General features: G+C 70.6%; 46 protein-coding genes, 1 tRNA gene and 1 pseudogene (2 of these 48 cut by a window edge). 16 read left to right on the top strand and 32 right to left on the bottom strand.

What is annotated here, in order from left to right; genetic code table 11:
- From ACFZCY_RS20305 to ACFZCY_RS20275, 7 genes are all read right to left on the bottom strand, one after another.
- Positions 1 to 858, bottom strand: the 5' portion of a protein-coding gene (locus ACFZCY_RS20305) for a lanthionine synthetase LanC family protein (RefSeq protein ID WP_391174735.1). It extends 459 nt beyond the left edge of the window; only the first 858 of its 1317 coding nucleotides appear in the window; the start codon lies at positions 856 to 858; its stop codon lies beyond the left edge, outside the window.
- 83 nt (positions 859 to 941) lie between these two features.
- Entirely contained in the window at positions 942 to 3884 is a 2943-nt protein-coding gene (locus ACFZCY_RS20300) for a thiopeptide-type bacteriocin biosynthesis protein (RefSeq protein WP_391175918.1), read from the bottom strand.
- A gap of 297 nt (positions 3885 to 4181) precedes the next feature.
- Positions 4182 to 4322 carry an FDLD family class I lanthipeptide gene (locus ACFZCY_RS20295; protein WP_358626763.1) on the bottom strand — a complete coding sequence of 47 codons (141 nt, stop codon included), beginning with the start codon at positions 4320 to 4322 and terminating at the stop codon, positions 4182 to 4184.
- Positions 4323 to 4551: 229 nt separating this feature from the next.
- Positions 4552 to 4767 (bottom strand): hypothetical protein, encoded by a 216-nt coding sequence (locus tag ACFZCY_RS20290; RefSeq protein WP_391174731.1) that lies wholly within the window; start codon positions 4765 to 4767, stop codon positions 4552 to 4554.
- Positions 4768 to 4829: 62 nt separating this feature from the next.
- Complete coding sequence (locus ACFZCY_RS20285; protein WP_391174729.1) at positions 4830 to 5396, bottom strand: nitroreductase family protein; 567 nt, start codon at positions 5394 to 5396, stop codon at positions 4830 to 4832.
- 60 nt (positions 5397 to 5456) lie between these two features.
- Complete coding sequence (locus ACFZCY_RS20280) at positions 5457 to 6329, bottom strand: EamA family transporter (RefSeq protein ID WP_391174726.1); 873 nt, start codon at positions 6327 to 6329, stop codon at positions 5457 to 5459.
- A gap of 79 nt (positions 6330 to 6408) precedes the next feature.
- Positions 6409 to 7176, bottom strand: coding sequence for an iron-containing redox enzyme family protein (locus ACFZCY_RS20275; protein ID WP_391174723.1), 768 nt, complete (start codon positions 7174 to 7176; stop codon positions 6409 to 6411).
- Positions 7177 to 7290: 114 nt separating this feature from the next.
- On the opposite strand from ACFZCY_RS20275, the gene ACFZCY_RS20270 reads away from it, so the two are divergent.
- Positions 7291 to 7866: a CGNR zinc finger domain-containing protein gene (locus tag ACFZCY_RS20270; RefSeq protein WP_391174720.1), complete on the top strand. Its 576-nt coding sequence runs from the start codon at positions 7291 to 7293 to the stop codon at positions 7864 to 7866.
- Between the two features lie 289 nt (positions 7867 to 8155).
- Here ACFZCY_RS20270 and ACFZCY_RS20265 read toward each other — a convergent pair whose 3' ends face one another.
- The 4 genes and pseudogenes from ACFZCY_RS20265 to ACFZCY_RS20250 all read right to left on the bottom strand — a co-directional run bounded on the left by ACFZCY_RS20265 (position 8156) and on the right by ACFZCY_RS20250 (position 12896).
- The gene (locus ACFZCY_RS20265) at positions 8156 to 9070 is read right to left on the bottom strand and encodes an alpha/beta hydrolase family protein (RefSeq protein ID WP_391174717.1); all 915 of its coding nucleotides are present in this window, start codon (positions 9068 to 9070) and stop codon (positions 8156 to 8158) included.
- A 164-nt stretch (positions 9071 to 9234) separates the two neighbouring features.
- On the bottom strand, positions 9235 to 10599 hold the full coding sequence (locus tag ACFZCY_RS20260; RefSeq protein WP_391174715.1) for a family 43 glycosylhydrolase: 1365 nt from the start codon (positions 10597 to 10599) through the stop codon (positions 9235 to 9237).
- A gap of 183 nt (positions 10600 to 10782) precedes the next feature.
- A pseudogene (locus ACFZCY_RS20255) lies at positions 10783 to 11748 on the bottom strand (arabinofuranosidase catalytic domain-containing protein); the annotation flags it as partial.
- Between the two features lie 401 nt (positions 11749 to 12149).
- The gene (locus ACFZCY_RS20250) at positions 12150 to 12896 is read right to left on the bottom strand and encodes an FCD domain-containing protein (protein WP_391175915.1); all 747 of its coding nucleotides are present in this window, start codon (positions 12894 to 12896) and stop codon (positions 12150 to 12152) included.
- Between the two features lie 347 nt (positions 12897 to 13243).
- Between ACFZCY_RS20250 and ACFZCY_RS20245 the strand changes: the two genes are divergently transcribed.
- The 6 genes from ACFZCY_RS20245 (at position 13244) to ACFZCY_RS20220 (ending at position 19033) form a co-directional block, all read left to right on the top strand.
- Positions 13244 to 14605 (top strand): extracellular solute-binding protein, encoded by a 1362-nt coding sequence (locus ACFZCY_RS20245; RefSeq protein ID WP_391174712.1) that lies wholly within the window; start codon positions 13244 to 13246, stop codon positions 14603 to 14605.
- A 38-nt stretch (positions 14606 to 14643) separates the two neighbouring features.
- Positions 14644 to 15519, top strand: a complete 876-nt coding sequence (locus ACFZCY_RS20240; RefSeq protein WP_391175912.1) for an ABC transporter permease subunit — start codon at positions 14644 to 14646, stop codon at positions 15517 to 15519.
- Between the two features lie 37 nt (positions 15520 to 15556).
- Positions 15557 to 16450, top strand: coding sequence for an ABC transporter permease subunit (locus tag ACFZCY_RS20235; protein WP_391174708.1), 894 nt, complete (start codon positions 15557 to 15559; stop codon positions 16448 to 16450).
- 87 nt (positions 16451 to 16537) lie between these two features.
- Entirely contained in the window at positions 16538 to 18469 is a 1932-nt protein-coding gene (locus ACFZCY_RS20230) for a hypothetical protein (protein ID WP_391174705.1), read from the top strand.
- 125 nt (positions 18470 to 18594) lie between these two features.
- Positions 18595 to 18750 (top strand): hypothetical protein, encoded by a 156-nt coding sequence (locus ACFZCY_RS20225; RefSeq protein ID WP_391174702.1) that lies wholly within the window; start codon positions 18595 to 18597, stop codon positions 18748 to 18750.
- Positions 18751 to 18865: 115 nt separating this feature from the next.
- The gene (locus tag ACFZCY_RS20220) at positions 18866 to 19033 is read left to right on the top strand and encodes a hypothetical protein (protein WP_391174700.1); all 168 of its coding nucleotides are present in this window, start codon (positions 18866 to 18868) and stop codon (positions 19031 to 19033) included.
- Between the two features lie 186 nt (positions 19034 to 19219).
- Here the strand turns inward: ACFZCY_RS20220 and ACFZCY_RS20215 are convergent.
- Positions 19220 to 19304 (bottom strand) — tRNA-Leu (locus ACFZCY_RS20215).
- A gap of 321 nt (positions 19305 to 19625) precedes the next feature.
- Between ACFZCY_RS20215 and ACFZCY_RS20210 the strand changes: the two genes are divergently transcribed.
- The 4 genes from ACFZCY_RS20210 (at position 19626) to ACFZCY_RS20195 (ending at position 26157) form a co-directional block, all read left to right on the top strand.
- Positions 19626 to 21308 (top strand): thiamine pyrophosphate-binding protein, encoded by a 1683-nt coding sequence (locus ACFZCY_RS20210; protein ID WP_391175909.1) that lies wholly within the window; start codon positions 19626 to 19628, stop codon positions 21306 to 21308.
- Positions 21309 to 21321: 13 nt separating this feature from the next.
- Entirely contained in the window at positions 21322 to 22548 is a 1227-nt protein-coding gene (frc, locus tag ACFZCY_RS20205) for a formyl-CoA transferase (protein ID WP_391174698.1), read from the top strand.
- A gap of 2 nt (positions 22549 to 22550) precedes the next feature.
- A complete protein-coding gene (locus tag ACFZCY_RS20200; RefSeq protein WP_391174696.1) occupies positions 22551 to 24689 on the top strand; it encodes an acetate--CoA ligase family protein in 2139 nt (712 codons plus the stop codon).
- A 76-nt stretch (positions 24690 to 24765) separates the two neighbouring features.
- Entirely contained in the window at positions 24766 to 26157 is a 1392-nt protein-coding gene (locus ACFZCY_RS20195) for an MFS transporter (protein WP_391174694.1), read from the top strand.
- Positions 26158 to 26172: 15 nt separating this feature from the next.
- On the opposite strand, the gene ACFZCY_RS20190 is transcribed toward ACFZCY_RS20195, so the two are convergent.
- From ACFZCY_RS20190 to ACFZCY_RS20115, 16 genes are all read right to left on the bottom strand, one after another.
- Positions 26173 to 27183 (bottom strand): TIM barrel protein, encoded by a 1011-nt coding sequence (locus ACFZCY_RS20190; protein WP_391174690.1) that lies wholly within the window; start codon positions 27181 to 27183, stop codon positions 26173 to 26175.
- 15 nt (positions 27184 to 27198) lie between these two features.
- Positions 27199 to 28602: an alkaline phosphatase family protein gene (locus tag ACFZCY_RS20185; RefSeq protein ID WP_391174687.1), complete on the bottom strand. Its 1404-nt coding sequence runs from the start codon at positions 28600 to 28602 to the stop codon at positions 27199 to 27201.
- A complete protein-coding gene (gene eboE, locus ACFZCY_RS20180) occupies positions 28599 to 29783 on the bottom strand; it encodes a metabolite traffic protein EboE (protein ID WP_391174684.1) in 1185 nt (394 codons plus the stop codon). Before eboE ends, ACFZCY_RS20185 begins: the two co-directional genes overlap by 4 nt.
- A gap of 4 nt (positions 29784 to 29787) precedes the next feature.
- Positions 29788 to 30666, bottom strand: coding sequence for a TatD family hydrolase (locus ACFZCY_RS20175; RefSeq protein ID WP_391174681.1), 879 nt, complete (start codon positions 30664 to 30666; stop codon positions 29788 to 29790).
- Positions 30666 to 31262 carry an EboA domain-containing protein gene (locus ACFZCY_RS20170; protein ID WP_391174679.1) on the bottom strand — a complete coding sequence of 199 codons (597 nt, stop codon included), beginning with the start codon at positions 31260 to 31262 and terminating at the stop codon, positions 30666 to 30668. Before ACFZCY_RS20170 ends, ACFZCY_RS20175 begins: the two co-directional genes overlap by 1 nt.
- Entirely contained in the window at positions 31256 to 32125 is an 870-nt protein-coding gene (locus ACFZCY_RS20165) for a TIM barrel protein (protein WP_391174676.1), read from the bottom strand. The genes ACFZCY_RS20170 and ACFZCY_RS20165 overlap by 7 nt, the downstream gene beginning before the upstream one ends.
- On the bottom strand, positions 32122 to 33183 hold the full coding sequence (locus tag ACFZCY_RS20160) for an SCO3242 family prenyltransferase (RefSeq protein ID WP_391174673.1): 1062 nt from the start codon (positions 33181 to 33183) through the stop codon (positions 32122 to 32124). Before ACFZCY_RS20160 ends, ACFZCY_RS20165 begins: the two co-directional genes overlap by 4 nt.
- A complete protein-coding gene (locus ACFZCY_RS20155; RefSeq protein ID WP_391174670.1) occupies positions 33180 to 34340 on the bottom strand; it encodes an inositol-3-phosphate synthase in 1161 nt (386 codons plus the stop codon). Before ACFZCY_RS20155 ends, ACFZCY_RS20160 begins: the two co-directional genes overlap by 4 nt.
- A 280-nt stretch (positions 34341 to 34620) precedes the next feature.
- Positions 34621 to 35988 carry a ThuA domain-containing protein gene (locus ACFZCY_RS20150; RefSeq protein ID WP_391174667.1) on the bottom strand — a complete coding sequence of 456 codons (1368 nt, stop codon included), beginning with the start codon at positions 35986 to 35988 and terminating at the stop codon, positions 34621 to 34623.
- A 76-nt stretch (positions 35989 to 36064) separates the two neighbouring features.
- Positions 36065 to 38506: a PQQ-dependent sugar dehydrogenase gene (locus ACFZCY_RS20145; protein ID WP_391174665.1), complete on the bottom strand. Its 2442-nt coding sequence runs from the start codon at positions 38504 to 38506 to the stop codon at positions 36065 to 36067.
- Positions 38507 to 38812: 306 nt separating this feature from the next.
- Entirely contained in the window at positions 38813 to 39814 is a 1002-nt protein-coding gene (locus ACFZCY_RS20140; RefSeq protein WP_391174662.1) for a TIM barrel protein, read from the bottom strand.
- Positions 39815 to 39827: 13 nt separating this feature from the next.
- A complete protein-coding gene (locus ACFZCY_RS20135; protein WP_391174659.1) occupies positions 39828 to 41009 on the bottom strand; it encodes a Gfo/Idh/MocA family oxidoreductase in 1182 nt (393 codons plus the stop codon).
- 44 nt (positions 41010 to 41053) lie between these two features.
- Positions 41054 to 42109 carry a substrate-binding domain-containing protein gene (locus ACFZCY_RS20130; RefSeq protein ID WP_391174656.1) on the bottom strand — a complete coding sequence of 352 codons (1056 nt, stop codon included), beginning with the start codon at positions 42107 to 42109 and terminating at the stop codon, positions 41054 to 41056.
- Positions 42106 to 43098, bottom strand: coding sequence for an ABC transporter permease (locus ACFZCY_RS20125; protein ID WP_391175907.1), 993 nt, complete (start codon positions 43096 to 43098; stop codon positions 42106 to 42108). Before ACFZCY_RS20125 ends, ACFZCY_RS20130 begins: the two co-directional genes overlap by 4 nt.
- A gap of 50 nt (positions 43099 to 43148) precedes the next feature.
- Positions 43149 to 44702, bottom strand: a complete 1554-nt coding sequence (locus ACFZCY_RS20120; protein ID WP_391174652.1) for an ATP-binding cassette domain-containing protein — start codon at positions 44700 to 44702, stop codon at positions 43149 to 43151.
- Between the two features lie 383 nt (positions 44703 to 45085).
- Positions 45086 to 46267 carry an ROK family protein gene (locus tag ACFZCY_RS20115; protein ID WP_391174649.1) on the bottom strand — a complete coding sequence of 394 codons (1182 nt, stop codon included), beginning with the start codon at positions 46265 to 46267 and terminating at the stop codon, positions 45086 to 45088.
- Positions 46268 to 46467: 200 nt separating this feature from the next.
- On the opposite strand from ACFZCY_RS20115, the gene ACFZCY_RS20110 reads away from it, so the two are divergent.
- On the top strand, positions 46468 to 46755 hold the full coding sequence (locus ACFZCY_RS20110) for a ribosomal protein L7/L12 (protein ID WP_391174646.1): 288 nt from the start codon (positions 46468 to 46470) through the stop codon (positions 46753 to 46755).
- 27 nt (positions 46756 to 46782) lie between these two features.
- On the opposite strand, the gene ACFZCY_RS20105 is transcribed toward ACFZCY_RS20110, so the two are convergent.
- Positions 46783 to 47460: an FCD domain-containing protein gene (locus ACFZCY_RS20105; protein WP_391174643.1), complete on the bottom strand. Its 678-nt coding sequence runs from the start codon at positions 47458 to 47460 to the stop codon at positions 46783 to 46785.
- Positions 47461 to 47614: 154 nt separating this feature from the next.
- Between ACFZCY_RS20105 and fdhD the strand changes: the two genes are divergently transcribed.
- Positions 47615 to 48475, top strand: a complete 861-nt coding sequence (fdhD, locus tag ACFZCY_RS20100; protein ID WP_391174639.1) for a formate dehydrogenase accessory sulfurtransferase FdhD — start codon at positions 47615 to 47617, stop codon at positions 48473 to 48475.
- Between the two features lie 269 nt (positions 48476 to 48744).
- On the opposite strand, the gene ACFZCY_RS20095 is transcribed toward fdhD, so the two are convergent.
- Complete coding sequence (locus ACFZCY_RS20095) at positions 48745 to 49203, bottom strand: MarR family transcriptional regulator (protein ID WP_391174636.1); 459 nt, start codon at positions 49201 to 49203, stop codon at positions 48745 to 48747.
- A 108-nt stretch (positions 49204 to 49311) separates the two neighbouring features.
- On the opposite strand from ACFZCY_RS20095, the gene ACFZCY_RS20090 reads away from it, so the two are divergent.
- The 3 genes from ACFZCY_RS20090 to ACFZCY_RS20080 all read left to right on the top strand — a co-directional run bounded on the left by ACFZCY_RS20090 (position 49312) and on the right by ACFZCY_RS20080 (position 56024).
- Entirely contained in the window at positions 49312 to 50241 is a 930-nt protein-coding gene (locus ACFZCY_RS20090; protein WP_391174634.1) for a zinc-binding dehydrogenase, read from the top strand.
- A 155-nt stretch (positions 50242 to 50396) separates the two neighbouring features.
- Entirely contained in the window at positions 50397 to 52358 is a 1962-nt protein-coding gene (locus ACFZCY_RS20085) for an exo-alpha-sialidase (RefSeq protein WP_391174631.1), read from the top strand.
- Positions 52359 to 52544: 186 nt separating this feature from the next.
- Positions 52545 to 56024 carry an NACHT domain-containing protein gene (locus ACFZCY_RS20080; protein ID WP_391174628.1) on the top strand — a complete coding sequence of 1160 codons (3480 nt, stop codon included), beginning with the start codon at positions 52545 to 52547 and terminating at the stop codon, positions 56022 to 56024.
- Here ACFZCY_RS20080 and ACFZCY_RS20075 read toward each other — a convergent pair.
- Both ACFZCY_RS20075 and ACFZCY_RS20070 read right to left on the bottom strand, forming a co-directional pair.
- Positions 56013 to 56729, bottom strand: a complete 717-nt coding sequence (locus ACFZCY_RS20075; protein ID WP_391174625.1) for a hypothetical protein — start codon at positions 56727 to 56729, stop codon at positions 56013 to 56015. The two genes, ACFZCY_RS20080 and ACFZCY_RS20075, sit on opposite strands and share 12 nt — an antisense overlap.
- Positions 56730 to 56763: 34 nt before the next feature.
- A protein-coding gene (locus ACFZCY_RS20070; RefSeq protein ID WP_391174623.1) for a bile acid:sodium symporter crosses the window boundary here: on the bottom strand, positions 56764 to 57671 show its 3' portion. It continues 145 nt past the right edge of the window; 908 of the gene's 1053 nt are visible here — the last part of the coding sequence; its start codon lies beyond the right edge, outside the window; its stop codon occupies positions 56764 to 56766.

The following is a 57671-nucleotide window of genomic DNA, read 5'->3' as shown; positions in this document are numbered from 1 at the left end:
CGGCGTGACCGATACCGCTGGGCTCGGGGACCGGCCGGTCTCGTCCTCGAATGCGACGCGGCCGGGCCAGTACGTGCCCTGCTCTCCGGCAACGCGTTTCCGCATCACCCAGTCGGCCATGGTGCGCATGGCGTCCACCATGTGCGGGACGTCGTGTCCGGCCTGGTGTGCCAGCGCCAGTAGCGACAGGGGTCCGCAGACGCCGTGCGCGATGCCGAGGTTGAACTCCCCGAGCGGATAGGCGGCTCGGTCGGCTTCCGATATCCAGTCCAGTCCCGGGTCCGTCCACCAACCCGGTACCCGCTCCCCGTGGACCTGTACCGGGCGCGCCACGTCCACCAGGAGGCCGAGCACGTCCCGCAAGGCGTCCGCGGACTCCGCGTGCCCCAGGTCGGCGCCGGCCATGAGGCCGCGTCCGCCGCGAGCGAGCCCGCCGACGAGGTCGTACTCCCCATACGCCAGTCCCGGTCCCTTTTCGCGCAGCCGTCGGCCGATCCGGTCACAAGAGGCACGCATGGCGGACGCGTGCGCCGTCGCGGCACGGTCCAGTAAATTGCTGTATCCGCCGTGCGCTTGGGCGTGCAGGGATGCGGAGAGAAGCACATCGCCGACGGTGTCCGCCGTGACGGACGGGAGGGCCGCCGAGAGATGAGCGTGCACCGTCTTTCCCCAGCCGGCGTCGTCCAGGGCGAGGCGGCTGTAGAGCATGGCGATACCGGTGTGCCCAAGCAGCAACTGTGCGGGATTCCATGGGGGGAACAGGACGTCGGAGGGGATCCGGGCGCGTGCTTGCCGGGTGAGCCGGTCGACCTCTTGGGGCACACGCAGCCGCTCGGCCACAGCGTGAGAGGCACCCACCGCCTCGTCGTGCGCGCCGCCTGTGGGCCCTCCGGGCAGAGGGCTTCCGCGGTCCCCCGCGGGAACGGAAGCGGGCGAGTCGATCACCGGCCGTGCCGCATTCTGTCGAGCCGCAGAGCGAGGGATTCGCGGGCTGTCGCATAGACCAGCGTTTCCCTTTCCCGGTCGACGCCGAGTAACCGGTTGCAGTGCATGTGGGCCAAACTCATCCCTATGTCTCCTCCTTGTGTTTTCCGCAGGAGGTCACGGAAATCGAGGAGAGCCGCGCGGCGTTGTTGCCAGCGCTCGCCGACCACGGACGTCCGCGCTCTGCCGTGCTCGTCCAGCAGCGTGCTCAGCGACTGCTTCTCCGGTCTTCCTACGCGACCACGCAGGGCCATGATCGGCGCGCCGCCGAGTTGATGGAGCACCTCGGAGGTCGTACCGCAGAGGTGCGTCAGGATGTCCAGGACACCCAGGGCCGCCTGCGACACATCGGGAAGGTCCGCCAACGGGCCTCCCCCGGGCGCGAGTTGATGCAGCACAGTCAGGCTGTCGGCGTGGAAGACCCGCTCGGCACGGACGATGGCTTCCGCTCCGCCATAGCGATGGACCTCGGGCTCGTACGTGTCGAGGGTCAGCCGGGACAGGAGTCCGGCGTCGCCCAGCTCCGCCGCCCAGGAACGCAGCTCGGGCAACAGCTCCCCCCACAGCGCCTTCGGCTTGCCGTGGAACCGAAGGCGCAGATGAGGCTCGGGGTCGGCGTAGCGAATGAAGAACCAGGTGTCGGTGAGAGGGTCCGAGGTGCCGGCCATCAGTTGGGGGAGGTGGCGGGTGAGCACTGCGAGCTGATGACGTTCGGGGACATAGAGCTTCGCGTACAACCATTCGCCGCCGGGCAAGTGGCGGGACACGCCATGCGGTGCCGGGGCACCTGCCGGTGCCGTCTCGCGTCGCACCTGTGGGTCGCGGCCGCGGGGATCCTTCTTGGCCTGGTGCCCCCTCCTCAGCACGGGAAAGACGAATTCACAGGCGTGCGATCCGCCCTGGCCGCGGAACCAGTCGTTGCCGGGAGCGCCTCCGAAGCGCTCGATGACGACCAGGCCGGATCCGCTGCGCAGTTCGCCACGGAGGACAAGAAGGTGGAGTGGGTCGTCGAGGTCCACAGCGATGCGGATGTCCCCCTTGCCCAGAAGGACGTGCCGGGGGACGCCCCACTGCTCCCGCCACCGGTCCACGTGAGCTGCCCACTGGGACGCGTCGCACGCGGATGACGCGGCGGACAGCTCCTCGTCCGGCGCCCAGTGCGCGGGGCAGAGTATCGACCGGCCGTACCTCACACGGGGCAGCGCGGGCGCCGTCGACCACCTGCCCCAGCTCCAGCCTCCGAGCGATCGCTCTTCCTGCCGGCCCAGTTCGATCAGGAAACGGGCCACGTTCGGCACATGGCCGCTCTGCGGATTGATCATGGAGTACGTCACCGGGCGCACCCGCTGCCCGGTCGCCGTCCACACGAGTTCCAGGCGGTCGAGGGTGGCCCGGACTCCGAGCCGCTCCAGGCTCACGTCCTGTGCGGCGGGTGTCACGGCGGGGCCCACTCCGAGGGGGATCCTGTGCGGCAGCCACTGCGGAACGGTGGTCACGTTCGCCGAGCGAACCACCGAGGGCCGGAAGGCGACCATCGCGGCCGGCTCCCCGGTGTCGTCCATGGCCTCGGCGCTGTCGACCAGTTCCCGTACGCGGGCCTCCGCGGGCGCGCCGAGTACGGACATGAAACGCCCGAAGGCCGCCCCGGCCATGGAGGAGACAGGACTCAGCCCCAGTACGAGACGGAAGTCGCCCGCGCACAACTCCTCCCAGCTCGCGGCCACCACTTCAGCACCGATGTCCGCGGATCGCGGAACCCGGCCGCGGCCATCGGCGGAGAGCCGTCGCACGGCCGCGTCATCGAGGACGATCTCCTGTGTGCCGCGGCGCATGGCGTCGCAGAGCAGCTCGCCGAGCAGCCGGTCCCGCCTGGTCGCGGCGCCCGCGCCGGGCGCGGTGGTGCCACCCTCCTCGGCTCGTGGCAGGCCAAGACCACGCACCTCATCGAGGAGCTCCAGTACGGGGACGGTCCTGTCGGTTCCGTACCGTTCAAGGAAGCGTCCGTGGTAGGCACGCATGCGCTCGTCACCGGGATGCTCGGGCGCGAGCCTCCACAGCGCGTCCGCGACACCGGCCACCTCTTCCCCTACTTCCGGGGGGAGGGTGACGCGGGCGTCGAAGAGCAGATCGCACTGAAGGGGGTGTTCGACCGAGGCGAGCGCCCGCATCCGGGCTCTGGCGGCGAGCAAGGCGGTATGGCGGGCTCCTGGCTCCCCGGCATCGAGCGCGTCCAGCGCCTCCTGGACCCCGCGCAGTTCCCCGACGATGGGGTGGTCGAGTCCGTCGAGCCGGTCCAGGAGATATCCGAGGGGGTCGCCGCAGTCAGGCGGAGGCGCGAGATCGGTGAGGAGGAAATGGCTGCCCACGAGTTGCTCGAGACAACGCTCGACCGCTTCCTCGGTGGCCTGCGGGAACTGATCACGTACCGTCTTCAGCACATGCGGCCAGGCCGCGGGCTCCCCTGCCGCCCTCAGGACCGCACGGACCACAGACGTGTAGCGGACCGAGGGGGCGAACTCCTGCCCGGAACCGCTGTGGAAGTCGACGAGTACGAGCCTCCCGTCGCGCACCGTGTGCAGATTGTTGGCCAGGAGGCGAGTGCGCCTCAGTACGGGCCGCACCGTGAGGATGGACGTCAGGACCTCGTGCAGCCATTCGGCGTCCGGCCGGCTCACACCCCGGTGTTCACGGCCGATGCTCAACCGCGGACGCCGCCCGAGATCCGCGAGGGCGACACCGGCGAACATGCCGAAGGGCGTGGGGCGCTGCGTCATCCGCAGGTGGTATTTGGTGAGCGAGACAGTGACGCGCCGCAGCACCTTGCGCCGAACCGGTTGCCCTTCAACCACGCGGAGAACGTCAGCCGCCAGGCTGGGGCTCGCGAGGTGGACCGCGGTCATGAATTCGGGAATCGACGCCAGTTCCGCCACGCGTTCCCGCATTCCCACTTCGTCGTCCGGACCGGCCGGCCGTGGCGAAGAGGCTCCTTCGGATTCACCCGCCGAATACTCCGCACTGCCTGGCGGCGACGGCAAGGCGGCAGCACGCAGCAAAACCGGCCCAGAACATTCGAATGACGGACTTTCGCCCTCTTGCGAGGCCACAGCCCTCCCCATCCCTTCTGTGCCGCACCGGCTGCCACGGTTGATGGACATCCCGGTGTCGGGCGGGGCTCAGCACCCCGCCCGACACGCTATTCACTCACCGTCGAAACAGAACCCGCCACAGCTGACCCAGCAGAAGGTGATGCTGGTGGCGCGCGAGGTCTGGACCGCTCCCTCCAGCGCTTCGACGTTCAGATCAAGGTCGAATTCCTCTTCGATCACAACGGTGGGCATTCCCAACCTCCAGAATGAGATCCGCCGGCTCGGTCAGTAATTGACGCGGCGACACCTCGAGCCAATCAGCGGTGCAAAGAATCGAGGCATTGCGCTTCATTGGCCGGATATCAAAACCCTACGAGAGAGGGCTCCATATCGTCAACCATTTCCACGTTCCGTTGGCTAGATTCAACGAGCCATGCCGAAATGCGACATCGAATCTGCCCAGACTCGAAATGGGCAGCGGTCAGCCCCGGCCCATGGGTCGGTGACCGAGGCCGGCACCCGTGGGGACGGTCTTCAGCAGATCGCCGCCCAAGAGGAGAACCACACATCCACAGGCCGACTGGCAGTACTCGATGTCGCCTTCGGAGGTCTCGTGCTGGGACAGCAGGACCCACTCCGCGCTGCCCGAGACCGGCGACCAGCAGGCGGGGCAGCGATCGATACCGGTGTCATCCATACAGCCACGCTGACGCAATGGCCTAAGACGCTTCAACCATTACATCGCGGGGATGACGCGCGTCAGATCGCGGCCCGCCGCGGCGGAGACAGACGGCTGAGCCGGCTGGACACATCGCACAACGAGCGGCGGCGTGACCCGGAGGTGCGGGCCGTCGCCGTGCCGATGTACAGCCAGCCCAGAAGCTCCTCCTCGTCCCGCAGGCCCAGCAACTGCCGTACCCGCGGCGAGCGTATGGCGGCCCCGGTCCGCCAGATGCTGCCGAAGCCCCTCGAGTGCAGCAGCAGAATCAGCGAGTGGGTCATGGCGCTGGTCGCCGCGAGCTGCTCCCATTCGGGAACTCGGTGCCCTTGGGCCGGGGTGAACACCAGCGATGCCAGCAGCGGGGCACGCTGGGGCTTGGCCACCGCCTGGGAGCGGCGTTCCGCGGGGGCTTCTTCGGCGAAGCAGGCTCCGAGCTCGTCGCGGTCATCGCCTCGGATGAGTATCCAACGCCACGGACGGAGCAGGCCGTGGTCCGGGGCTGTCGCGGCCACCTTCAGCAGGTAGGCGAATTCCTCGTCGGTGGGGGCCGGATCGTCCAGGTGGTGCTCACTACGACGCGTCAGCATCGCCGTGGTGACGTCCATAAGACTCAGTCCCTCTCGGTTGGGTGGACCCTGGTCCATCACCGGCCTACCGCGGAGACGTCATGCCTTGGGCGTGGCGGATCTCGACTCGGTGGACCCCGTCGGCGCGCGGTCGGCCTTGCCGGCCTTGCCCCCGGAGGAGCTGACCGACCACGCACTGGCGACGATGACCAGTGCGATGGCGGCGCATTGACGCACCGTGATGTGCTCGCCGAGCAGAACGAAACCCACGCCCGCGCCGACGGCAGGGCTCATCGCCAGCAGAATGCCGAACGCCCGCACGTCGATGCGCCGCAGCGCCGTCATGTCCAGGGAGTAGGGGATCAATGAGGAGAGGAGGGCCACGAGCAGGCCGATGAGCAGAAGATGCGGATGCCGTGCGATCGCGGCCCCGTGCGTGACGGCCGCGACCGGGGTCAGCAAGCAGGAGCCGACAGCCAGCGCGACGGCCAGTCCGCTCCAATCGTCGAAGAGGAGCCCTACTCGACGGTTGAGAACGACATAGGCCGCGCGGCACGTGGCGGCCAGAGCCCCCAGCAGCAGGCCGGTTACGGGGAGAGCGGCTCCGGGAGAGGCGAGCAGCAAGACACCCGCCAGAGCCATCAGGGCGCCCGCCAGGTCCCGCCAGTGCCGTGACATGGCGATGGCCAGCACCACAGGGCCCAAGAGCTCTATGGTCGAGGCGACGCCGATCGGCAAATACCGGATCGCCTGGAAATAGGCGACGTTCATGATCGCGAATACCACCCCCAGTGCGATGGCGGCCCGCCATTGGCGGCTCGCCATCGCACGCAGGCGGGGGCGGACGAGCGCCCACACGATGACGGAGGAGAAGAGCAGCCGCATACCGGCCAGGGCCGTGGCTCCCGCCTCGTCGTAGGCGCTTTTGGCGACCGCCGATCCGATCTGCAGGCTGCTGATCTGTGCCAGCACCAGCAGCGGAGGAATCATACGGTCGCGATGTGCCTGTCCCGCTTTCAAGGCAGCTCCGTGCTCCCCGTTACCCGTTCGGTCAGGCTGCTGCAGCCCGCCGAGTCATCTCCGACGCGACACCGCGCCAGTAGTCGGCGGTGAGGTCCACGAAGCGCGTGAAGCCCTCGGTCACCACCGCCAGGTCGTCCTCGTTCCGGCACACCGCGGCCGCGGAGATCACGGCCTGGATCTTGTGGTCCTTCTCGGCTTCCCCGATGTGCACGTAGAAGTACTCACAGGCCTCGTGGAAGTCGTCGTCCGTCTCATAGACGCTCTTGTAGTTGCGCACCCCCTCGTACAGGCGCGTGAGCATCGAGTAGGCGAGGTGCTCCTGCGCCAGCAGGGCACCCTGCACCGTGCGCTGGTCATCGGATTCGAACAGCGCGCGCTGTCCGGAGCTGAACGCCTGCGTGGTGGGCAGTGCCGGCGCGTTCCGCACCTCCTCGGCGGACACCGGTGCCCCCTTGAGCCGGCTCAGCAGGTCACTGAGGAAGGCCTCCAGCAGTACGAGGTGGGCCTTCGACGGGTCGCCGTTGCCGTACTCGGAGTAGAGGTTCTTCACGCACTCGACGCGTGCGTCCAGGTCGCTGGTGTTGAGCACCGACAGGGCGACCATGACGCTGGTGTTGACCGTGCGCGCCAGATACTGCTCGGCGAACACGCTGACTTCGGGGTACGTCAGCGGCCCGCCCATCCAGCGGGAGTAGAACGCGTTGTTCAGTGCTTCGCTCGAGTGAACCGAGGCAGCCAGTTTCTCCACGGACTGCTCGATGAACTGACCGGTGTGTTCCTGCGCGAGAACGGACATGTGCTGTGTTGACACCTACTTCGGTCGGTGGTCTCCGGCACGTGCCGAACCGACGCCCATCACTCGTCGAGTAATGGCTCGTCGGCCCGCAAACGAGGGTGCTTTACTTCCGCTATGCAATTCAACCCTTACGGCGGTGAGGCAGCGCGACTCGCCGCGGATCTCGTCAACAGCACTGCTCTCTGGACCCCCCACGAACTGGAGCAGATCCTGGCCGCACACGGCGTCGTGAACCGGGCACTGACGCCGCCGCAGACGGTGGAGATATGGGAGTGGAGCCGGCGGCTGGCCCGCTGCTTCGGTGATCAATCGCTGGACGAACGATGCGAGAGGATCAACGCACTCCTGGCGGAAGTCGCCAGCACACCGCACATCTCGCTCCACGACGGCACGCCGCACATGCACTACAGCGCCCCGGGTTCCGATCCAGCCGCCCACATCAAGGCAGTCACCGCGACCGGCCTGTCGTACGTCGTCTGCTCGGCTTCTCCCACGCGACTCGGCCGATGCGCGCGAAGCGTCTGCGAACTCGCTTTCGTGGACACCTCACGCAATGGGCGCCGAGCTTACTGCTCGGTCAGGTGCGCCAACAACGACGCGGTAGCCCGCCATCGGGCCGGCAGACCCAACGGCAGAAGCGAAACCCGACCACGTTCACGACGTCTCCGCGTGCGCGCATTGGACACATAGGCGTTCCGAAACTTTTCGAAATTCCGCCCGAGAAGCATAAAAGGCGCTGACCGAACCAGCGGACGCCTCTGGTCAGTACCTGCACACGAAGAAGCGGGCTGTGGACGTCGAGTCCCAGCCCGCTTCATTCGCGATGGTGTCCGAGGGGGTATTCGGACCGATACCCCACGGCTCACGCCCCTCACGACGGTGCTGACGTCGGCGTAGCCGCGGTTCCAAACCGCCGGGGGCGGGCTGCCTTGCCGCTACGGCTGTGGCAGCGGGCAGGGCGAGTCGTCGTTCATCGCTGTCACAGGGCCGTGACCCAGGAAGTTCCGTTGCTGGTGGCGTCGCCCCGGAGGCGGTCACGAGCGGCGTTGTCGCCGTACAGGCCCCAGCGGAACCAGTCCAGGAAGGTGTTCTCCGTCTGGGCGTAGTACGGGTATTGCGGAGTCAGGAACGAACCGTGGTCGGCACCGTTCTGCGTGAGGAAGGCCTTCGGCGCGGGGAGTTCGTTGTACGCCTGCCGCGCCGAGTTGATGTTGCAGGTCCCGTCGTTGCTGCCGTGGATGAACAGCACCTTGGCGTGGAGGCCGGCGGGGTTGCCCATGTCCACGCAGGCGACCGGGACGGCGGCGACGATGCGGTTGTCCGGCCAGGCGGTGAGCAGGCCGTGGGTGGTCATCCCGCCCATCGAGTGGCCGGAGACGCCGACACCGGCCCTGGTGTCGATGTGCCCGGCGAACGGGCTGCCCGACGCGCTGTTCAGCGCCAGTGTCCGGGTGAGGACCTCGGAGACGTCCTTCGACCAGTTGCCGTTGTAGACGCTGCCGATGTTGGTGTTGTCGGAGAACGAGGGAGCGGGACAGATGAAGCCGGCGGCGGCCAAGTCGTGGGTCTGCGAGGAGTAGCAGTCGGAGTTGCACCCCATGCCGTGGCTCCACTCGGCGATGGGGAAGACGCCGCCTGCGATGGGGGCGTCCGGGATGGGGTTGCCGCCCGGGTTGCCGGTGGCGGCCGGGTAGAAGATCTTGGTGAGGAGCTGGCGCCCGCCGCGGGACCAGTTGTACTGCCGTACCCCGATGGCGAACTTCTGGGTGGGCGCCTGCCGAGGAGAGGCCGTCCGGGGTGTCGGGGTGGCGGCGACCGCTGTGCCGCCGAGCGCGGATAAGCCCACGCCGGCCGCTGCGGCCGTGCCGAGGAAGGTACGCCGTCGCATCGACATCGATGACTCCTGGTTGCGGATAGTGGGGGTGATGTGGTTGCCAAGCTCAGTCGCCTGAGCCTGTGAGCGATCACTTGCGGTGGTACGGGCCGGGCTCCGGCCCGAGCACGGATGCCGCTCCTGTCGGTCCCGTAGCGGGTGGGGAAGCACCTTGGAGCGCGGCGCTACTTCGAAGCTGTGGCGGCGGAGGCGGCGGTGAACTGCCACCAGTTCATGTTGAGCAGATAGCCACTGCCGCCGGTGAACCTCAGATACAGGTCCTGGGTGCCCGTCGCGCCGCTGACCGGACAGGACACCGTCGTCCAGGTCTGCCACCCACCGGTGTTCGGCACACTGCACCGGCCCGCCACGGTCCCGCTGGGGCCGCCCAGGCGCAGTTCGACGGCGCTGCCGTCGACCGTCGAGGCCACGCGTGCCGTGAAGGACGACGCACCCGCACCGAACCCGACGCCCTTGACCTTGATGGAGTCGCCGTTGTCGATGTATCCGACGTTCATTCCTCCCTCGCCGGACGGCTCGGTCTCGACTCCCGACTCCCAGGCCATCGTCTCGGCTTCCTGACGTGTGTACGGATTGAGCGTGCCGACCTGAGGCGCCCCCGCGTTGGTCATGTTGATCGTCGGGATCGTGCCGTCGGACTTGTAGGAGAACTTCTCCACGGCGACCGAGCGCGTGTAGCCGCTCCCGCCCGGGAGGGCGCCGTTGTGGTAGAAGAAGTAGGAACCTCCCTTGAAGTCGGTGATCCCCGGGTGATTGGTGAAGCTGCCACCCTGTGTGGGCATGACCGTGCCCCTGTAGGTCCACGGCCCGGTCGGGCCGGGGGCGGTCGAATAGGCGATGAACTCCGAGCAGCACTTGGCCGCGAAGACGATGTAGTACAGGCCGCCCCGCTTGTAGACCCAGGGCCCTTCTTCGAACAGGGTGGGCCGGTTGGCGTCTCCCGTACGGGTACCGAAGCCCGCGGTGGTGAGCGGGATCTTGGTGGGGCTGCCCGAGTAGGAGGTCATGTCCGCGTTCAGCTTGACGTACCACAGGTCCGGGTTGCCCCAGTACAGGTATGCCTGGCCGTCGTCGTCGATGAAGACCGTCGGGTCGAACTGGCCGTTCTCCACCAGCGGATGGCCGAGGGCGTCCCGGAACGGTCCGGTGGGGCTGTCGGCCACCGCCACGCCGATGGCCATCCGCCCGGTCGCCCGGTCCGTCATCGGCACGTACCAGTAGAACTTGCCGTTGCGGTAGACGGCCTGTCCCGCCCAGGCGTTGGAGGATGCCCAGCTGAAGGAGGACAGGTCGAGCGGGGAGCCGTGATCGGTCCAGTTGACCATGTCGTCGGAGGACCACACCCGCCATTCCTTCATGGTGTAGTTGGTGGAGTTGTCCTCGTCGTGCCCGGTGTAGAGGTACACCCGGCCGTTGTGGACCAGCGGCGCGGGGTCGGCGGTGTAGATGGTCTGCACGATCGGGTTGTCCGCCCTTGCCGCGGTGGGCTGGACGGCGGCGGGGGCGGCGAAAGCGAGCACGAGGCCCACTATCCAGGCGACTGCTCGTCTGAGTCTCCTGCCGGCCGAAAGCGGTAACGCCGGCGAAAGCGGTCGGGCATGGGTCATGGTCGGCTCCAAAGGCACTGGCTGACGCAGAGGGTTGACAGCCGAGAGGGTCCCCGCCGCGATCAGGACGAGGGCGGCGGCCGGCCTCGAGTCGGAACGGGCGGGTCAGCGGTAGCCGGCGGCGACCACGTTGGCCTGGACGGCGTTCTCCGTCTGGTCGGACGGATAGCCCGCGACCATGGCGCCCTCGTAGAAGGTGCCGGCGCTGAGGTTGGCGCCGCCGCCGGGCTTGCAGCAGTCGCCCCCGCTGCCCAGGACGATGGCGCCCTGCTTCTTCATGGGGCTGTAGCCGCCCGGCAGGGCGCCGTCCCACAGGGTGGTCAGGCTGCCGGACTGGGCATCGCTGCCCTTGATGGCGAAGCGGGAGGTGCCGTTGTTCTTCAGGGTGGCGGTGACGAACTTGCTGGTGAAGGCCCGCTGTTTGGGATTCCAGGACTGGCTTCCACCCGGGTACAGGCCCCATTCGAGGTCCGCCTGGACCCACGGGCCGCGGCCGGAGCATCCGCCGAACCAGCACGAAGTGCTGAAGTTGATGGCATCCATGGCGCCGGCAGCATCCGCCTTCCGCGTGGTCTCGCTGTTGCCGTAGTCGAAGCAACAGCCGTTGTTCACGTGCGCGCCACTCGTCACCATGTACATGCCCTCGGGGCTGCTGCCGGTGGGGATGCCGGTGGCGTGGCCGTCGCGCCAGTAGCTGTTGCCGGGGTTGATGTACAGGGAGTAGGCCTTGCTGCCGCCGGCGGTCAGGGACTCGGAAGTCGCCTTCGCGGGGCTGCTCTGGCTCGAGCCGGGGACCTGCCTGGATCCCTGATACCACAGGTCGTTTCCGCGACCGGACTGGTCATAGACGACGGTTATCACGCAGGTGGTGCCGGAACAGAACGAGTCCTGGGCCGCGGCGTTGGCGACGCCGCCGGCACCGAGGACGCCGATGTCCCGGGTGGCGCTGTCCGACGAACGCCTGACCTGGTACAGGTTGCCCCCGTAGGACCCGTAGAGCGCGCGGACCGTGCTGTGCGCGGCCACACACGGGGTTCCGCCCGAGGCGTAGATGTCGCACGGCGCGGTGCCGGCCGCCGACGCCGGCATCGGCCAGGTGGACACGGTCGCCAGCACCGCGATCGACATCAGCGCCGAGCGTGCGGCAACAGCCACGGGCGAATGCCGCCTGCGGGGCCGTGGCTCCGACGGAAATGCTGACGAAGGCTGCATGACTCTCCTCCCGGAGGGACGTGTCGACGATGGTGCGGTGAGCGGCCACGTCGTGGACGTCGATCTGAGCATGCGCATGACAAATTCAGCTCTGAAGTCTGCGCACGCGGCCTACGGAGCCCACAAGCAGCATGATTTTCGATATGCCGAACATTGGTCGTACTCTCGGTAGGCCAGGATCGTAGAGGGGCCCTGAGGTTTGTCAACCCTTTCGGTGACGAGAGGGATACCGACCCGCCGGCCGCGACCGGGAGGGGATGTCAGCCGAAGACCCGGCGCTGGATCTCACGCCGGTAGTCCTCGAGCGTGTTGTCGAGATGAGCCGTGGCGGCCCGAGCCGCCGCCTCCGGATCGCCGTCCCTGATGGCCCGGCAGATCGAGGCGTGTTCCTCCACGGCTTCCGCGGCATGGCCGCCGACCGTGCCGTGCAGTCCGATCGTGCTGGATTGACGCTGCAACCGGCGCGCCTCGCGTACCGCCGCGACGAGGAACGGATTGTGTGAGGCGGTGGCGATGCCGATGTGGAAGTCGTCGTCACCGCGGTCGAACAACGTCCACTGCCTCGTCATGTGCCCCTCCCGGCACATCTCCGCCGCGGTCTCGATGGCGCGCAACTCGGCGGGGGTCGCCCGGGTGGCGGCCAACCGGCTCGCCGCGGCTTCCTGTACTCGCCGGAATTCGAAGAGCTGGTAGACGTGCTCCAGGTCGGTCGGCAGGAAGAAGCTTCCCCAGCGCGAGGAGCCCAGTAGACCCTCGTCGTCCGTCACGTAGAGGCCGCGCCCCTTGTGCGCGCGCACCCGCCCGATCGCAGAGAGGATCTTCACCGCCTCCCGCACTACCGTGCGGCTCGTGCCCAGACGTGAGGCCAGCTCGTTCTCCGTCGGCATCCGGTCACCCGGCTGCAACTGCGACTCGGCGATGAGCTCGAGGATCTGCTCGGCCACGAGCTCGTACCCGGGGCGGTAGGCGCCCGTCGACTCGGCACGGCGCCGCTGCGAAGGCGTCATGTGGCCGGTCGCCGGTACAGGCTGTCCGTCCAACCGCTTTCCTCCTTCAACGGGGGGCCACACGCCCGGTGCTCGGCTGCGCCCTGTGCTTGAAGAGCATATACCTGGCCATATTTGAAAAATGTGTCCGACTTATTCTCGGAGACGTGCGGAGCAATTTATCCATAAATGAGGCAGTAAAGCTCCATCATGAAGTTGTCGGCGCCGAAAAGTTTGGAAAATAGGCTCCCCCATCCCGTTGACGGCGCCCATGCGGGCGGTTCTTATGTGTGACCAAGTCGGCGTTCCGTCCGCCTGACAGGCCACGTTCTTCCGCCAGCTGACACGAACACTGAGTGGAGTCGCTCATGACAGCGAAGGTCCGCGCGGTCGGCGCCAGGAGATCAGGAAGGGGCCGCACGCCCAAAGGGCTTCTGGCCGCGGCCGGCGCGCTCGGCCTGATGGCCGTGGCCGGCTGTGGCGGTGGCCCGACCGGCGCCCAGGACGGCTTCCGGCCGGTGAAACAGACCGACGGCGCGTTAACGGTGTGGGTCGACTCCTCGCGCCTGGCGGCCGCCAAGCTGTACCAGAAGAGGCACCCCTCGGTGAAGATGGACATCGCCACCTACGACGGGGACGCCAACGGCTCCAACTACCTGCGCACCAAGGTGAGCCTGTTCAACCGCACCGGGCACGGCTGGCCGGACGTGGCCTTCAGCTCGCAGAACAACGAGACGTCCTGGGCCGTGCAAGCGGGCTTCACCGCCCCGTTGAACAAGGGGTTGATCCCCCACTCCACCCTCGCAAACTGGGCGAAGGGGGCGAACGATCCGTGCACCGCCGGCAGAACGCTCTACTGCCTGCGCAACGACCTGGCGCAGACCGTGCTCTGGTACAACGCGGTCCTGATGAAGAAGTGGGGCTATCAGGTCCCCACGACATGGGAGCAGTACGAGGCACTGGGCCGGAAGGTCGCCACCGAACACCCCGGCTACCTGGTGGGCTCCGCGGGTGACGCCTTCACCCCGGAGATCTACCTGCGGGCGGGCAAGTGCGGGGCCAACCGCATCACCGGTCGACAAGCGGTCACGGTCGACGCCACCGGCCCGCGCTGCGAGCGGATGGCCTCGCTCCTGGACACTCTGGTCAAGAACAAGGCCCTCTCCCTGAGCAGCGTGTTCAGCTCGGACTTCGGCAAGAACGCCGCCGACAAGATCCTCATGATGCCCGGCCCGTCGTGGTACGGCGGGTCGCTGTTCCGCGGAACGTTCAAGACCCCCGCCCACCAGATCGCCGTCGCGCCGATGCCCCAGTGGTCCGGCGACTCCCGGCCGTCGGTCGGCAACGTCGGGGGAGGCACCTGGCTGCTCTCCGCGCACAGCGCGCACCTCAAGGCCGCGACCGCCTTCCTCATCTGGGTGGCCACCTCGGACGACTACCAGGGCACGACCGCCCCCGGTTATCCCGCGTACGCTCCCGCCGCCAGGACCTGGCTGGCCCGCCAGGCGTCTTCCGGCTACTACGCGGGCGACATCACCCGGCCCGTTCGGACCGCGGCGAACCAGGTGTGGCCCGGCTGGGGCTACGGGCAGTTCAGCCAGGAGGCCATCTGGGCGGCCACGGTCACTCCTGGGCTGACCGCGGGCAAGAGCATCGTCTCGATGCTGCCGGCCTGGGAGAACGCGATCGTGAACTACGCACGCGTCGATGGGTACAAGGTGACCCGGTGAGCGGGCCGGCCAGGGAAGCCGATCGGGGCCGCGCACCGCTGGCGCGCACAGCGCTGTGGTCCGTCCGGACCGGCCACGGCTTTGTCGCCGCCTACCTGGTGCTGCTGGTCGCGTTCGGCGTGGTGCCGACCGGCTACGCGGTCTACTTCGCCTTCACCGATGCCGGCGGCACTTTCGTCGGCCTGTCGAACTTCGCGACGGCCGCGGGGGACTTCCGGTTCTTCCCCGCCGTCGAGCACGTGGCGCTGTACCTGGTCTTCTGGGTGGCGGCACTGGTCCTGTTCGTCGTAGGACTGGCGCTGTTGCTGCACCGGCTGGCGGCCCAGGGGGTGAGCAGGGCCCTGCGCTTCCTCTACTACGTCCCCGGGGCCCTCGCGGGCACGGCGAGTGTCATGGTCTGGCTGTTCCTGCTCGACCCGGCGGTCAGCCCGATCGGATTCCTGCTGCGCGCCTCCGGCTTCCAGACCTTCAGCCAGGTCATCGCGCCCTCCCACCTGCCCGTCCTGTTCACCCTGATCGCCTTCTGGACGGGCGCGGGTGGATGGATCGTCGTCATGTACGGGGCGCTCGACAACATCTCGCCGGACATCCTGGAAGCGGCGAGGATCGACGGCGCGGGCCCCTGGCAGACGGCGCGGCGGATCCAGATCCCCCTGCTGCGCAAATGGATCGTCTACATGGTGATCCTCGCCTTCGCCGGGGGCACCCAGCTGTTCCTCGAGCCCCAACTGCTCTCCCAGGCCAGCGTCGGAGTCGCCGGCCGTGACTACTCGCTCAATCAGTTGTCGTACGACTTCGCCTTCCAGAACAACAACATCAACATCGCGGCGGCCATCTCCATGGAGCTACTGGTGGCCGCGTTGGCCGTCGCGGGAGTCTTCGTCGCCCGATCGGGGTTCTTCGATGCGGACTGATACGAGGCCCACCGCTTCCGTCCCGACCCGCGCGGTGATGGCACACGAAGGTGTCGGTCGGCTCCGCACCGCCCGCCGCCGGGTCAATCCGCTACCCACCGTCGTACTCCCGCTGTTCCTGGTCTTCTTCGTGCTCCCCGCGCTGTGGCTTCTGCTGGCAGCAACGAAGACCGACAGCCAGCTGGTGCACGACGACCCCCTGTCCTTCGGCTCCTGGCACGCGTTGCGGGCGAATTGGAACGCGCTGGTGGCGCACCAGGACGCCGCCGTTTTCGGGTGGCTGCGCAACTCGGCGCTGTACTCGTTCCTCGCCCTGGTGATCACCCTGGGCGTCGCGGTCCCCGCCGGGTACGGGCTCGCCATGACGGAATTCCGCGGTCGTCACACGCTGCTGATCGCCACCCTCGTCGTGATGCTCATGCCGAACGCCACGCTGGTGGTGCCGTTGTTCCTGGAGATCAACGCGTTTCACCTGATCGGCTCGATGTGGTCGATCGTCCTGCCGTACGCGTTCTACCCGTTCGGCGTCTACCTGACCTACATCTACTTCAGCACGGCGCTGCCCCGGGAGCTGCTGGACGCCGCGCGGCTCGACGGCTGCTCGGAGCTCGACGTGTTCCGCCGGATCGCCCTTCCGCCGGCCGCCCCGGTGGTCGCCCTGGTCGGCTTCTTCAGCTTCGTCGCCAACTGGACGAACTACTACCTCCCGTACGTCATGCTGCCCGAGAGCCACCAGTTCCCGGTGCAGGTGGGCCTGGGGACGCTGCTGAACGAGGTCCCCCAGTTCAACCCGACCGTCGGCTCGCTCGCCGTCCAGCGTCCCGAACTGGCGCTGGCCACCCTGCTGGCGATCACTCCCGTGTTGGTCGTCTTCCTCTTCTCGCAACGCTTTCTGGTGGCCGGCATGCTCGCCGGCGCCACCAAGAGCTGAACCACCCGTACGCCGTACGACCGCGCGCACCGCGCCACGCCCTCTCCCGGCCATGTTCCGTCCCACCCTGCTCGGAATGGAGATCTGATGGAATCCGTCGTCACGGCCTCGGTACCGCTCCTGGAACCGCCGGGCTGGTCGACGGCGCAGCGTGCCCTGTTCGACCTGCTCGACCAGGCCTGGCGCCGGTTCGCCGACGATTTCACCGACTCCGACGGGCGACTGCGGTACACCGGCGGACTCAGTTCGCGCGACGGCGCGGACGATTTCTACGAGGTCTTCTTCAACTGGCCACAGCTCTACCTCCTCGGCGGGCACGAGGACCTGCTGGCCCAGTCCGAGCGGCACTGGGAGGGAGTCACCCGGCAGCTGACCGAACTGGGCATGCTCAAAGACGAGTACGAGCGCGGCTACGACTGGTTCCACCAGGGTGAGAGCCTGCTGCTGTTCTACTTCCTGTGCATGGCCGCCCCCGGCCATTGGCAACAGCGGGCACGGCGCTTCGCGGACCTCTACGTGGATCCGCGGCACGGCAACTACGACCCGGAACACCGCATCATCCGCCGACCGCACAATGGCAGCGACCCCGACCGCGAGGGGCTCTTCGACGGCGACGCCTACCCCTGGCTTCCCCAGGAGGCCCGAATGTACGGCCTCCCTCTGGAGTGGACGTTGCCGGCCGGCGCCGATGCCCCACCGCTCGACCGCGACCCGCGACTGGGCGACGACATGCGCCGGCGGATCGGCTCGGGAGACACCGCGGTCAACCTGGCCGCCTCCGGACTCGTCCTCAACGCCCTGATACTGACCGGTGATCCGCGCTATCGCGACTGGATCGCCGAGTACGTGGACGCCTGGCGCGACCGCGCAACCATGCACGGGGGGATCCTCCCCGACAACGTCGCCCCGGACGGCACGGTGGGCGGGCTGCTGGACGGTCGCTGGTACGGCGGGCACTACGGCTGGCCCTGGCCGCACGGCTGGTACAGCGTCGGGCACGCCGCGATGATCGCGGCCCTGGCGGGCGCGGCCGTCACAGGCGACGACTCCTACCTGGATCTGGTCCGCCCCACGCTGGACGAGATCATCTCCCAGGGCAAGATCATGACTTTCATGGACGCGGACTCCAGCCTCCAGTCCAAGTGGACGGTCCAGCTCTGCGAGGACGTGCTCACCCCCACGCTCCACGTGCCGTTCCGGTACGCCGACCGAGGCTGGTTCGACTACAACCCGATGCTGATGGCGGTCCCGATCGCCCTGTGGCACCACTCCGCCTCGGCCGCGGACCGGGAACGCCTCGAACGGCTCCGCTCGGCCAGCGGGTACGACTGGCGTACCGTGCGTCCCTTCCGGAGCAAGGAGGAGGCAGGGCACGAGGAACCGTGGTTCGCTTTCGTCACCGGCGACGACCCTGGCTACCCGGAGCGGATCCTGGCCGCCGCGCAGGCCCAGGTACGCCACCGGCTGGCCCGGATGGAGCGCTACCGCGGCACGGACGTGCCCGAGGCCGACATCCACCTGTGGCAGCAGTCGAACCCGGTGGTCACCGAGGCCCTGGTCCAGCTGACCTGGGGCGGGCCGCAGGTCATCTACAACGGCGGACTGCAGCAGGCACGCGTGCGGTACTACGACGCCGTTGCCCGGCGCCCCGGTTTGCCCCCCTCGGTGGCGGCCCTGGTCTCTTGTGTCGACCCGGAGGCCACGGTGGTCGACCTGGTCAATCTCGACCCCGACGGCGCGCGATCGGTGATCGTGCAGGCGGGGGCGTTCGCCGAACACAGCATCCGCACCGTGCGCCACACCATGTGCGAGAACCCCACCTGGATCGGCGGTCTCCATGACTACGGCCACGGTCAGCCGGTCGTCACATCCGCCATGGTCCGAGTCGACGGCCCATGGCTGCGGGTGGATCTGCCGCGTTCCACCCGGATCCGCCTGACGCTCCGGCTCGACCTGCGCAGCCGACCGCCGTCCTATCGCACACCATTCGACGGGCCGGGTACCGAGGAGACGTCATGAAGTCCAGGGGGCGAGGCCGCCGGGCCCACCGTGGCCGGCGACACCAGCGCGACACCTGCGCCCACGGCGTGGGCGTTCCCCAACCCGCCTACCGTCACCTCACCTTCTCGCTCCCGAGGATGCTCATGTTCCGCCATGCAGGAAGGGCACTGGCCGCCGTCACCGCGGCCCTCACCTGCGCCGACTCGGGGCGCAACGGTCACACCGTCACCTGGCGGGGGCGGTCCGGGCAGGCCCCCGTCCTATCCGGCGCGCTGCGGGACCGGCTGGAAGGTCCATGACGCGGCGGAGAACGAGGTTTCCGACCTCGCCTACGACGGCATCGACGTCGGCTGGGGCTGGGGAGCCAACGACCCTGGCGGCAGCACGGACTACAGGAACCGGGGCCGGTACAACTTGTCAGCGAGTCCCCGCACCGTCATCGAAGGCAACTACATCTACGACAACCGCAACACCGTCGGCCTCTACGTCCAGGTGAGCGGCGGCAACTGGCCGACGGCAGCACGACAGGTCATGGACCAGGCCGGCATCGAGACCGGCCTACGGTCCTCCATCGGCCGCTGAGGAAGGGGCCGGCGCCGGCCGGGATGAGGCGCCGGAGGCCGTGGTGCGCCAGGCCGAGCCCGAGGACAAGGCCGGGATCTACCGGCAACCGGGGCTGCGGCTCACATACGACTCCGGGAAACACAAAGTGCTGGCCGAGATGAGACTCGACCAGCACTTTCGCGATGCCCGTGGGCCATCAGCATGTGTCCGAGGGGGGACTTGAACCCCCACGCCCGATAAAGGGCACTAGCACCTCAAGCTAGCGCGTCTGCCATTCCGCCACCCGGACAAGGTGTGCCCCGCGGCTGCCCGCGGCGACATGGACAACGATACCAAGGTTTCGGGGTGCGTTTCACCGCCGTATGCGTGGCGCCCGGGCCCGCGACGACCTGCGGTGACGCGGGGGCGGGCGGAGCCGTGCGCACAGGGGGTCACACAGGGTGGCGGCGGTGGCCGTGGCGGCGGTCGCGCGGACTTGATCGAACGATTGACGTACGCCCCCTGGACATCGATCCGCCGATGCGGGATAACGGGCTTCATACAGAATAACGTCGACTGTATGCAATCCAAGCGAGACCGCACCGACCCCTACGAAGGGACGCGATTCGCCATGCCCGACGACAGCCAGGACCTCATCTCCGGTGGGCACTTGGTCGCCAAGGCGCTCAAAGCGGAGGGCGTTGACGTCATCTACACCCTCTGCGGCGGCCACATCATCGACATCTACGACGGCTGCGTCGACGAGGGCATCGACGTCATCGATGTGCGCCACGAGCAGGTGGCCGCGCATGCCGCCGACGGCCATGCCCGGATCACCGGGAAGCCCGGCTGCGCGGTGGTCACCGCCGGGCCGGGGACCACCGACGCCGTGACCGGGGTGGCCAATGCCTTCCGGGCCGAGTCGCCCATGCTGCTGATCGGCGGGCAGGGGGCTCATACGCAGCACAAGATGGGGTCCCTCCAGGACCTTCCGCACGTCGAGATGATGGCGCCGATCACCAAGTTCGCGGCCACCGTGCCGGACACCGCGCGGGCCGCGGACATGGTCTCGATGGCGTTCCGGGAGTGCTTCCACGGGGCGCCGGGGCCGTCGTTCCTGGAGATCCCGCGCGATGTGCTGGACGCCAAGGTGCCGGTCGACAAGGCGCGGGTGCCGAAGGCGGGCGCGTATCGGGCGTCGACGCGCAGCGCGGGCGATCCGGACGCGGTCGAGAAGCTGGCCGATCTGCTGGTGCACGCGGAGAAGCCGGCGATCCTGCTGGGCAGCCAGGTGTGGACGTGCCGGGCGACCGATGCCGCGATCGAGCTGGTGCGGACGCTCAACGTGCCCGCGTACATGAACGGCGCGGGGCGCGGCACGCTGCCTCCCGGGGATCCGCACCACTTCCAGCTGTCCCGGCGGTACGCGTTCTCCAACGCCGACCTCATCGTGATCGTCGGTACGCCGTTCGACTTCCGGATGGGGTACGGGAAGCGGCTGTCCCCCGATGCGACGGTGGTCCAGATCGACCTGGATTACCGTACGGTCGGCAAGAATCGGGATATTGATCTCGGGATAGTGGGTGACAGTCATCAGATTCTGTCAGCCGTCACCCAGGCGGCGTCCGGCCGCATCAACGGCGGGGCGCGCCGGCGCAAGGAGTGGCTGGACGAGCTGCGCGCGGCCGAGCAGACGGCCATCGAGAAGCGACTGCCGCAGCTGCGCTCCGACGCCTCCCCCATTCATCCGTACCGCCTGGTCAGCGAGATCAACGACTTCCTGACCGAGGACTCGGTCTACATCGGCGACGGCGGCGACATCGTCACGTTCTCCGGGCAGGTCGTGCAGCCCCGTACGCCCGGCCACTGGATGGACCCGGGGCCGCTGGGGACGCTCGGCGTCGGGGTGCCGTTCGTGATGGCGGCGAAGCATGCGCGCCCCGACAAGGAGGTGGTGGCGCTCTTCGGCGACGGCGCGTTCTCGCTGACCGGCTGGGACTTCGAGACGCTGGTCCGCTTCAACCTGCCGTTCGTCGGCATCGTCGGCAACAACTCCTCGATGAACCAGATCCGTTACGGCCAGAAGGCCAAGTACGGGGACGCCCGGGAGCGGATCGGCAACACCCTCGGTGACGTTCCGTACGACCAGTTCGCGCGGATGCTCGGCGGCTACGGCGAGGAGGTACGGGACCCCGCCGAGATCGCGCCCGCGCTGCGGCGCGCCCGCGAGTCGGGCAAGCCGTCGCTCATCAACGTCTGGGTGGACCCGGACGCGTACGCCCCCGGAACGATGAACCAGACCATGTACAAGTAAGGGGCCCGCCACCATGACCAAGGCTCTGGAGGGCGTCCGCGTCCTCGACATGACGCACGTACAGTCCGGTCCGTCCGCCACCCAGCTGCTGGCCTGGCTCGGCGCGGACGTCATCAAGCTGGAGTCCCCGACCGGTGACATCACGCGCAAGCAGCTGCGCGACATCCCGGACGTCGACTCGCTCTATTTCACGATGCTCAACTGCAACAAGCGGAGCATCACCCTCAACACCAAGTCCGAACGCGGCAAGGAGATCCTGACCGAGCTGATCCGCCGCAGCGATGTGATGGTGGAGAACTTCGGGCCGGGCGCGGTGGACCGGATGGGCTTCACCTGGGAGCGCATCCAGGAGATCAACCCGCGGATCGTGTACGCCTCGATCAAGGGGTTCGGCGAGGGCCCGTACACCAAGTTCAAGGCGTACGAGGTGGTCGCGCAGGCCATGGGCGGGTCGATGTCCACGACCGGCTTCGAGGACGGGCCGCCGCTGGCGACCGGCGCCCAGATCGGCGATTCGGGCACCGGGGTGCACTGTGTGGCGGGCATCCTGGCCGCCCTCTACCAGCGCACCCGCACCGGGCGCGGCCAGCGGGTGAACGTGGCGATGCAGCACGCGGTGCTCAATCTGTGCCGGGTCAAGCTGCGCGACCAGCAGCGGCTGACGCACGGGCCGCTCGCCGAGTACCCGAACGAGAGCTTCGGCGACGAGGTGCCGCGCAGCGGCAACGCGAGCGGCGGCGGACAACCCGGCTGGGCGGTCAAGTGCGCGCCCGGCGGCCCCAACGACTACGTGTACGTGATCGTGCAGCCGGTCGGCTGGGAGCCGATCACCCGGCTCATCGGCCGCCCGGAGCTGGCCGAGGACCCGGAGTGGGCGACGCCGGAGGCGCGGCTGCCGAAGCTGGCGAAGATGTTCCAGCTGATCGAGGAGTGGTCCAGCACGATGCCCAAGTGGGAGGTGCTGGAGCAGCTGAACTCCCACAACATCCCGTGCGGGCCGATCCTGTCCACCAAGGAGATCGTCGAGGACGCGTCGCTGGCGGCCAACGAGATGGTCGTCCGCGTCGACCATCCGGAGCGCGGGGCCTTCACCACGGTCGGCTCCCCGCTCAAGCTCTCCGACTCCCCCGTCCAGGTCGACCGCTCCCCCCTGCTGGGCGAGCACAACGCGGACGTGTACGGCGAGCTGGGGCTCGGCGACGAGGACATGCGGCTGCTCAAGGCGAACGGGGTGATCTGACGGTGACCACATACGACACGCAGACCGTACGCGCGGTGCTGGACGCCGTACGGGCCGAGGGGCGCAGCACGCTGACCGCGCCGGAGGGCAAGCGGATCACCGACGCGTACGGCATACCGACGCCGGCCGAGGGGCTGGCCGAGTGCGCGGACGACGCGGTGGCGCTCGCCGACCGGATCGGCTTCCCCGTCGTCCTCAAGATCGTCTCCCCGGACATCTCGCACAAGACGGACGCGGGCGGGGTCCGGGTGGGGCTGAAGTCGGCGGCCGAGGTGCGCGGCGCGTACACCGCGATCGTCGCGAACGCCCGCGCGTACGACCCGACGGCCCGCATCCGGGGCGTGCAGGTGCAGCAGATGGTCCCGGACGGCGGTCAGGAGGTGATCGTCGGCGCGGTCACCGATCCGACCTTCGGGAAGGTGGTCGCGTTCGGGCTCGGCGGGGTGCTGGTGGAGGTGCTCAAAGACATCACCTTCCGGCTGGCCCCGGCGAGCCGGGACGACGCGCTGTCGATGCTGGACGGCATCCGGGCCGCCGAGGTGCTGCGCGGGGTGCGCGGCGGGGAGCCGGTGGACCGGGACGCGCTCGCCGATCTGATCGTCCGGGTGTCGAACCTGGTCACGGACTTTCCCGAAGTGACCGAGGTCGATCTCAACCCGGTGTTCGCGACCGGGAGCGGCGTGCTCGCCGCCGATGTACGGCTGCTGATCGGCGACGCCGAGCCATCGACCCGCCGCCGCTACTCCCGCGAGGAGATCCTGGCCACGATGGGGCGGCTGATGCGGCCGCGTTCGGTGACGGTGGTGGGCGCCTCCAACGAGCCGGGCAAGATCGGCAATTCGGTGATGCGCAACCTCATCGACGGCGGCTTCCCCGGCGAGATCCACCCGGTCAATCCGAAGGCCGACGACATCCTGGGCCGCAAGGCGTACGCGTCGGTGATGGACGTGCCGGGCGAGGTGGACGTGGCGGTCTTCGCGATCCCCGCGAAGTTCGTACCGGCCGCGCTGGAGGAGGTCGGCCGCAAGGGCATCCCGAACGCGGTGCTGATCCCGTCCGGCTTCGCCGAGACCGGTGAGCACGAGCTGCAGGACCGGATCGTGGCCATCGCCGAGGAGCACGGCGTGCGGCTGCTGGGGCCGAACATCTACGGCTACTACTCCACCTGGCAGGACCTGTGCGCCACGTTCTGCACCCCGTACGACGTCAAGGGGCCGGTGGCGCTCACCTCCCAGTCCGGTGGCATCGGGATGGCGATCCTGGGCTTCGCGCGGACGACGAAGACCGGCGTCTCGGCGATCGTCGGGCTCGGCAACAAGTCGGACGTGGACGAGGACGATCTGCTGACCTGGTTCGGCGAGGACCCGAACACCCAGTGCATCGCGATGCACCTGGAAGACCTCAAGGACGGCCGCGCCTTCGTGGAGGCGGCGCGCGCGACCGTGCCGCGCAAACCGGTGGTGGTGCTGAAGGCGGGCCGTACGGCGGCGGGCGCGCGGGCCGCCGGGTCGCACACCGGCGCGCTGGCCGGGGACGACGCGGTGTACGACGACATCCTGCGGCAGGCCGGGGTGATCAGGGCGCCGGGGCTGAACGAGATGCTGGAGTACGCGCGGGCGCTGCCGGTGCTGCCCACGCCCCAGGGTGACAACGTCGTCGTCATCACCGGCGCCGGGGGGTCGGGGGTGCTGCTGTCGGACGCCATCGTGGACAACGGGCTGTCGCTGATGGAGATCCCCGCGGACCTGGACGCCGCCTTCCGCCGCTTCATCCCGCCGTTCGGCGCGGCCGGGAACCCGGTGGACATCACCGGCGGCGAGCCGCCGTCCACGTACGAGGCGACCATCCGGCTGGGTCTTGAGGACCCGCGCATCCACGCGCTCGTCCTCGGCTACTGGCACACCATCGTCACCCCGCCCATGGTCTTCGCCGAGCTGACGGCGCGGATCGTGGCGGAATTCCGGGAGCGCGGCATCGCGAAACCGGTGGTGGCCTCGCTCGCGGGCGACACCGAGGTCGAGGAGGCGAGCCAGTACCTCTTCGAGCGCGGCGTCGTCGCCTATCCGTACACCACGGAAAAGCCGGTGGCCGCGCTGGGCGCGAAATACCGCTGGGCCCGGTCGGCGGGGCTGCTCACGTAAACGCACCCGTTCTCCGCAGCACGAAGGGTTGGAACAGGGGGCCTGGCCGGGTTACTTCGAAGCCAAGGGGACGCACATGAGCACAGAAGAACGACCGGAGGGAATTGCCGCCTTCCGGGAAGTGCACGACGGTAAGGGGCGCGTGTATCGCGTCGGCGAGACGGACCGCGACATTCTCGGCTTCAGCCGGAAGCTGATGGTGTATCTGCCGTGGATCGCGATGATGGCCATCAGCGTGTCCGAGTACGCGTACGGTTCGGCGGAGGACACCCTCTCGGAGGCCCACGGCTGGACCCAGAGCAACACCTTCTGGATCCTCAGCGTCTGGGTCTTCTTCCAGGCCGGGATCGCCTTCCCGGCGGGCTGGTTAAGGGAGAAGGGCATCCTGACCGCCCGCCGGGCGATGCTGTCGGGGGCGGGGCTCTGCCTGGTCGGGTTCCTCGCCCTGTCGCATCTGGACGACGTTTTCGCCGCGATCTGCGGCTTCGGCGTGATCGGCGGGCTGGGCTCCGGACTCGTCTACGCCACCTGCATCAACATGGTGGGCAAGTGGTTCCCGGAGCGGCGCGGGGCGAAGACGGGATTCGTGAACGGTGGCTTCGCCTATGGCTCGCTGCCCTTCATCTTCATCTTCAACTACTGGTTCGACACCGGCAATTACCACGGGATACTCGACTTCATCGGCGTCTATGTGCTGGCCGTCGTCGCCGTCTGCGGCTGGTTCTTCAAGGACCCGCCCAAGAACTGGTGGCCGGTGCACATCGATCCGCTCACCTTCGGCGGCAACGCCAAGGGAGCGAAGAGCCTGGCGAAGAATCCGCCCGCGGTGCGCCAGTACACCCCGAAGGAGGCCATCCGCTCGGGCATGCTGCCCCTGATGTGGCTTTCGCTCGTGCTGACCGCCGGGGTGTCCATCTTCGGCATCTCCTTCCAGGTCGACTACGCCAAGGAAGTGGGCTTCGGCCCGCTGGTCGCGGCCTCCTCGATGGGCATCATGTCCGTCATCAACGGCGTGGGCCGCGGGGTGGTGGGCTGGCTGTCGGACTTCTGGGGCCGCAAGACGACCCTGGTGTTCGTCATCGTGGTGCTGGGGCTGGCGCAATTCGGGGTGATCTGGGCGGGCAACATCCGCAGTGAGTGGCTGTTCCTGTTCTTCGCCTTCCTCTCCGGATTCGGCGGCGGCGCCTTCTACCCGATGTTCGCGGCCCTGACCCCGGACTATTTCGGCGAGAACTACAACGCCACCAACTACGGCCTGGTGTACAGCGGAAAGCTGATCAGCGGGCTGTTCGGCGGCGGGCTCGGCTCGATGGTGGTCGACGACTGGGGATACGACGGGGCGTACGCGCTCGCCGGTGGCATCTCCATGCTGGCGGCCGCCGTCGCCCTGCTGCTGCGGCAGCCGGGCCGGCCGCGGGTCCGGGACATCGCCCCGAACCCGCGGCCGATCAGCCGCGAGGCGGTGTGAAGGCCGTCCGCGCGGTCAGTCGCCGCACCGCCCCGTGCGCAGATAGCGGGCGGAGCGGCGGGCGGTGGTGAGCGAGTTCGCCGGGTTGTCGTGCTCCACCATCCACTGGTGGTTCCGGCGCCCCCCGTGGGTCCTGCCGACCTTGCCGAGGAACCGTACGTAGTCGATGTCACCGTCCCCGACGTCCACCATCCGGTAGCCGTCGGGGACGGTGTCGTCGCGCTCGCCGTCCTTGACGTGGAACAGCGGATAGCGGTCCGGGTCGGCCAGCACGTAGTCGAGCGGTTCGAACGGCGCCGGGGTGCCGTCGGCTCGTCTGCCGAAGCGGTGCCGGGCGACGTACGCCCAGTAGATGTCCATCTCCAGGTGGACCAGCTCCGGGTCGGTCTCGGCGAGCAGCACGTCGTAGAGGCGGACGTCCGGCCGGTCGGTGGCGAAGGAGAACTCCTCGGCGTGGTTGTGCTGGTAGAACTTCATCCCGCGCGCCTTCGCGGCCGCGCCGTAGGTGTTGAAGTCCTCGGCGCAGCGCTTCCAGCCGTCGACCGTCGTGCCGTAGCGCCAGGGGCCGGACGCGGTGCCGATGTGCGGCAGGCCGAGGGCCTGGGCCTCGTCCAGCACCTTGGTGAGGTTGGTGGCGAAGGTGTACGCGTTCGGGTCGTCGGAGTAGTAGCCGACGTGGCTGCCGATGCCGCGCAGCCCGTTGTCCCGCAGCAGCCGCTTCAGCTCCTTGAGGGTGATGGCGCCCGCCGGCCCCTGGGTGTATCCGGCGAACTCCACCTGGTCGTAGCCGTAGGCCGCCAGCTCCTCGAAGACGCGGGCGAAGCCGATGGACTGCACCTGGTCGCGGAGGGTGTAGAGCTGGATGCCGAGGTGGCCGCGCGGGACGATCGGACCGCGCCTGCCGTGGGTGGTGGCTTGTGCGGGCGTCGTGCCGAGCAGGGTGGCCGCGGTGGCTCCGGCAGCGACGCCGAGGAATCCGCGGCGGCGGAGGGCTGCGGCGAGTTCCGGGTTCGGGGCGCTCTTCACAGTGCGTGTCTCCTGTCAGTTGTGTCCGTTGGAGTCGAGACCGGCGAGGCGGAGGAGCAGGGATTTGACGTCGGTGGCGGCCACCCGGCCGGGTACGGCGTCCGGCCGGGAGCAGATGAGCACGGGCCCGTCCTCGTCGCGCTCCGGCAGCCTTCCGTGGCTGCCGCGCACCGGGGACGGATCGAGCGGGACGACGGCCATCCGGTAGCGCATCCCGAGCTTCTTGCGGGCCAGCGCGGTGGCCGCCTTCACGCGCACATACGGGTCGACGGGGTCGAGGAAGAGTTCGGCCGGGTCGTAGCCGGGCTTGCGGTGGATCTCCACCAGCTGGGCGAAGTCGGGCGCGCGGTCGTCGTCCAGCCAGTAGTAGTACGTGAACCAGGCGTCCGGCTCGGCCACCGCGACCAGCTCCCCGGCGCGGGGGTGGTCCAGGCCCTGCGCCTTCTTCCCCTCGTCGTCCAGGAGTTCGGCGAGGCCGGGCAGGCCGTCGAGGGCGGCCCGGGTGGCGGGCAGGTCCTCGGGGCGGCGTACGTAGACGTGTGCGAGCTGGTGGTCGGCGACCGCGAAGGCGCGGGAGGTGCCCGGGTCCAGGTACTCCATGCCGTCCTGGGTGTGCACCTCCAGCAGCCCGGCGCGGCGCAGCGCCCGGTTGATGTCCACGGGGCGGGACACCCGGGTGATGCCGTATTCGGACAGTGCCACGACGGTACGGCCCCGGGCCCGCGCGTCGTCGAGCAGCGGGCCGAGGGCGGTGTCCAGCGCGGCCGCGGCAGCGTGGGAGCGGGGGTCGTCGGGGCCGTAGCGCTGGAGGTCGTAGTCGAGGTGGGGGAGGTAGGCGAGGGTGAGGTCGGTGGGGTGGTGGCGCAGGATGTGGCGGGTCGCGTCGATGATCCACCGGGTGGACACCAGGTCGGCGCCCGGGCCCCAGAAGTGGAACAGGGGGAAGGTGCCGAGGGCGGCGGTGAGTTCGTCGTGCAGGGCGGGCGGCCGCGTGTAGCAGTCGGGCTCCTTGCGGCCGTCGGCGTAGTAGACCGGGCGCGGGGTGACGGTGATGTCGGTGTCCGCGCCCATCGCGTACCACCAGCAGATGTTGGCGACCGTGTAGCCGGGGTGGGCGCGGCGGGCCGCGTCCCACAGCTTGTCGCCGCCGACCAGGCCGTTGTGCTGCCGCCAGAGCAGGACGTCGCCCTGTTCGCGGAAGTACCAGCCGTTGCCGACGATGCCGTGTTCGGCGGGGGTGGCGCCGGTGAGGAACGTCGACTGGGCGGCGCAGGTGACGGCGGGCAGCACGGTGCCGAGCGGGGCGTACGAACCGGAGTCGGCCAGGGCGCGGAGCCGGGGCATATGGGCCAGGAGGCGCGGGGTGAGGCCGACGACGTCGAGGACGAGGAGGGGCTCCGGGGCCGGCGTGGTGCTCATGGCAGCTCCTTGAGGCCGAGGTCGGTCAGCAGGTCGCGGGCGAGGGCCAGTTCGGCGGCGATGCCGTCGGCCAGCCGGTCGCGGTTGCGGGGCCGCAGCTCGGTCGGCAGCGCCTGCCAGGTGTACGTCTCGACCTCCAGGTGGCGGGTGAGCGGCGCCGGGCCGCCGACCAGCTGGGCGAGGGTGTCGGTGAGGACGGGCAGGGTGGAGGTGAGCGGCGGTTCGGGCGGGGCGTGCAGCGGCACGTGGAAGTGGGAGCGCCAGGGGGCGGTGGTGTCGAGCCCGCCCGGCGCGAGGGCCTGGTCGAGGTCGTCGGTGCCGCGTACGCCGTCGAGGGGGGTGCGGGTGCGGGTCTGGTGCAGGAAGCGCGGCTCGGCGAACGCGGCCAGGGCGGTGCGTACGGCGGGGTGGTGCGGCTCCTCGGCGTGCAGCGCGGCCGAGAGCTGCGCCTTGACGATCGGCACACCGGCCGCGGTGAGGGCGGCGGTTGCGGTCTGCGGGTCCTCGAACTGCGTGGCGAGGTGGCAGGTGTCCAGGCAGAGGCCGACGCGTTGCCGGGGCGGCCCTTCGGGCAGCGCGGTCAGCGCGTCGATGGCCTGGGCGGTGGTCTCCACGGTGCAGCCCGGCTCGGGTTCCAGTCCGATGCGGATCGAGCGGCCGGTGAGGTCCTGGAGCGCGTCGAGCCGCGTGGCGAGCGTGGTGAGGTGGCCGAGCGCGGCCCGCCGCCGGGCGGGGTCGAACGGGGTGCGCCAGGCGAGCGGCAGGGTCGAGACGCTGCCCTCGGTGACGTCGTCCGGGAGCAGGGCGGCCAGCAGTCGGGCCAGCTGGCCGGTGTGCGTCAGCCGCTCGGCCTCCGTCCAGTCCGGCCGGTACACGCGGTACTTGACCTCCTGGGCGCCGAACCCCTCGTACGGGAAGCCGTTGAGGGTGACGACCTCCAGGCCGCGCCGGTCGAGTTCGGTGCGCAGCCGGCGGAGGGCGGCCGGGTCGGCGGTCAGGGTGCGGGCGGCGTCGCGGGCCAGCCACAGGCCGATGCCGAGCCGGTCGCGGCCCAGGCGGCGGCGTACCGGCTCGCAGTGGTGGCGGAGCTGGTCCACGACGCCGTCGAGGTCCTCGGCGGGGTGGACGTTGGTGCAGTAGGCCAGGTGGACGGTGGAGCCGTCGGGGTGGCGGAAGCGCATGGGGTCACCGGCCTTCCGTCGTGACCGGCGCGCCGCGGAGGATGGAGTTCCCCTCGTGGGTGGCTTGGGGTGTGGTGTCCTCGACGTCGAGGTCCAGTCGCCCGCTGAGCCCGTAGAACGCCACCGGGTTGCGCCACAGCACTTGGTCGACGTCGTCGTCGGTGAAGCCCGCCGCGAGCATCGCCTCCCCGACGTGGCGTGTCTTCAGCGGATCGCTGCGGCCCCAGTCCGCGGCGGAGTTCACCAGGATGCGGTCCCGTTCGCCGGCGTACTCGCGCAGCACGCGGACCATGCGGTCCGGGTCCATCTTGGTGTCCGGGTAGATCGAGAACCCGAGCCAGCAGCCGCTGTCGGTGGCCGCCTTTACGGTGGTCTCGTTGAGGTGGTCGAGCAGGACGCGGTCGGTGGGGAGGGCGGATTCGTGGACGACGTCGAGCGTGCGGGCCAGGCCCGCGGCCTTGTCGCGGTGCGGGGTGTGTACGAGGGCGGGCAGCCCGTGGTCGGCGGCGAGCTGGAGCTGCGCGGCGAGCGCGGTGTCCTCGGCGGGGGTCATCGCGTCATAGCCGATCTCGCCGACGGCGACCACTCCGTCCTTGACGAGATAGCGCGGCAGCTCGTCCAGGACGGGGAGGCAGCGGGGGTCGTTGGCCTCCTTGGGGTTGAGGGCGAGCGTGCAGTGGTGGGCGATGCCGTGCTGGGCGGCGCGGAAGGGTTCCCAGCCGAGGAGCGCGTCGAAGTAGTCGTAGAAGCTGGCGGGCGAGGTGCGGGGCTGACCGAGCCAGAAGGACGGTTCGACGAGGGCGCGCACGCCCGCGGCGTACATGGCCTCGTAGTCGTCCGTGGTGCGGGAGGTCATGTGGATGTGCGGGTCGAAGATGCGCATCAGGGCTCCTCGGGGGTCTTGTGTTCCGCCGGCGCCAGGACGCGGGTCAGATCCGGGGGCACGTCCCGCCCGGCGGCGGTGCGTTCACGCGCGTAGTCGGTCAGCATGCGGGCCAGCTCGGCGTCGCCCCGGGCGCGGGCCGGCCACTCGGCCACGGCGTCCAGGGGCACCCCGGTGAACAGGCACTTCAGTACGGCCTGCCGCCAGCCGTGCGCGTCGAGATGCCGGGCCGCGTACGGGCCGACGGCGGCGGCCAGCAGGCGGGTGTCGTTGGTGCGCAGCGCGTCCTCGACCAGCGGGAGTGCGTCCGGGCCGGGGTCGAGGTGGGCCAGGGAGAGGAGGACGGCCCGGCGTTCGGCGGCCGTGCCGTGGGTGTAGAGGCGGGTGAGGGTGGGCACGTCGGGGCGGGCCGCATGCAGGAGCAGGACGCGGGTGGCGTCGGCGAGTTCGCGGCCGCGGCCGCAGTGGCGTCCCGCGGCGGCGAAGTCCGCCTCCCAGGTGGCGGTGGGGCCCTGGGCCGCCGCCTCGGCGAGGGCCCGGTCCAGCCAGGCGCGGGCATCGCCGTCCAGGTGGTCGCGTACGGTCGCGCTCAGCATGGGACGCCTCCCTGGGCGGTGGCCCGCTCCGCCGCCTTGAGGTACGCCAGGGAGGAGCGGGCCAGCGCCGGCCCGGCGTGCGAGTGGCGGGGCAGTTCGACGCCCACCAGGCCCCGGTAGTCCATGGCCCGCAGGGCCTCCAGCACCGGCGGGACGTCCACCTCGCCCTCCCCGAACGGCAGATGCTCGTGCACGCCGCGCCGCATGTCCTCGATCTGCACATGGCGGATCCACGGCGCAGCGGCCCGTACGCAGTCGGCGGGCGGCTCCGGCTCCAGGCACTGGCAGTGGCCGACGTCGAGCGTCAGCCCGAGGGCGGGCGGATCGCCCAGCGCCCGGCGCAGCCGGTGGAACCCGGCGAGATCGGCCAGCAGATGCCCCGGCTCGGGCTCGACGGCCAGGGAAACGCCCGCGGACGTGGCGGCCTCCAGCACGGGGTGGAGGGCGTCGGCCAGCCGCTGCCACGCGGCGTCCTCGGCCGTCCCCGGCGGTAGCACCCCGCTGAAGCAGTGCACTGCCCGCGCCCCCAGCTCCGCCGCCACCCGCACGGCGCGCAACAGCAGATCGACGCGGGCGGCGCGGGCCCCGGCGTCGGGATCGAGCAGCGTGGGGTGGTGCTTGCGCCCCGGGTCGAGCACATACCGCGCACCGGTCTCGACGGCGACGCCGAGCCCGAGCCGGGCGAGGTGCTGCCCGACGCGCCGGGTGCGGGCGGCCAGATCCGGGGCGAGGGGGTCGAGGTGCATGTGGTCGAGCGTGAGCGAAACCCCGTCGTAGCCGAGGTCGGCGAGCAGGGCGAGCGCGTCGTCGAGCCGGAGGTCGGTCAGGCCGTTGGTGCCGTACGCGAAGCGGAGGTTGCTCATGTCGGGCTGACCTTTCCGGACAGTCGCCGCGCGACGGGCACCAGCAGAAGCAACCCCACCCCGGCCCGCCCCGCCCCAGCCCGCTGAGCGAGCGCCGCCTGCAGCGGGATCATCGCCCGAATGCCGCCACCGACGGCGCGCTGGAGGAGGTGGGGGGAGGGATTGAGCGCGGCGTGCGCGAAGGGGCGGGCGGCGGTGGCGAGGTAGGTGGCGGCGAGTGCGGCGGAGGCGAGGGGGTGGGTGCGGGCGCGCGTTCGGGTGGGCTGCGGGTCGGTCACCGGACCGATGCCCGAGCGCGGGCCGGCCCCCGGGGCTCGGCCCGGCGAGGCGGCGCCGATCGCCGCCGTGGCCAGGCCCGGTAGGGCCGGGCGGCCGGCGGGCGGGCCGCCGCCGGTGCGGCCGGCTCGAGGGCGGCGGTCCTTCGTGGGGGCCGGGCGGGTGGGGGGTCTGGTGGCCGCCCAGGCGATCGTCGTGGCCGTGGCCAGGGCCGCCAGGGGGGTCTTCGAGGTGCCGCCCGTGGCCTCGTGGCGGGAGACCGCCGTCACGGCGAGGGTGTGGGCGCCCAGGAGAGCGGCCGGGGGGAGGACGTGCCGGGTGGGCGCGGGCGCGGTGGCGGTGGCGCCCAGGAGCAGATCCAGCGATCGGGCCGTGGCCATCGCGTACGGGCCCGCCGGGGTGTTCTTCAGCCCCAGGTCGTACGCCCACACCGTGCCCGCCAGGGCCGTGGCCGTGGCGAGCGCCCGGCGGCCCGCCAGCGCAGCGCACACCAGGCCCGCGGCCGTCAGGCCGGTCGCGGCGGTCAGGGCGGCGGCCGGGGTGATACGGCCCGACGGCAGGGGGCGCCGGGGGCGTTCGACGGCGTCGATGTCGCGGTCCGCCCAGTCGTTGAGCGCCATGCCCGCCTCGTACAGGCACAGCGACGCGCCCATGGCGAACGCAGTGCCCCGGTTCGGGGCGGTCCGCGTGGCCGCCGCGCCCGCGAGGGCGTCGCCGGGGACGGTGAACAGGGCGGAGACCCTGAGGAGTTCCGCCCAGGCCCGCGCTCGTGACGGCGTCACGACCGCTCCCGCAGCCGGGCCGCGAACCCGGTCAGGGCCGCGTACTGGTCGGCGAGGCCGGACGGGCCGCCGTCCGGGTCCTTGAAGTAGAAGCCGAGTTCGGTGAGCGGCCCGGTGAGACCCGCCTCGTGTGCGCGGGCCGTGAGGCGGGCCAGGTCGAGGACGAGGGGCGCGGCGAGGGCCGAGTCGCAGCCCTGCCAGATGGTCTGCAGGACCATACGGGAGCCGAGGAAGCCCTCGAACGCGACGTGATCCCAGGCCGTCTTCCAGTCGCCGAGCGCGGGCACGTTGTCGATGTGCAACCGGCCGTCGGGGAGTTCGCCGAGGGTGTCGGCGAGGACGCGCGCCTTGCCCGCGTTCTTCGCGGCCGCGGCGGCGGGGTCGGCGAGCGCGGCGCCGTCGCCGCCGCCCAGCAGGTTGGTGCCGGACCACGCCCGTACGGGCAGGGCACGCTGCGCGAACATCGGCGCGAGCACGGACCGCAGCAGGGTCTGCCCCGTCTTGCCGTCGCGCCCGGCGTACGGCAGGCCGGAGCGGGCCGCTTCGGCGCGCAGCCGGGGGTGGTGCAGCCCGGTGGAGGGGGTGAAGTTGACGTACGGACACCCGGCGCGGAGCGCGGCGGAGGCGTAGAGGGAGCTGGGCGGCAGCCGGTCGCCACCGGCGGTGGGGGCCGGTTCGGTGGAGGCCACGTTGACGACGACGGCCAGGGCGAGGCGGTGCGTACGGACGAACGCGCCGAGGTCGTGGGCGAAGGCGTCGATCAGCTCGTCGTCGCCGCGGGTGTCCCCGGGCTGCGGTCCCCCGGGGCGGATCGCGTCGTCGGCGGCGGTCAGCTCGGCGCGTACGGCGTCGGGAAGCCCGTAGGGCAGAACGCCTTCGGCGGTCAGCGCCTCGGCGCGCTTGGGGAGCGGGGTGGTGGCGGTGTCGTGGCCACCGAAGACCAGATCGCCGAGCGCGGGCAGAGCGCTGTCCGCGAACGGCGCGGTCTCGGTGACCATCCCGGTCGCGGGTTGCAGCCCGGCCGCGACGGCGGCACACCCGGCGACGGCGGTGGTGGCGACCGAACCGCGCGCACCGATGAGCCAGATGCCGGTGCGGAGGCCGCCGCCCGGGGTGCGAGTGGGGTCGGGGTGGGTGGTGTCGGGGCCGGTGGTCACTGGCTGCCTCCCGGATGACGGTCAGGTGCGGGTACGCGGTGGCGGTGGCGGTAGGGGGGTTGGGGTGGTGCGGGTGCGGCGGTGTGATGCGGGTCGGGGGCAGGGTCCGGTGGCGCGGGTGCGGTGCCGCCCGGGGCCGCCGGGCGTGACCACCCCTCCTGTTGCCGGGCCGGAGGCCCCGCCGCGGCGGGGAGGAGACGGCGTACTCCTCCCCGCCGCCTGACGCCGCCCTACGGCTCCCCTCGGGCCGATGGGCGGCCGATCAGGACCGGTCAGGTGGTCAGGACGGCAGTTCCTTGACGCGGATGTCGCGGAACGCGACCGCGTCGCCGTCCCCGTGGTTCTGGATGCCGATATAGCCGCTGCGCAGGCTGCGCACCGGGTCGTGGTTGGTGAAGTCGTTGATCCGTACGCCGTTGAGCCAGACCTGGAGCCGTTCGCCGCGCACCCGGATCTCGTACGTGTTCCACTCCCCCGGCGGGTTCAGCGCCGCGTCCCGCCGGGCGAGGTCGGCGGACTGGAAGCCGTACACCGCGCCGGTGGTCTTCTCCGGGGCGTCCGTCGCGTCGATCTGGATCTCGTAGCCGCGGTCGACCGCCGACCAGGGGTCGTCGGAGGCGGGGAAGCCGACGAAGACACCGGAGTTGTCGTCCCCGGAGGCCCCGGACATGCGCCAGTCCAGCTTCAGCGAGTACGAGCCCAGCTCGCGCGCCTCGTACCAGAGCAGGCCCATGCCGCCCGTCGAAGTGAGGGTGCCGGTGGCCGGGTCGAGGGTGAAGCCGCCGGGCCCGGCCTGTTTCCAGCCCGCCACCGACGTGCCGTCGAACAGGGACCGGTAGCCGCGCTCCGGGCGGCAGTCGGCGCGGGCGGCGCCGGTGGCGTAGCGGATGCCGCCGAGCAGGTGCTGCCGGAAGGCGGGGTCGGCGTAGGACTCCTTGGTGTGGCCGAGGCCGGTGTAGAAGGCGCGGCCGCCGCGGGAGTCCTGGCACCAGGAGATGGGGTGGTCCTCGCCCATCCCGCCGCCCTCGTACGAGGTCTCGTCGAGGGTGGCGAGGATGTGGGCCCGGTCGCGCGGGTTGCTTCGGTAGTCGTACCACTCGTCGGTGCGCTGCCAGGCCGCGCCCAGGTGCGCGGTGGCCGGGTGGGCGCGGTCCTCGACGGCGAGAGTGGCCTGCTGGATCGCGGGGTGGGTCTTGAAGTACGCGCCGACGAGGCCGCCGTAGAACGGCCAGTCGTACTCGGTGTCGGCGGCCGCGTGCACCCCGGCGTAGCCGCCGCCCGCCCGGATGTAGCGCTCGAAGGCGGACTGCTGCTCGGCGTCGAGGACATCGCCGGTGGTGGAGAGGAAGACGACGGCGTCGTAGCGGGCCAGGCTGGCGCGGGTGAAGGCGGCGGCGTCCTCGGTGGCGTCGACGGCGAAGCCGTGCTGGGCGCCGAGCTCCCGGATGGCGGCGATGCCGTCGGGGATCGCGTCGTGGCGGAAGGCGGCCGTCTTGGAGAAGACGAGGACGCGGTCCTCACCTGGGCCGGAGGCCGCCGCCGGGGGGAGGGCCGTGGCGGCGAGCAGCAGGGCGGCCACGGCGGACGTGCGGAGAAGTGGGAAACGGAAGCGGAAGCGGGGTGTGCGTCTGGAGCGGTGCGGGGGCATGGGCGGGTACTCCTTCCTCCGGGTGCGGGCCCGGTCCCGGGGCGGGCGTGCCGCCCCGGGACCGGACCGTGGGCGGTCAGCCGGTGCCGATGGTGAAGTCGTCCACGTCGTACAGCGCTCCCGCACCGCCCTTGAAGACGAGGTAGAGCGTGGTGGTACGGGCCGGGGGCTTCCGCAGCACCGTCTTGACCTCCTGGAACGTCTCCCAGTCGCCGGTCACCGGCACGGTGGCCCGGCCCAGCAGCTGCCCGGTCGGGGAGCCGGTGCGCACTTCGAGGGTGCCGCCCGCGCCGGCGGAGGAGACGCGTGCGGTGAAGTCCTTGGCGTTGCCGAGGAGGTACGGGGTGAAGGCGATCCAGTCGCCGTTGTCGATGTTGCCGACCGTCTTGCCGCCGCCTGCCGGGGCGTGGTTGATGACGTCGACGCCCTGGGAGTCGCCGTAGTGCTCGGCCTGGCGGTGCCGGGGCTGGACGACGTTCTGGTCGTGGGTGGTCAGCGGCGGCTGGCCGCCCCCGCCGTTGTCGGTGTACTCGGCGTCGAAGACCCCGAAGATGTTGGCGTTGGGGTCGTGTTCGCTGTCGGCGCTGGTCTTGAGCGTTCCGGAGCAGCCGGTGGCCGAGGTGATGGGGTGGCCGTGGCTGTCGTGGCCGAGGACATGGGTGACCTTGACCTTGGCGCAGTCGATGGTGCGGTCCTCGGGGTCGGTCACCTTCACCTTGAACGGGACCTCGTCGCCGAAGGTGAACAGCTGGCCGTCGCCGGGCAGTTGCAGCGTCACCTTGGGGGCGGTGTTGCCGACCGTGAGGTGCACGCCGGCGCTGCCGCTGCGGCCGGAGGGATCCGTGGCGGTGACGGTGGCGGTGTAGGTGCCGTTCTTGGTGTACCGATGGGTGGGGTTGGGGGCGGTGGAGGTGTGGCCGTCGCCGAAGTCCCAGCGGTACGTGAGCGTGTCGCCGTCGGCGTCGGCGGTGCCCGCCGAGCTGAACGCGACCTTCATGGGCGCCTTGCCGGACGTACGGTCGGCGGCGGCCTCGGCGATCGGCGAGTATCCGCCGGTGGCGTTCTCGATGCGGTAGAGCGCGGAGTGCTCGTCACCGTTGAAGTAGCCGAGGCCGTAGTCGAGGACGTACAGCGCGCCGTCCGGGCCGAAGGCGGAGTCCATGACCTGGGTGCCGGTCCACGGGAAGTCGTTGATCTTCTGCACGGTGCCGTCCGGGCCCTGCTCGATCCGCTTGATCCACTCGCGGCCGAACTCGCCCGCGAAGAAGTCCCCGTCATAGGCTTCCGGGAACTTGACCGGGGAGTCGAGCGAGGCGTCGTAGCGGTAGACCGGGCCGGCCATCGGCGACTCGGAGCCGGTGCCGAACTCGGGCACCGAGTCGCCGTCGTACGGGATCCAGGCGGGCTGGGCGGGCGGCAGCTCGGTCAGCCCGGTGTTGTGCGGCGAGGTGTTCTCCGGCGCGGCGCAGTCGAAGGCGGGTCCGGAGGTGCCGGTGGCGAAGTCGTAGTCCAGGTACGGCTTGTTGTCGGCGACGCAGAACGGCCAGCCGAAGTTGCCGGGCTTGGTGACGCGGGCGAACTCGACCGCGCCGCCCGGGCCGCGCTTGGGGTCGGCGGCGCCCGCGTCCGGACCGTAGTCGCCGACGTAGACCGTGCCGGTCGGCTTGTCGACGCTCATCCGGAACGGGTTCCGGAAGCCCATCGCGTAGATCTCGGGGCGGGTCTTGTCGGTGCCGGGCGGGAAGAGGTTGCCGTCCGGGACGGTGTACGAGCCGTCCGCCGCCACCTTGATCCGCAGGATTTTTCCGCGCAGGTCGTTGGTGTTGCCCGCGGAGCGGCGGGCGTCGTAGGCGGGGTTGCGGTCGGGGCGCTCGTCGATGGGGGTGAAGCCGTCGGAGGCGAACGGGTTGGTGTCGTCGCCGGTGGAGAGGTAGAGGTTGCCGTCGGCGTCGAAGTCGATGTCGCCGCCGACGTGGCAGCAGATGCCGCGGGCGGTGGGGACCTCCAGGACCTTCTTCTCGCTGCCGGTGTTCAGGGTGCCGTCGGGATCGAGGGTGAAGCGGGAGAGGCGGTTGACGCCGTCGAACGTGGCGAAGTCGGCGGCCGTGCCGTTGTTGGGGGCGTCGCCGGTGGGGGTGTCCAGCGGGGGTGCGTAGTAGAGGTAGATGGCGCGGTTCTGCTGGAACCCGGGGTCGATGCCGACGCCCTGGAGCCCCTCCTCGTCGTGTGAGTAGACCGGGAGCTTGCCGGACACCTTGGTGTCGCCGGCCGCGTCGGTCAGGCGCAGGGTGCCGTCGCGGGAGGTGTGCAGCACCGAGCGGTCGGGGAGGACGGCGAGCGACATGGGCTCACCGGTCTCGACCTCGCCCTTGGCGAGCGTGACCTGCTGGAACTTCTCCTCCGCCTGCTCTGCGCCCGCTTGTGCGGGGGGTGCGGTGAACGCGAGCCCCGCGCCCACGAGCAGGGAGCTCGTGAGGAGCGCGAGGGAGCCGCGCAGTCCATGCCGTTTCCTGTGCACGCTGATCCTCCGGGGAAAGAGGGGGGTGTACGGACGGGGGCCGTTGGCCGCCCGGCCTGGCACAGGCGCGCGCCGTCGCGCCGTTCGGTGACCGGTTCGGGGTGAGGGGGCCCGTGTGACCGGTACATCTCAAGGACGGTAGCGGGGTTTGTCCGGTTCGGAAACCCCTTTGACGTGGAGTGGGTTGGCTTGGTCCGCGGGGAGGACAAAGCCGAGGGGGCCGGCGCGGGGGCGTTTCCCCCGCCCCGCCCCTTCCCGCGGCATCCGATGTGCCGCTCCGCCGCGTGGCGGGGCAGGCCCGGCTGGTCAGTCGCCGCCGAAGGCGGCGTCGAAGGAGGCCGTCGGGGGGTCGAAGTCGTAGGACTTCAGGTGGCGCAGGGCCTCGGGGGCGCCCGTGAGGCGGTCCATGCCCGCGTCTTCCCACTCCACCGAGACCGGGCCGTCGTACGCGATGGAGCGCAGCATGCGGAACACGTCCTCCCAGGGCACGTCGCCGTGGCCGGCGGAGACGAAGTCCCAGCCGCGGCGGGGGTCACCCCAGGGGAGGTGGGAGCCCAGGCGGCCGTTGCGGCCGTCGAGGCGGCGGCGGGCCTCCTTGCAGTCGACGTGGTAGATCCGGTCGCGGAAGTCCCACAAGAAGCCGACCGGGTCCAGGTCCTGCCAGACGAAGTGGCTGGGGTCGAAGTTGAGGCCGAAGGCGGGGCGGTGGCCGACGGCTTCGAGGGCGCGGTGGGTCGTCCAGTAGTCGTACGCGATCTCGCTCGGGTGGACCTCGTGGGCGAAGCGCACTCCCTCGGCGTCGAAGACGTCCAGGATGGGGTTCCAGCGGGTCGCGAAGTCCTCGTAGCCACGGTCGATCATGCCGGGTGGCACCGGCGGGAACATGGCGACCAGGTGCCAGATGGACGAGCCGGTGAAGCCGATGACGGTGCGCACCCCGAAGGCGGCCGCGGCGCGGGCGGTGTCCGCCATCTCGGCGGCGGCACGCTGCCGTACGCCTTCCGCGTCGCCGTCGCCCCAGATGCGGGCGGGGAGGATGGCCCGGTGGCGTTCGTCGATGGGGTGGTCGCAGACGGCCTGGCCCACCAGGTGGTTGGATATCGCCCAGCACTGGAGGCCGTACTTGTCGAGGAGTTGGCGGCGGCCGTCGAGGTAGCCGGGTTCGCCGAGGGCGCGGTCGACCTCGAAGTGGTCGCCCCAGCAGGCGAGTTCGAGGCCGTCGTAGCCGAAGTCGCGGGCGTGGCGGCAGACCTCCTCCAGCGGCAGGTCCGCCCACTGGCCGGTGAAGAGGGTGAAGGGTCTGGGCATGCGGGCCTCCTCCTCAGGCGGGCACGGGGGTGTAGACGGAGTTCTTCTCGGCGCTCTCCTCGACCGCGGCCAGCACCCGCTGCACCTGGAGCCCGTCCTCGAAGGACGGCTCGGGGTCCGTTCCGGTGGCGATGGCCGCCACCATGTCGCGCGCCTGGTGCACGAAGGTGTGGTCGTAGCCGAGGGCGTGGCCCGGGGGCCACCAGGCCTCCAGGTAGGGGTGGTCGGGCTCGGTGACCAGGATGCGGCGGAAGCCGGAGTCGGCGGCGGGTGCGGTGTGGTCGTGGAAGGACAGCTCGTTGAGCCGTTCGAGGTCGAAGGCGAGCGAGCCGTGGTCGCCGTTCAGCTCGATGCGCAGGGCGTTCTTGCGCCCGGCGGCGAAGCGGCTGGCCTCGAAGGATGCCAGCGCGCCGGAGGCGAGGCGGCCGGTGAACAGGGCCGCGTCGTCGACGGTGACCGGGCCGCGCGCGGCCGCCGCGCCGGGGCCCTCGGCGACGAGCGGACGTTCCCGTACGAAGGTCTCGGTGAGCGCCGAGACGCCGACCAGCCGTTCCCCCGCCAGGTACTGCGCGAGGTCCACGATGTGCGCCCCGAGGTCACCGAGCGCGCCGGAGCCCGCCAGTTCCCGGCGCAGCCGCCACACCAGGGGGAATTCCGGGTCCACGATCCAGTCCTGGAGGTAGCTGACCCGTACGTGGCGTAACACGCCGATCCGGCCGTCGGCCACCATGCGGCGGGCCTGCGCGATCGCGGGCGTACGACGGTAGTTGAAGCCCACCATCGCCCGCTGTCCGCGCATCCGGGCCCGGCGTGCCGCGTCGGCCATGGCCTCCGCCTCGGCGACGGAGTTGGCGAGGGGCTTCTCGCACAGCACGTGCTTGCCCGCCTCCAGCGCGGCGATCGCGATCTCGGCGTGGCTGTCGCCGGGGGTGCAGACGTCGACCAGCTGCACATCGTCCCGGGCGATCAGGGCGCGCCAGTCGGTCTCGGCGGCCGCCCAGCCGTGTTTGTCCGCGGCGGCGCGCACGGCGTCCGGGTCGCGGCCGCAGATGGCGGCCATGGCCGGGCGGAGGGGGAGGTCGAAGACGCGGCCCGCGGTGCGCCAGCCCTGGGAGTGGGCGGCGCCCATGAAGGCGTAGCCGACCATGCCGATGCCGAGGCCGTGGGCTCCGTGTTGCGCTTCGGGGTGTTCCATGTGGCTCCTCTCAGATCGCGGCGGATGCGAGGTGGAGATGGGGCCTAGCTGAATCCGGTGGGCAGGTACTGGTCCACGTTGTCCTTGGTCACGACGGCCGAGTAGAGGGTGAGGGAGGCGGGGATCTCCAGCTCGGCCAGGCCCCCGACGCCCTTGCCCTGGCCGAGCGCGCGGGCCAGGTCGATGGCGGAGGCGGCCATCGTCGGCGGGTACAGGACGGTGGCCTTCAGGACGGTGTTGTCGGCCTTGATGGCGTCCATGGCGCGCTTGGCGCCCGCGCCGCCGACCATCAGGAAGTCGTCGCGCCCGGCCTGCTGGATGGCGCGTTCGGCGCCGACGCCCTGGTCGTCGTCGTGGTTCCACAGGGCGTCGAAGCCGGAGTGGGCCTGGAGCAGTTGGGCCATCTTCGACTGGCCGGACTCGACGGTGAATTCGGCGGCCTGGCGGCCGACCTTCTTGATGTTGGGGTAGTTCTTGAGGGCGTCGTCGAAACCGGCCGTGCGCTGGCGGGTCAGCTCCAGGTTGTCCAGCCCGGCCAGCTCCACCACCTTGGCGTTCTTCTTCCCCTTGAGCTGTTCGCCGATGTAGCGCCCGGCGTTGAGCCCCATGCCGTAGTTGTCGCCGCCGATCCAGCAGCGGTACGCCTGCGGGGAGGCGAAGACGCGGTCGAGGTTGACGACGGGGATGCCCGCCTTCATCGCCTTCAGCCCGACCTGGGTGAGCGCCTTGCCGTCGGCGGGCAGGATGACCAGGACGTCGACCTTCTTGTTGATGAGGGTCTCGATCTGGCCGATCTGCTGGGCGGTGTCGTTGGAGCCCTCGGTGGCCACCAGGGTGACGTCCTCGTACTCTTTGGCGCGCCGTTCGGCCTGCTCGTTGATGGCGTTGAGCCAGCCGTGGTCGGCCTGCGGCCCGGCGAAGCCGACGGTGACCTTCTTGCCGGGCTTGGTGTCGGCGCCGGCCGCGGGCTGCTTGCCCTCGTCCTTGTTGTCGTTGTTCTCGTTGCTGGTGCAGCCCGCCGCGAACAGCGCGCCCGCCGCGGCGGTGCCCAGGAGGAGGTTTCTCCGGCTGGGAGTGGTGTTTCCCGGGGTGTGGTTCATGACGTCGAACGACCCTTCTGTACCAGGACGGCGGCGACGATGATCGCGCCCTTGGCGATCTGCTGGACATCGCTCTGGAGGTTGTTCAGGGCGAAGAGGTTGGTGATGGTGGTGAAGACGAGGACGCCGAGGACGGAGCCGGTGATGGTGCCGCGGCCGCCGCTGAGCAGGGTGCCGCCGATGATGGCGGCGGCGATGGCGTCGAGTTCGTACAGGTTGCCGTTGGTGTTCTGGCCGGAACCGGTGAGGACGACCAGCATGAACGCGGCGATGCCGCAGCACAGCCCGGACAGCAGGTACAGCAGCAGCCGCTGGCGCCGTACGTCGATGCCCGCGAGCCGGGCCGCCTCCGGGTTGCCGCCGATGGCGACGGTGCGCCGTCCGAAGGTCGTACGGCCCAGCAGCAGCCAGCCGAGGACCGTGGCCGCGGCGAAGATCATCACCAGCGGCGGGACGCCCAGGACGTAGGAGTCGCGGAGCCCGAGGTCCAGGACCGGCTTGACGTTCACGACCTGCGTCTTGCCGTCGCTGATCTGCAGCGCGAGGCCGCGCGCCGAGGCCAGCATCGCGAGGGTGGCGATGAACGGCACCATGCCGCCGTACGCGATGAGCACCCCGTTGACCAGGCCGCAGCCGAGCCCCACGAGCACGGCGCACAGCAGGATGCCGCCGAAGCCGTAGTCCTGGGTGGCGAGGGTGGTGGCCCACACCGAGGCGAGCGCGACGATCGCCCCGACGGACAGATCGATGCCGCCGCTGGTGATGACGAACGTGACGCCGACGGTGACGACGCCGATGACGGACGCCTGGGTGAGGACGAGTTGCAGATTGTCCGTGCTCAGAAACTCGTCGGGCTTGGTGATGCCGCCGACGATGGCGAGGGCGGCCAGCACGCCGAGGAGGGAGAGGTTGCGCAGGTCGGCGAGGCGTCTGAGGCCGCCGCCTGCCGTGCCGGGTGGGCGGGGGCCGGGCCCGGCCGCCTTGGTCAGCGTGGCCGCGGCGCCGGGGACGGCGTCGGCGCCCGTGTCTCCCGTTGAGTTCAGCACGACGGACTCCCTTCCATCACGAGATCGAGGACGCGGTGCTCGTCCAGTTCGCCCGCGGGCGCCGTATGCACCACACGCCCCTCGCGGAGCACCAGCACCCGGTCGGCGAGGCCGAGGACTTCGGGCAGTTCGCTGGAGACCAGCAGCACCGCCATGCCGTCGTCGGCGAGGCGGCGTATCACCGCGTACAGCTCGGCGCGGGCGCCGACATCCACCCCGCGGGTGGGCTCGTCCAGCAGCAGCACCCGGCAGCCGCGCAGCAGCCAGCGCGCGAGCACCGCCTTCTGCTGATTGCCGCCGGACAGCGTGCGCACCGGCCGCTCCGGGTCGTCCGGGTGCAGCGACAGATCGCGCACGCTCCGGCGGGCCGCGTCCCGCTCCGCGCCGCGGTCCAGCCATCCGGCCCGCGAGAAGCGGGCGAGGGAGGAGACGGAGACGTTACGGGTGACGGACTCCAGCATCAGCAGCGCCTGCGCCTTGCGCTCCTCGGGCGCCAGCCCGAGCCCGGCGCGCACGGCGGCGGTCACGCTGCCGGGGCGCAGCGGGCGGCCGTCGACCAGGACGCGGCCCGCGGTGGGGCGGCGGGCGCCGTAGACGGTCTCCAGGATCTCGGACCGGCCGGAGCCGACGAGTCCGGCGAGCCCCACGATCTCGCCGGGCGCCAGGTCGAGGTCGACGGGCTCGAACTCCCCCGCCCTGGCCAGCCCTTCGAGCCGCAGGAGGGGTTTCTCCTCCGCCCCGGGGGCCGGTGTGGCTCGGCGCGGGAACGCGTACTCGACGTCCCGGCCCGTCATCAGCGCGACGATGTCGCGGGTGGGCGTCGTACGGGCGGGCAGCCCGCGGGCGGCGGCGCGGCCGTCCTTCAGCACGGTCACGCGGTCGCCGATGCGGCGGATCTCCTCCAGCCGGTGCGAGATGTACACGACCGCCACGCCGCCGGTCGTGAGGTCGCCGACGATACGGAAGAGGTTGTCCACCTCGTCGGGGTCGAGCGCGGCGGACGGCTCGTCCATGACGATCAGCCGCACGTCGTGGGAGAGGGCGCGGGCCATCGACACGATCTGCTGTGCGGCGGCGGAGAGTTCGCCCACCAGCCGTCTCGGGTCGATCTCCGGGTGGCCGAGGCGGGCCAGCAGCTCGGCGGCGGTCGCCCGGGCGGCCCGGGACCGTACGAAGCCGGCGGTGGCGGGCTCATGGCCGAGGAAGATGTTCTCGGCCACGGACAGGCCTTCCACCAGGTCGAGTTCCTGGTAGATGGTGGCGATGCCGAGGCGCATGGCGGCGACCGGTGACTTCAGGACGACCGGGTTGCCCTGCCAGACGATCTCCCCGCCGTCCGGCTGATGGGCCCCGGCCAGCACCTTGATCAGCGTGGACTTGCCCGCGCCGTTCTGCCCCAGCAGGCAGTGCACCTCGCCCGCCTGGACGTCGAGGTCGACGCCGTCGAGGGCCCGTACGCCGGGAAAGGACTTGGTGATGCCGGACATGGTGAGCAGCGGGGGCGGGGGCGGTGACGGGGCTGGCTGATGCGGATCGGGTGGTGCCATGGCGAGCCTCCTCGGGCGGGTCGCTGTGGCGGGCTGCGGCTGGTGCTGCGTACGGTGCTCTCCCCCACCCCGGCCCGGGAGCCGGCCCCGGCTCCGGCCCCCGCTCCTCAATCGCCGGAGGAGCTGCCAGCGCCGGAGCCACGGCGCCCACCTGCGGCAGGTGCCCCCGGAAGACTCCGGGCGGCCCGGCCCGCCGAGAGCGCGGGCCCGCGCCACCGGATGCCCGGGGCGCCCGGCCCGGGCATCCGGGTATGGGGGGCCGGGGGCGGAGCCCCGGGGTGGGGAGGGGCGGGGTCGGGGAGAGACACGTCCGTGGGTTCACACGTGCTGCGCGCTGTGCCTCGGTACGGACCACGTCGGCGACGGCGGGCCGTAGGGGTGGGTCAGGCCGGGGAGAAGAGGTGGTCGCTGATCAGTCGGGCCGCGCCGGTGACCCCCGCGGCGGGGCCCAGTTCACCCAGCACGATGGGGAGGTTGCCGGTGGCGAGCGGAAGGGACTGGCGGTAGACCTGGGTGCGGATGGCGGCGAGGAGCGTATGGCCGAGGCCGGTGACGCCGCCGCCGATCACCACCAGGCCCGGGTTGAAGAAGCTGACGAGACCGGCGATGACCTGACCGGTGCGCATGCCGCCCTCGCGGATGAGTTCGAGGGCGGCGGCGTCACCGGCCGAGGCCGCCGCCGCGACGTCCGTGGCGGCGAGGTGCCCCGCGGCCTCCAGCCGCGCGGCGAGTTCGGCGGAGCGGCCGTCGAGGGCGGCGGCCTCGGCGTCGCGGGCGAGGGCCGCGCCGCCGAAGTAGGCCTCCAGGCAGCCGTGGTTGCCGCAGGCGCAGGGGCGGCCGTCGGGCTCGGCCTGGATGTGGCCGATGTCGCCCGCGCTGCCGGTCGTACCGCGGTAGACATCACCGGCGACCACGATGCCGCAGCCGATACCGGTGCCGATCTTGACGCAGAGGAAGTCCTTGACGGAGCGGGCGACTCCGGCGTGCTGCTCCCCCATGGCCATGAGGTTCACGTCGTTGTCGACCATGACGGGGCAGCCCAGTTCCTGGCTGAGTGCCTCCCGTACGGGGAAGCCGTCCCAGCCCGGCATGATCGGTGGCGCGACGGGCACGCCCTCGGGGTACCGGACCGGGCCCGGCACTCCGATGCCCGCGCCGTCGAACCCCTCCGCGACGCCGGAGGCGCGGAGCTTGGCGGCCATGGCCAGGACCTGTTCGAACACCGCGACCGGGCCCTCGCGGACGTCCATGGGCTGGGTGAGGTGGCCGAGAATCTCCAGTTCGGCGTTGGTCACCGCCACGTCGACGGACGTGGCGCCGATGTCGACGCCGAGCAGCCGCAGGGCGGGCGCGAGCCGTATGTTGTGCGAGCGGCGCCCGCCCCGTGAGGCGGCGAGCCCGTCGGCGATCACCAGTCCCGTCTCCAGCAGCCGGTCGATCTCGACGGCGAGCTTGGAACGCGACAGGTCGATCTGATCGCCCAGCTGGGCCCGGGAGTTGGGGCCGCCGTCGCGCAACAGGCGGAGCAGCCGGGCCTGATGCGCGTTCGCGGGTCGTGCCGTCATGCGCCTCACGCCGCCCCTCCCGCCGTCATCGGCATGCACATGGTCGGGCTTTCACGGGGAACGTAGCAGCGGTTGTCGGGGGTGGGAAGAACTTGCGCCGCAATCCATGCGGACTTTCTCCTGTGGAAGGACAAACTTACGGGCAGCCAGGGGCGATTTTCCGTCAGTCACCGTCGGCGCCACCCGCTAACATGCCGATCATGGAAATAGCGAGCTTCGCCACCCTCGTGGCCGTCATCGTGATCTACGGCGGCCTGGAAGCCCGTCTCAAGCGGATGGAACGCCGGGCCGCCCGGCTGGAGCGCAAGGCGGACCTGATCCTCGAGCACCTGGGTGTGCGTCAGGAGGAGCCGGGCATGGAGCGGGTGACCGCGTTGCTGCGCGAGAACAAGAAGATCCAGGCCATCAAGGCGTACCGCGAGATCACGGACGCCGATCTCAAGGAGGCCAAGGACGCGGTCGACCGCATGGACGGCACCCGCGGCTGAAGCCCGGGCGCCACGCGAAGGGCGTGGTCAGTCCCTCGGGCGCTCGTGGTAGCTGCGGCGCGTGTGCTCGGTGTGCGCGCGCATGATCTCCGTGGCGCGCCGCTCGTCGCGCGCGGCGATGGCGGCGATCAGCTCACGGTGCTCGATCCAGGACTGCTTGCCGCGCTGCCGGGCCACCGGGGTGTAGTACCAGCGGACCCGGCGGTGCACCTGGGCGGCCAGGTCCGCCAGCACCGCGTTCCCGGCGAGCGCCATCACCGTGGCGTGGAATTCGGCGTTCGCGGCCACGGCGCCGTCCACGTCGTCGGCCAGGACCGCCCGTTCACCCGTGGCGCACACCTCCTCCAGCGCCGCGACACCCTCCGGCCCCGCGCCCACGGCGGCCAGCCGCGCGGCCTCGGCCTCCAGCAGGGTGCGGACGGTGAGGAGCTGATCGGCCTCCTCCTCCGTGGGCTCGTGGACGAACGCGCCCTGCGCCGGGCGCAGATCGACCCATCCCTCGGTGTTGAGCCGCTGCAGCGCCTCGCGCACCGGCTGCCGCGAAACGCCGAGCTGGCCCGCCAGTTCGCTCTCGACGAGGTGCTGGCCGGGGCGGAGGGCACGGGTGGTGATGAGCTCGAGCAGGGCCTCGTAGACGCGCTCGCGCAGCGGCCCGGGCCGCTCCAGCCTCGGCACCGCACCCTGCGGCAGTCCCTTGGACAGCATGGCGCCCCCTGTGGATCGGTGTCGGCCGGATTCCCGGATTGGTTATTGTCTACAGTTTACGCACACCGTGGGCTACGGTCTTCAGGACCGCGTGCGGGACAATGAGACGTCCCAGCACGTACGGAAACCACGCACAGAACCGGGACTGATCGACATGGGACGGGTCACTGAGCGACGCCGCGTCATCCGCGTCCGCGACGGGGTGGTCGGCAGCCGCCCGGACACTCTGGTGGCCGAGGAGCCGCTGGAGATCCGGCTGAACGGCCGGCCACTGGCGATCACCATGCGCACACCGGGTGACGACTTCGCGCTGGCCGCCGGATTCCTGGTGAGCGAGGGCGTGCTCGGCAGCGCGGACGAACTGGCGAACATCGTCTACTGCGCGGGCGCCACCGAGGACGGCTCCAACACCTACAACGTGGTGGACGTGAAGCTCGCGCCGGGCGTGCCCGTCCCCGACATCACCCTCGAGCGCAACGTCTACACGACCTCGTCGTGCGGTCTGTGCGGCAAGGCCAGCCTGGACGCCGTCCGCACGACGGCGCGCTGGCGGCTGGACGAGCCGGCCGATCAGTACGCCCCGGTCCGTATCACCCCGGAGACCCTGACCGGCCTGCCCGAGCGGCTGCGCGCCGCCCAGCGGGTCTTCGACCGCACCGGCGGGCTGCACGCGGCGGCGCTGTTCACGCCGGAGGGCGAGCTGCTGGACATACGGGAGGACGTGGGGCGCCACAACGCGGTGGACAAGCTGGTCGGGCGGGCCGTCCAGCAGGGGTCGCTGCCGCTGTCCGGGGCCGTGCTGCTGGTGTCCGGCCGGGCCTCGTTCGAGCTGGCGCAGAAGGCGGTCATGGCGGGGATCCCGGTGCTGGCCGCGGTCTCGGCGCCGTCCTCGCTGGCCGTGGACCTGGCGAACGAGGCGGGGCTCACGCTGGTCGGCTTCCTGCGCGGCACGTCGATGAACGTGTACGCGGGCGAGCACCGGCTCGCCCTGCCGACGGCGGTCGGCGGGGCCTGACGGCCCGGCCGAGGTAGCGCTGACACCACCCCGGCCCGATAGCCGGCTCCACCCGGGCAGGGGGTCGCCACCATGTGGTCGCGGCCCCCTCGCCCCGGCAGGCCGGGGGGTATGAACCGACGCACCAGGCCGGCCGATCACGGCGGTGACGTACGACGCCAACCGGCTCCTGGCGGGCGAGCGGGCCGTTCAGTCGCTGCTCGACGACGTGATGTGCGGACGGAAACCCTGGCGGAAGCCCTGACGGCGCGGGCGGCGCGGGTGTCCGGCTACTCCCCCCGGCACGGCTCGTCCGGCTCGGCCACCCGCCGCAGCAGCGCCACCAGTTGCTCGCGCTCCGCCGCACTCAGCCCCGCCGTCAGCTCGTCGTTGGCCTCGTCGCCCAGCCGCCGCGTACGCGCCAGCCGCCGCTCGCCCTCCTCCGACATGGCGATCGCGTTCTTCCGGCGGTCGCGCGGATCGGGGCTGCGGGTGACGAGCCCTTCGCCCTCCAGGTCGCCGACGATCCCCACCATGTCCTTGGGATCGATCCCGAGGCTGCGCCCCAACTCGGCCTGCGATACGGGCCCCAGCTCCGCGACGGCGGACAGCACCGCGTGATGCATCATCCGCATCCCCTCCCGGGCCAGCGCCTCCGACACGAGACGGTGCCCGCGGGCGGCGGCGCGGCCGAGGAGCCAGCTGGGCAGGGAGCGGATGCGAGCGGGGGCGAACGGGGTCTCGGGCATGGCCTCAGCGTACCCGGCACATCGTTGGGACATCCAACGTTGGCAACCCCAACGATCTCCGCTACCGTTGGGCTACCCAATGAATTCAGCCGCACCCCGGGAGGCCCCATGCGCCGCGTCCGTTTCCATGCCCACGGCGGCCCGGACGTCCTCCGCCTGGAAGAGGCCGACCCGCCCACGCCCGCCGCCGGTGAGCTGCTGCTCCGTACCGAGGCGATCGGCGTGACCCTGCCCGGCGTCCGCCGCGTCCGGGACACCGGCACCCCGCTCCCCGGGACCTTCGGCGGCGAGGTCGCGGGCCGGGTGGCCGCCCTCGGCGACGGCGTGACCGGCTTCGCCATCGGCGACCGGGTCACCGCGATCTCGTTCTCCGACTCCTACGCCGACCTCACCACCGCCCCCGTCGTCACCGCCTCGCCCATCCCGGACGGCGCGACGGCCGTGGAGGCGGTCGCCCTCGTGCGCGGCGGCCATGTCGCCCTCGCCGCCCTCGCGGCCGCCGCACCGTCCCCCGCCGAATCCGTGCTGATCACGGGCGCCGCGAGTGGCGTCGGCCATCTGGCGGTCCAACTGGCCCATATTCAGGGGGTGCGCCGTGTCGTCGCGGCCGCCGGTTCCCCGGCGAAGGCCGCGTTCCTGCGTGGCCTCGGCGCGGACGAGGTGGTGACGTACGGGGACGAGTCCTGGGGCGAGCCGGTCGACGCGGTGCTCGACGGCGTCGGCGGCGGCCTTCTCCCCCGCGCCCTCGCGGCCCTGGCCCCCGCCGGCCGGCTCATCTTCTTCAACTCCGGCGGCGGCACCGTCCCCGCGCACGCCCTGCTGTCCGGCGCGAAGACCATCACCGGCCTGACCATGGCTCACTTCTCCCGCACCCGGTTCGAGTTGTACGCCCGGCACCGCGGCGAGCTGTGGCGGCTCTTCGCCGAAGGCCGTCTGCGCCCCGCCGTACACGCCGAACTACCGCTCGACCAGGCCCCGAAGGCCCACGACATCATCGAGTCCCGCACCAACCAGGGAAAGGTCGTCCTCATTCCCTGACGCACGATCACGAACCCGTGACGCACGGTCCTTGTCCCGGCCGGGGGCAAAGCGGGACACTTCTGCGACGGTCTCCATCAGACATGGGATGTCGTGATGTCTTGATGTCCGGATGCTTCTGATGTCCAGATGGCTCTGAAGGGCAGGTCGTGACCATGGCGTCGGATCCCCGCAATCGCCCCCGGACCAGACGTTGGCGGCGCCGCGCCTCGGTGCTCCTCGCCGCCGCGGCGCTGGCGCTGACCCCGCTTCCGGCATGGGCCGCGGACACGGACGACACCGTGTCCGCGGCCCGTACCCTTTCCGGCACCTCCGGCTCCTCCTCGGACTTCGACCAGCAGATCCTCTTCAAATCCGGCCAGGACGCGGGCTACTTCTGCTTCCGGATCCCCGCGATCGTCACGTCCGGGGACGGCACCCTGCTCGCCTTCGCCGAGGGGCGCAAGGACAACTGCGGCGACGCCGGGGACATCGACCTGGTGCTCAAGCGCTCCACCGACGGGGGCCGCACCTGGGGCCCGTTACAGGTGATCAACGAGGGCGGCGGTGACACCCACGGCAACCCGGCGCCCGTCGTGGATACGCGCACCGGCCGCATCCTGCTGGCCAGCACGTACAACACCGGCCGCGACGACTCCCAGAGCTGCGACGTGCCGTGTGACCGCACCCCGCACCTGCAGTACAGCGACGACGACGGCGCCACCTGGTCCGCCCCGCGCGATCTGAGCCCCACCCTGCTGCCGCCGACCTGGAACTCCTGGTACGCCACCGGCCCGGTGCACGGCATCCAGCTGCAGCACGGGCGGCACAAGGGGCGGCTGCTCTTCACCGTCAACACCGAGAGCCACGACGGCACCCGCATCACCGCCAACCACGCGGCGCTCGCCTACAGCGACGACGGCGGCAGGCGCTGGAAGATCGGCGCGGTGGACTCGTACCCGATAGCGCAGGACGGGACGTTCCGTCAGAAGCCGTCGGAGATGACGCTGGTGGAGCGGGCCGACGGCTCGGTCTATGTCAACGGGCGCGAACAGGACGGCACCGACCTCGGCCACCGCGACTACGCCATCAGCCGCGACGGCGGCGAGAGCTTCGCCGCGCCCTTCCGCACCATCCCCGACCTGTCCACGCCGATGGTGCAGGGCTCGGTCCTCCGGCTGCGCGCCCCGGGCCGCGACGGCCCCGGACGGCTGCTGTTCTCGGCGCCCGCCGACCCCGACCGGCGCCGCACCATGATGATCCGCTCCTCCTGGAACGAGGCCCGCAGCTGGGAGGGCACCGACCGCGGCAAGGTGGTCACCACCGACTGGTCCGGCTACTCCGACATGGCCCTCATCGCGCCCGGCACGGTCGGGCTGATGTACGAGGGCGGCGCGGTGGACGCCCGCGACGAGATCCGCTTCGCCCGCTTCACCGAGGACTGGCTGGGCCCGCGCGCCGCCCCGTCCCCGGTCACGGACGACCGCGCACCCCGGGCCCGCCCCGCGACCGTCCTCGGCGGCGCCACCGGAACCGAAGGCCGCTTCGGCCGGGCGCTCGCCTTCGACGGTACGGACGACGCCGTACGCCTCCCGTACCGCTCGTCGCTGCCGCTCGGCACCCGTGACTTCACCATCAGCCTGTGGTTCCGCTACTCCGCCGCCTCCGGGCAGCACCCGTTCCTCTGGATGGGCGGCATCGGCGGCAAACAGGCCCAGGTCTGGGTGCGCGGCGAACCGTCCTCGAACCGCGTCCGCGCCCTGATGACCACCGTCAACGGCCCGGCCACCTACACCTCGGCCTCGGTCGCCACCACCACCGCCCACAACGACGGCGCATGGCACCACCTGGCCCTCACCCGCACCGACGGCCACCTCACCCTCACGGTGGACGGCGCCGACCCGGCCTCCGCGCCCGACGCGCCCGGCACCATCAGCCGCTCCTCCCCCTTCGCCCTCCACCTCGGCGAGGCGGTCGACGGCCGCTCCCGGATGACGGGCGCCCTGGACGAGGTACGCGTCTACGCCCGGGCGCTGACCGACACCGAACTCCGCCGGATCCGCGAGTTCAACGCCCCGGTCGACGGGAAGTCCGCCACCGCCCACCTCCCCCTGGACCACGTCCGGTCATCCCGCTGACCCCCGAGGCGGGGCGCGCCGCCGCCCAGTGGCAACAGCGGCGTGCCCTGCCTACGGTGAAGAGGAGGGGCGAACCACATCGTCCGCCTCCTCGGCGCGGTGGCAGCCCCATGCCCATGGCTCATACGGGGCTCGCGAGTACACGGCCCTGACTCCCTCGCCTGCCCCATGGCGAAGGGAGATCTGATGAAGACCGCCACTGACCGGATGTGGGAGATCGGATCGGCCGTACCGCCCGGTCCCGCCCCGGCGGGCCGGCTGCGCCGCTTCCATTCCCGAGCGAGCTGGCCCCTGGTGGCGGCGTGGCGCACGCACCGTAGTCGCTGGCTCCTGGACCGGGGTGTCCGGAAACCACGCCGCTGGTCGCGGCCACGCACCTGGCCGTGGCCGGTGCTCGTCGGCGCCCTCGTCCTCTTCTACCTGCTCTGGGTGGTCCACAGCGTGTGGTCCGGCGCGCCGTGGAGAAGCGCCTTCCCTCAGGAGAACCAGGCGGTGCAGGCCATCGGAACATCGTCGACCGCCGTGATCGTCGTGGCGTGGTTCGTGTTCTGGCGCCTCGGACGAGTCCGCCGGCATTACCTTCGCAAGGCCAAACGCCATCCGAGCAAGCTGGTCAAGCCCGGCAGCATCATCGGCCGGGTCGTGGGGCGTGACCCGCTGTGCGATGCCCTGATGACCGATCTGCGCGACCGGGACCGTCGACGCCCCCATGTGATCGTCGGCACCATAGGCGTCGGCAAGACGGCACTGCTCGTACGGCTCACCGAGCGGCTGGCGCGTAAAGGCGCCATTCCCGTCGTCATCCAGTTGCGGGACGTCCAGGAGGTCGAGGAAACGGCGGACGTCAGAAACAAGCTGAACTTCTCCGAGCTGGCCCAGCAGCGCTTCCTCGAAGAGGTCTCGGACAAGACACATTCTCCGGCTGAGGGCGAGAAGATCTGGCAGCGGCTGCGCTATCAGCAGGACAGGGTCGTCGTACTCGCCGACGGTCTCGAGGAGGCCCTGAGAGAGCACGCCGCCCGCGAAAACCTCATCCGCCAGGCGATCGCCGGCGCCTGTGAGGAAAAGCTGCCCCTGGTCATCACATCCCGCCCGAACGACTCCCTGGAAGCGGTGCAGGCCGCCCTCACCACCCTGGAACCGCTCAGCGAAGAGGCCGCCTTGTCCTACGTTTCCTCCGCCAGCCAGTGGCGTTCCGACAAGCAGCGGCTGGACTGGGTCGTGGAGGCGGCCAATGTCGCCGGCTCCCCCCTCTACCTCGAAATCGCCAGGGAACTGGAAACGCTGGGCCGGCTGGCCCCGATCGTGGCCGGCGGCGACGATCCGTCGGACACGCGCGATCAGGATGAATGGGCCTTGCGGTACGACCTGCTGGAAGCCTGGATCGACGCGCTCGTCGACGGCGCGCTCTCTCCCGAACAACCCATATCGCATCTGGGACGCCGGATGACGGTGGAGCATCTGTCCGCCCTGGCCTGCACCGCACTGTCACAGAGTTCCGCCGAGGCCGCTTACGCCTCCCTCGCCGAACACCCCGAAGGGAACGGCGACGTCATGGACGCCGAAGCCCTCTCGCGCATCAGGCAGCATCTGACCGGCCGCATAAAGGACGAGAACGGCAAGATAGCCCGGATCGACGTGCGTACCGCTGGAAGCTGGGGAAGCCGCCTGGGTCTGGTGGACGACCGGGGAAAGGGCGTCCGGTTCCGGCACAGTGTGATGCAGGCCTACCTTGCCTCCCTTTACATGCGCCCCTTGCTCGAACAGAGCGCCGAGATGGGGCCCGAGGGATCGGAATACTTCAGGGAAGCGCTGCGACGCCCCGGCCGGGAAATCAGCACGGCCCTCGTGCTCTTTCCACGCTCACTCGAATCCATGTGCACATGCGAGGATACCCCGGAGCGGTGCACTATACGCCACGCCAGGAATCTGCTCATCGCCGAAGCCGAGAGGGCGCTGGCGCAAGGGACCAAGGCGGAGAGCGAAGAGCAGGATCTGCGGATCAAGGCCCTGGAAATGTATTCCGCCGCGCTGGACGTCGACAGCTTCGACGACTGCCCCCGGCACAGGCCCATCGTCAAGCAAATCCGCAATCAGTGGACGAAAGTCCAGGAGTACAACGAGCGCAAACTCGACTACGCCAAAGCAAGCCTGGTCAAACGCATCGGGGCGACGGCTCGGCTATGGGCCGGGCGTGTCACCGATCCGACGGAAACCCCCCCGACCGCGTACGACCTGCTGTTCCAATTGGCCGGCGATGAACGTTCCCACTCCGTGCGCTTCACCATCGCACGGGAGATCGGCGAGGGCGGTGACACCGCGTTCGACGCGGTGAAAGGAGAGCTCACACCACCCGCGCCAGGGGGCTCCTGTCCACGGCACACCTCCGAGTCCGATGACCGGCCCGGACCTCATGGCGACACCGAGAAGCAATCGTCCGACGACGGCACCACCAGGACCGAGCGCCTGCGCCGCAAGCAACGCGCCAACCGGATCCGCAAAGGGCGACGGGAGGAGCGTCGCTGCGAGGACAAGGAACGGGAGACGGAGGAGAAGCAGCACCGCGAGGAGATCATGCGGGCCTGGCTCAGCCCCATGCTGGTGCAATCCTGCTCGCTCAGCCACCACGAGGACACGCCGTACTCAGCGCTCTGCCAGTGGATGCAGGCGGTGAAGGAGAAACGCCTCGACCGCGGTCCGGAGGTGGCCCTTGCCCAGGGCTTCAAACAAGCCGCCAACCACCGCACCCCTTCCTCGCCGGCGGACGACGCACGGGACTTCCTCAACGAGGAGGCCTGGGAGATGCTCAAGGAGACGCATTTCTGGTTCACCCGGCTGACGCTGCTTCACGCGCTCACGCTGTGGGCCCTGCCTGACAACGTCGGGCAGCGGCAGCCGCTGCACGGCCACGGTTCCGACCCTGGTGCGCAGGTGCGCCACTGGCTCCAGCACCACGATGGCGACGGCGGAAGGACCCGGATGCGCCACGAGCACCCGTTGGTGCGAGCGGCGGCCAGGATGGCCCGGCAGGCTCTGGAGACCCGTCATCCGGACCGATTCCTGTGGATCGACGAGGCCGATGTGGCATCCCAGATCGGCTCGGAGACCTCCTCGCTGACCGAGCCCCGCGCGCACAACCTGTGGATCCCCCCTTCCACGGGATGGAGCACGCTCGATCCGGCAGCGCAGCAGTTGCTGGCCGACGTCCTCGTACTGGCCGTCCTCGCCGAGGAGCGAGGCGACCGGGAGGAGGATCTGCAACGCCGTCTCGCGCGGGTGGACCGGGCGGATCCGCCCCTCCTGCCACCGTGTATGACCGAAAGCCGCGAGCCCTTGGACCCGATGCGTACACCTGTCGGCGAGTCGCCGCACTCCCCGCCGGGCTCGACGTGCGCCGATGGCTGCCTGTTCAAGCTGTGTCCGTATCCCCCCAAGGGCCCGGAGTGCCGCATGGAACTGAACGAACTGTTCTGCATCAATCAGCGAGCGCTGCTCAACTTCGTTCAGCTCCGCTCCTGGCTGTATTTGCGGTTCCGCCGCCGGGCGGCATGGCAGCGCGGCACATCGGTGCCCGACCTGCGGCGGTTCTGGGACCAGATGGGCGGCCGGGCCCGCGACCGGGCCCGCGATGAAGTGCCGGGCCGCCACCTCCGGTCATCCCGCTGACGCCTCGCTCGTGGCGCGGGCGGCGTGTGTCTCACGCCGCCCGCGCCGCCAGGCGAGCGCCAGCCCGGCTGCGGAGATCAGCGCGGGGACGGCCAGCATCACCGTCAGGTTCTCGACCCAGCCCGCGTTCAGCCGCGAGGTGCTCCCGCTGTGGGTCATGCACGTCGCCTGCGGCGGGAACAGGGCGTACTCCAGCGTCTTCGGCGGATATTCGCCCCACTCCCCGCCCGCCGAACAGGCCGAGGACGGGCCGGTGAGCAGCGGCCAGGCCGCCAGGCCGTACACCAGGGCGAAGACGGAGCCGGTGACGAAGAAGGCCGTACCCGTGCGGCGCAGCCGCTCCCTGCGGGAGATCTGCATACCGGTTCCGGCGGGCAGTTCGACGCATTCGGCCAGCAGTGCCAGCAGCACGCAGAGCACGAGCCCCGCGAAGGCGCACCAGATCACCGCGCCCAGCACCCCGGTGCCGCCCGCGGAGACCTCTCCCCCGCCGTACTCGCAGATGATGGCCGGGGGAAACGCCTGGTGCCGGATGTCGCCCAGCCGCCCGGGGCCCTCCACCATTCCCTGGCTGCACCGCTCGTCGAACTCGATGGTGTCCACCCAGGCCACCACGAAGGAGAGGAACAGGATGAGGGACGACACACCGGCCCCGGCCCATAGGCGCTCCGTACGAAAGGCCCCATGGGTAAGAGTGTTCGACATGTGCGGAGATTAGCGGAGCTGCCGGAAGAATCGCTCAGCGGACGGCGGCAGCGGGCTCCGGGGTCTCCGACGGCAGGGGCTCCGGGGCGGGTTCGGGGGCCCGGTCCGCGAAGCGGCGGGCCAGGACGGCGCAGACCATCAGCTGCATCTGGTGGAAGAGCATCAGCGGGAGGACGGCCAGGCTCGCCTGGGCGCCGAAGAGGACGCTGGCCATGGGCAGGCCCGCGGCCAGGCTCTTCTTGGAGCCCGCGAAGGTGATCGTGATGCGGTCCTCGCGGCGGAAGCCCAGCTTCCGGGAGCCGTACGTGGTCAGCGTGAGCATGAGCGCGAGCAGCACCGCCTCCACCGCGAGCAGGATCGCCAGCCGGGCGGGGGTGATCTGGTGCCAGATGCCCCGGGTCATGCCCTCGCTGAAGGCCGCGTAGACGACGAGCAGGACCGAGCCCCGGTCGACCAGGCGCAGGACCGCGCGGTGGCGGGAGATGAAGCCGCCGATCCAGCGGCGGAGGAGCTGACCGGCCAGGAAGGGGGCCAGCAGCTGGAGCGCGATCTGGATCATCGAGTCGGCGGAGAACCCGCCGCCGCTGCCGCCGAGGAGCAGCGCGGCCAGGACCGGGGTGACGACGATGCCGATCAGGCTGGAGAAGGAACCGGCGCAGATCGCGGCGGCGACGTTGCCCCGGGCGAGCGAGGTGAAGGCGATCGAGGACTGGACCGTGGAGGGCACCAGGCACAGAAAGAGGAGGCCGGTGTAGAGGGGCTGGGTGAGGACGTACGGGACGAGTCCGCGGGCCGCCAGGCCCAGCGCCGGGAAGATCACGAAGGTGCAGGCCAGCACGGTCAGGTGGAGGCGCCAGTGGCGCACCCCGTCCAGCGCCTCGCGGGTGGAGAGCCGGGCGCCATAGAGAAAGAAGAGAAAGGCGACGGCGACCGTGGTGGCCC

It is taken from the genome of Streptomyces sp. NPDC007983 (genome assembly GCF_042958345.1).
GTDB lineage: Bacteria > Actinomycetota > Actinomycetes > Streptomycetales > Streptomycetaceae > Streptomyces.
Note: the sequence above shows the minus strand (reverse complement) of the source record. Positions and strands in the feature narration are given on the sequence as shown.

Bases quoted from the DNA above. Each gene is read 5' to 3' on its own strand.
- ACFZCY_RS20130 (WP_391174656.1), bottom strand. From the start codon at position 42,109: ATGAACCACACCCCGGGAAACACCACTCCCAGCCGGAGAAACCTCCTC.
- ACFZCY_RS20165 (WP_391174676.1), bottom strand. From the start codon at position 32,125: ATGAGCAACCTCCGCTTCGCGTACGGCACCAACGGCCTGACCGACCTC.
- ACFZCY_RS20270 (WP_391174720.1), top strand. From the start codon at position 7,291: ATGCAATTCAACCCTTACGGCGGTGAGGCAGCGCGACTCGCCGCGGAT.
- ACFZCY_RS20195 (WP_391174694.1), top strand. From the start codon at position 24,766: ATGAGCACAGAAGAACGACCGGAGGGAATTGCCGCCTTCCGGGAAGTG.
- ACFZCY_RS20225 (WP_391174702.1), top strand. From the start codon at position 18,595: ATGTTCCGCCATGCAGGAAGGGCACTGGCCGCCGTCACCGCGGCCCTC.
- ACFZCY_RS20235 (WP_391174708.1), top strand. From the start codon at position 15,557: ATGGCACACGAAGGTGTCGGTCGGCTCCGCACCGCCCGCCGCCGGGTC.
- ACFZCY_RS20250 (WP_391175915.1), bottom strand. From the start codon at position 12,896: ATGACGCCTTCGCAGCGGCGCCGTGCCGAGTCGACGGGCGCCTACCGC.
- ACFZCY_RS20170 (WP_391174679.1), bottom strand. From the start codon at position 31,262: ATGCTGAGCGCGACCGTACGCGACCACCTGGACGGCGATGCCCGCGCC.
- eboE (WP_391174684.1), bottom strand. From the start codon at position 29,783: ATGCGCTTCCGCCACCCCGACGGCTCCACCGTCCACCTGGCCTACTGC.
- ACFZCY_RS20245 (WP_391174712.1), top strand. From the start codon at position 13,244: ATGACAGCGAAGGTCCGCGCGGTCGGCGCCAGGAGATCAGGAAGGGGC.
- ACFZCY_RS20285 (WP_391174729.1), bottom strand. From the start codon at position 5,396: ATGGACGTCACCACGGCGATGCTGACGCGTCGTAGTGAGCACCACCTG.
- ACFZCY_RS20265 (WP_391174717.1), bottom strand. From the start codon at position 9,070: ATGTCGATGCGACGGCGTACCTTCCTCGGCACGGCCGCAGCGGCCGGC.
- ACFZCY_RS20090 (WP_391174634.1), top strand. From the start codon at position 49,312: ATGCGCCGCGTCCGTTTCCATGCCCACGGCGGCCCGGACGTCCTCCGC.
- ACFZCY_RS20095 (WP_391174636.1), bottom strand. From the start codon at position 49,203: ATGCCCGAGACCCCGTTCGCCCCCGCTCGCATCCGCTCCCTGCCCAGC.
- ACFZCY_RS20230 (WP_391174705.1), top strand. From the start codon at position 16,538: ATGGAATCCGTCGTCACGGCCTCGGTACCGCTCCTGGAACCGCCGGGC.
- ACFZCY_RS20300 (WP_391175918.1), bottom strand. From the start codon at position 3,884: ATGACCGCGGTCCACCTCGCGAGCCCCAGCCTGGCGGCTGACGTTCTC.
- ACFZCY_RS20085 (WP_391174631.1), top strand. From the start codon at position 50,397: ATGGCGTCGGATCCCCGCAATCGCCCCCGGACCAGACGTTGGCGGCGC.
- ACFZCY_RS20210 (WP_391175909.1), top strand. From the start codon at position 19,626: ATGCCCGACGACAGCCAGGACCTCATCTCCGGTGGGCACTTGGTCGCC.
- frc (WP_391174698.1), top strand. From the start codon at position 21,322: ATGACCAAGGCTCTGGAGGGCGTCCGCGTCCTCGACATGACGCACGTA.
- ACFZCY_RS20175 (WP_391174681.1), bottom strand. From the start codon at position 30,666: ATGCGCATCTTCGACCCGCACATCCACATGACCTCCCGCACCACGGAC.
- ACFZCY_RS20150 (WP_391174667.1), bottom strand. From the start codon at position 35,988: ATGCCCCCGCACCGCTCCAGACGCACACCCCGCTTCCGCTTCCGTTTC.
- ACFZCY_RS20185 (WP_391174687.1), bottom strand. From the start codon at position 28,602: ATGAGCACCACGCCGGCCCCGGAGCCCCTCCTCGTCCTCGACGTCGTC.
- ACFZCY_RS20075 (WP_391174625.1), bottom strand. From the start codon at position 56,729: ATGTCGAACACTCTTACCCATGGGGCCTTTCGTACGGAGCGCCTATGG.
- ACFZCY_RS20115 (WP_391174649.1), bottom strand. From the start codon at position 46,267: ATGACGGCACGACCCGCGAACGCGCATCAGGCCCGGCTGCTCCGCCTG.
- ACFZCY_RS20120 (WP_391174652.1), bottom strand. From the start codon at position 44,702: ATGGCACCACCCGATCCGCATCAGCCAGCCCCGTCACCGCCCCCGCCC.
- ACFZCY_RS20105 (WP_391174643.1), bottom strand. From the start codon at position 47,460: ATGCTGTCCAAGGGACTGCCGCAGGGTGCGGTGCCGAGGCTGGAGCGG.
- ACFZCY_RS20140 (WP_391174662.1), bottom strand. From the start codon at position 39,814: ATGCCCAGACCCTTCACCCTCTTCACCGGCCAGTGGGCGGACCTGCCG.
- ACFZCY_RS20110 (WP_391174646.1), top strand. From the start codon at position 46,468: ATGGAAATAGCGAGCTTCGCCACCCTCGTGGCCGTCATCGTGATCTAC.
- ACFZCY_RS20290 (WP_391174731.1), bottom strand. From the start codon at position 4,767: ATGGATGACACCGGTATCGATCGCTGCCCCGCCTGCTGGTCGCCGGTC.
- ACFZCY_RS20080 (WP_391174628.1), top strand. From the start codon at position 52,545: ATGAAGACCGCCACTGACCGGATGTGGGAGATCGGATCGGCCGTACCG.
- ACFZCY_RS20135 (WP_391174659.1), bottom strand. From the start codon at position 41,009: ATGGAACACCCCGAAGCGCAACACGGAGCCCACGGCCTCGGCATCGGC.
- ACFZCY_RS20295 (WP_358626763.1), bottom strand. From the start codon at position 4,322: ATGCCCACCGTTGTGATCGAAGAGGAATTCGACCTTGATCTGAACGTC.
- ACFZCY_RS20275 (WP_391174723.1), bottom strand. From the start codon at position 7,176: ATGTCCGTTCTCGCGCAGGAACACACCGGTCAGTTCATCGAGCAGTCC.
- fdhD (WP_391174639.1), top strand. From the start codon at position 47,615: ATGGGACGGGTCACTGAGCGACGCCGCGTCATCCGCGTCCGCGACGGG.